The 57,671-nt window shown below is 42.6% G+C and carries 46 protein-coding genes and 3 tRNA genes (2 of these 49 running past the window's edge); 25 read left to right on the plus strand and 24 right to left on the minus strand.

What is annotated here, in order from left to right:
- The 5 genes from N7E81_RS18785 to N7E81_RS18805 form a co-directional block, all read left to right on the plus strand.
- Positions 1 to 1,002, plus strand: partial view of a CBM96 family carbohydrate-binding protein gene (locus N7E81_RS18785; RefSeq protein WP_263051145.1) — the 3' end only. The gene continues 1,692 nt to the left of window position 1, outside the view; 1,002 of the gene's 2,694 nt are visible here — the last part of the coding sequence; the start codon falls outside the window, past its left edge; the stop codon is at positions 1,000 to 1,002.
- A gap of 322 nt (positions 1,003 to 1,324) precedes the next feature.
- Positions 1,325 to 5,437: a CBM96 family carbohydrate-binding protein gene (locus N7E81_RS18790; RefSeq protein ID WP_263051146.1), complete on the plus strand. Its 4,113-nt coding sequence runs from the start codon at positions 1,325 to 1,327 to the stop codon at positions 5,435 to 5,437.
- A 177-nt stretch (positions 5,438 to 5,614) separates the two neighbouring features.
- The gene (locus N7E81_RS18795) at positions 5,615 to 8,089 is read left to right on the plus strand and encodes a sulfatase-like hydrolase/transferase (RefSeq protein WP_263051147.1); all 2,475 of its coding nucleotides are present in this window, start codon (positions 5,615 to 5,617) and stop codon (positions 8,087 to 8,089) included.
- A gap of 214 nt (positions 8,090 to 8,303) precedes the next feature.
- Positions 8,304 to 11,495: a CBM96 family carbohydrate-binding protein gene (locus tag N7E81_RS18800; RefSeq protein ID WP_263051148.1), complete on the plus strand. Its 3,192-nt coding sequence runs from the start codon at positions 8,304 to 8,306 to the stop codon at positions 11,493 to 11,495.
- Positions 11,496 to 11,709: 214 nt separating this feature from the next.
- On the plus strand, positions 11,710 to 14,907 hold the full coding sequence (locus tag N7E81_RS18805; protein ID WP_263051149.1) for a CBM96 family carbohydrate-binding protein: 3,198 nt from the start codon (positions 11,710 to 11,712) through the stop codon (positions 14,905 to 14,907).
- Between the two features lie 232 nt (positions 14,908 to 15,139).
- Here the strand turns inward: N7E81_RS18805 and N7E81_RS18810 are convergent, their stop codons facing one another.
- The 3 genes from N7E81_RS18810 to N7E81_RS18820 form a co-directional block, all read right to left on the minus strand.
- A complete protein-coding gene (locus tag N7E81_RS18810) occupies positions 15,140 to 15,400 on the minus strand; it encodes a YtxH domain-containing protein (RefSeq protein WP_263051150.1) in 261 nt (86 codons plus the stop codon).
- 67 nt (positions 15,401 to 15,467) lie between these two features.
- The gene (locus tag N7E81_RS18815) at positions 15,468 to 15,983 is read right to left on the minus strand and encodes a Dps family protein (protein WP_263051151.1); all 516 of its coding nucleotides are present in this window, start codon (positions 15,981 to 15,983) and stop codon (positions 15,468 to 15,470) included.
- A 140-nt stretch (positions 15,984 to 16,123) separates the two neighbouring features.
- Positions 16,124 to 17,593: an ATP-binding protein gene (locus N7E81_RS18820; protein WP_263051152.1), complete on the minus strand. Its 1,470-nt coding sequence runs from the start codon at positions 17,591 to 17,593 to the stop codon at positions 16,124 to 16,126.
- A 53-nt stretch (positions 17,594 to 17,646) separates the two neighbouring features.
- Here N7E81_RS18820 and N7E81_RS18825 point away from each other — a divergent pair, with 53 nt between their 5' ends.
- Positions 17,647 to 18,462, plus strand: coding sequence for a patatin-like phospholipase family protein (locus tag N7E81_RS18825; protein ID WP_263051153.1), 816 nt, complete (start codon positions 17,647 to 17,649; stop codon positions 18,460 to 18,462).
- Here the strand turns inward: N7E81_RS18825 and N7E81_RS18830 are convergent.
- The 6 genes from N7E81_RS18830 to N7E81_RS18855 form a co-directional block, all read right to left on the minus strand.
- Positions 18,459 to 19,844: a sigma-54-dependent transcriptional regulator gene (locus N7E81_RS18830; RefSeq protein WP_263051154.1), complete on the minus strand. Its 1,386-nt coding sequence runs from the start codon at positions 19,842 to 19,844 to the stop codon at positions 18,459 to 18,461. The genes N7E81_RS18825 and N7E81_RS18830 overlap by 4 nt on opposite strands.
- Positions 19,845 to 19,858: 14 nt before the next feature.
- Positions 19,859 to 20,218 (minus strand): response regulator transcription factor, encoded by a 360-nt coding sequence (locus N7E81_RS18835; protein ID WP_263051155.1) that lies wholly within the window; start codon positions 20,216 to 20,218, stop codon positions 19,859 to 19,861.
- Between the two features lie 93 nt (positions 20,219 to 20,311).
- Positions 20,312 to 20,773, minus strand: a complete 462-nt coding sequence (locus N7E81_RS18840) for a hypothetical protein (RefSeq protein WP_263051156.1) — start codon at positions 20,771 to 20,773, stop codon at positions 20,312 to 20,314.
- Positions 20,774 to 20,809: 36 nt separating this feature from the next.
- Positions 20,810 to 22,795, minus strand: a complete 1,986-nt coding sequence (locus N7E81_RS18845) for an aconitate hydratase (protein WP_263051157.1) — start codon at positions 22,793 to 22,795, stop codon at positions 20,810 to 20,812.
- 96 nt (positions 22,796 to 22,891) lie between these two features.
- Positions 22,892 to 23,332 carry a sll1863 family stress response protein gene (locus N7E81_RS18850; protein ID WP_263051158.1) on the minus strand — a complete coding sequence of 147 codons (441 nt, stop codon included), beginning with the start codon at positions 23,330 to 23,332 and terminating at the stop codon, positions 22,892 to 22,894.
- A 206-nt stretch (positions 23,333 to 23,538) separates the two neighbouring features.
- Positions 23,539 to 24,390: a universal stress protein gene (locus tag N7E81_RS18855; protein WP_263051159.1), complete on the minus strand. Its 852-nt coding sequence runs from the start codon at positions 24,388 to 24,390 to the stop codon at positions 23,539 to 23,541.
- A gap of 261 nt (positions 24,391 to 24,651) precedes the next feature.
- On the opposite strand from N7E81_RS18855, the gene N7E81_RS18860 reads away from it, so the two are divergent.
- The 5 genes from N7E81_RS18860 (at position 24,652) to N7E81_RS18880 (ending at position 29,405) form a co-directional block, all read left to right on the plus strand.
- Positions 24,652 to 25,905, plus strand: coding sequence for an ATP-binding cassette domain-containing protein (locus N7E81_RS18860; protein WP_263051160.1), 1,254 nt, complete (start codon positions 24,652 to 24,654; stop codon positions 25,903 to 25,905).
- A 110-nt stretch (positions 25,906 to 26,015) separates the two neighbouring features.
- Entirely contained in the window at positions 26,016 to 26,408 is a 393-nt protein-coding gene (locus N7E81_RS18865; protein WP_263051161.1) for an endonuclease domain-containing protein, read from the plus strand.
- A gap of 37 nt (positions 26,409 to 26,445) precedes the next feature.
- A complete protein-coding gene (locus N7E81_RS18870) occupies positions 26,446 to 27,309 on the plus strand; it encodes an AraC family transcriptional regulator (protein WP_263051162.1) in 864 nt (287 codons plus the stop codon).
- Positions 27,310 to 27,532: 223 nt separating this feature from the next.
- Complete coding sequence (ilvC, locus tag N7E81_RS18875) at positions 27,533 to 29,014, plus strand: ketol-acid reductoisomerase (RefSeq protein ID WP_263051163.1); 1,482 nt, start codon at positions 27,533 to 27,535, stop codon at positions 29,012 to 29,014.
- 121 nt (positions 29,015 to 29,135) lie between these two features.
- Positions 29,136 to 29,405: a Txe/YoeB family addiction module toxin gene (locus N7E81_RS18880; protein WP_263051164.1), complete on the plus strand. Its 270-nt coding sequence runs from the start codon at positions 29,136 to 29,138 to the stop codon at positions 29,403 to 29,405.
- A 37-nt stretch (positions 29,406 to 29,442) separates the two neighbouring features.
- On the opposite strand, the gene N7E81_RS18885 is transcribed toward N7E81_RS18880, so the two are convergent.
- On the minus strand, positions 29,443 to 31,842 hold the full coding sequence (locus N7E81_RS18885; protein ID WP_263051165.1) for an ABC transporter permease: 2,400 nt from the start codon (positions 31,840 to 31,842) through the stop codon (positions 29,443 to 29,445).
- Between the two features lie 135 nt (positions 31,843 to 31,977).
- Positions 31,978 to 32,136: a hypothetical protein gene (locus N7E81_RS18890; RefSeq protein ID WP_263051166.1), complete on the minus strand. Its 159-nt coding sequence runs from the start codon at positions 32,134 to 32,136 to the stop codon at positions 31,978 to 31,980.
- Between the two features lie 151 nt (positions 32,137 to 32,287).
- Between N7E81_RS18890 and N7E81_RS18895 the strand changes: the two genes are divergently transcribed.
- The 8 genes from N7E81_RS18895 to N7E81_RS18930 all read left to right on the plus strand — a co-directional run bounded on the left by N7E81_RS18895 (position 32,288) and on the right by N7E81_RS18930 (position 38,590).
- Positions 32,288 to 34,723 carry a tetratricopeptide repeat protein gene (locus N7E81_RS18895; RefSeq protein ID WP_263051167.1) on the plus strand — a complete coding sequence of 812 codons (2,436 nt, stop codon included), beginning with the start codon at positions 32,288 to 32,290 and terminating at the stop codon, positions 34,721 to 34,723.
- Complete coding sequence (locus N7E81_RS18900) at positions 34,656 to 35,072, plus strand: helix-turn-helix domain-containing protein (RefSeq protein ID WP_263051168.1); 417 nt, start codon at positions 34,656 to 34,658, stop codon at positions 35,070 to 35,072. The genes N7E81_RS18895 and N7E81_RS18900 overlap by 68 nt, the downstream gene beginning before the upstream one ends.
- Positions 35,073 to 35,093: 21 nt before the next feature.
- Positions 35,094 to 36,383, plus strand: a complete 1,290-nt coding sequence (locus N7E81_RS18905; protein ID WP_263051169.1) for an MFS transporter — start codon at positions 35,094 to 35,096, stop codon at positions 36,381 to 36,383.
- Between the two features lie 20 nt (positions 36,384 to 36,403).
- Entirely contained in the window at positions 36,404 to 37,726 is a 1,323-nt protein-coding gene (locus N7E81_RS18910) for a 1-acyl-sn-glycerol-3-phosphate acyltransferase (protein ID WP_263051170.1), read from the plus strand.
- Between the two features lie 2 nt (positions 37,727 to 37,728).
- Entirely contained in the window at positions 37,729 to 38,070 is a 342-nt protein-coding gene (arsC, locus tag N7E81_RS18915) for an arsenate reductase (glutaredoxin) (RefSeq protein ID WP_263051171.1), read from the plus strand.
- Positions 38,071 to 38,277: 207 nt separating this feature from the next.
- Positions 38,278 to 38,364: transfer RNA gene (locus N7E81_RS18920), tRNA-Ser, on the plus strand.
- Positions 38,365 to 38,404: 40 nt separating this feature from the next.
- Positions 38,405 to 38,478, plus strand: a tRNA-Arg gene (locus tag N7E81_RS18925).
- A gap of 38 nt (positions 38,479 to 38,516) precedes the next feature.
- A tRNA-Pro gene (locus N7E81_RS18930) sits at positions 38,517 to 38,590 on the plus strand.
- 676 nt (positions 38,591 to 39,266) lie between these two features.
- Here the strand turns inward: N7E81_RS18930 and N7E81_RS18935 are convergent.
- From N7E81_RS18935 to N7E81_RS18955, 5 genes are all read right to left on the minus strand, one after another.
- Entirely contained in the window at positions 39,267 to 40,580 is a 1,314-nt protein-coding gene (locus N7E81_RS18935) for an outer membrane protein transport protein (RefSeq protein WP_263051172.1), read from the minus strand.
- Between the two features lie 321 nt (positions 40,581 to 40,901).
- Positions 40,902 to 41,105, minus strand: coding sequence for a flagellar biosynthetic protein FliQ (locus tag N7E81_RS18940; RefSeq protein WP_263051173.1), 204 nt, complete (start codon positions 41,103 to 41,105; stop codon positions 40,902 to 40,904).
- A 64-nt stretch (positions 41,106 to 41,169) separates the two neighbouring features.
- The gene (locus N7E81_RS18945) at positions 41,170 to 41,715 is read right to left on the minus strand and encodes an REP-associated tyrosine transposase (protein ID WP_263051174.1); all 546 of its coding nucleotides are present in this window, start codon (positions 41,713 to 41,715) and stop codon (positions 41,170 to 41,172) included.
- 98 nt (positions 41,716 to 41,813) lie between these two features.
- Positions 41,814 to 42,209: a hypothetical protein gene (locus N7E81_RS18950; RefSeq protein ID WP_263051175.1), complete on the minus strand. Its 396-nt coding sequence runs from the start codon at positions 42,207 to 42,209 to the stop codon at positions 41,814 to 41,816.
- 5 nt (positions 42,210 to 42,214) lie between these two features.
- The gene (locus N7E81_RS18955) at positions 42,215 to 42,646 is read right to left on the minus strand and encodes a hypothetical protein (protein WP_263051176.1); all 432 of its coding nucleotides are present in this window, start codon (positions 42,644 to 42,646) and stop codon (positions 42,215 to 42,217) included.
- A gap of 670 nt (positions 42,647 to 43,316) precedes the next feature.
- Between N7E81_RS18955 and N7E81_RS18960 the strand changes: the two genes are divergently transcribed.
- Positions 43,317 to 43,577 carry a hypothetical protein gene (locus tag N7E81_RS18960; protein WP_263051177.1) on the plus strand — a complete coding sequence of 87 codons (261 nt, stop codon included), beginning with the start codon at positions 43,317 to 43,319 and terminating at the stop codon, positions 43,575 to 43,577.
- 261 nt (positions 43,578 to 43,838) lie between these two features.
- Here N7E81_RS18960 and N7E81_RS18965 read toward each other — a convergent pair whose 3' ends face one another.
- The 3 genes from N7E81_RS18965 to N7E81_RS18975 form a co-directional block, all read right to left on the minus strand.
- A complete protein-coding gene (locus N7E81_RS18965; RefSeq protein ID WP_263051178.1) occupies positions 43,839 to 44,708 on the minus strand; it encodes a tyrosine-type recombinase/integrase in 870 nt (289 codons plus the stop codon).
- Positions 44,680 to 45,654, minus strand: a complete 975-nt coding sequence (locus N7E81_RS18970) for a tyrosine-type recombinase/integrase (RefSeq protein ID WP_263051179.1) — start codon at positions 45,652 to 45,654, stop codon at positions 44,680 to 44,682. Before N7E81_RS18970 ends, N7E81_RS18965 begins: the two co-directional genes overlap by 29 nt.
- A 76-nt stretch (positions 45,655 to 45,730) precedes the next feature.
- Complete coding sequence (locus N7E81_RS18975) at positions 45,731 to 48,394, minus strand: CHC2 zinc finger domain-containing protein (RefSeq protein WP_263051180.1); 2,664 nt, start codon at positions 48,392 to 48,394, stop codon at positions 45,731 to 45,733.
- A gap of 152 nt (positions 48,395 to 48,546) precedes the next feature.
- Here N7E81_RS18975 and N7E81_RS18980 point away from each other — a divergent pair, with 152 nt between their 5' ends.
- Together N7E81_RS18980 and N7E81_RS18985 are read left to right on the plus strand one after the other, a co-directional pair.
- Entirely contained in the window at positions 48,547 to 48,882 is a 336-nt protein-coding gene (locus N7E81_RS18980; RefSeq protein ID WP_263051181.1) for a helix-turn-helix domain-containing protein, read from the plus strand.
- A complete protein-coding gene (locus tag N7E81_RS18985; RefSeq protein WP_263053104.1) occupies positions 48,882 to 49,436 on the plus strand; it encodes a tetratricopeptide repeat protein in 555 nt (184 codons plus the stop codon). The genes N7E81_RS18980 and N7E81_RS18985 overlap by 1 nt, the downstream gene beginning before the upstream one ends.
- Before the next feature lie 457 nt (positions 49,437 to 49,893).
- On the opposite strand, the gene N7E81_RS18990 is transcribed toward N7E81_RS18985, so the two are convergent.
- Positions 49,894 to 50,247, minus strand: coding sequence for a hypothetical protein (locus N7E81_RS18990; protein WP_263051182.1), 354 nt, complete (start codon positions 50,245 to 50,247; stop codon positions 49,894 to 49,896).
- Positions 50,248 to 50,941: 694 nt separating this feature from the next.
- On the opposite strand from N7E81_RS18990, the gene N7E81_RS18995 reads away from it, so the two are divergent.
- Complete coding sequence (locus N7E81_RS18995; RefSeq protein WP_263051177.1) at positions 50,942 to 51,202, plus strand: hypothetical protein; 261 nt, start codon at positions 50,942 to 50,944, stop codon at positions 51,200 to 51,202.
- 261 nt (positions 51,203 to 51,463) lie between these two features.
- Here N7E81_RS18995 and N7E81_RS19000 read toward each other — a convergent pair whose 3' ends face one another.
- The 3 genes from N7E81_RS19000 to N7E81_RS19010 form a co-directional block, all read right to left on the minus strand.
- On the minus strand, positions 51,464 to 52,333 hold the full coding sequence (locus N7E81_RS19000; RefSeq protein ID WP_263051178.1) for a tyrosine-type recombinase/integrase: 870 nt from the start codon (positions 52,331 to 52,333) through the stop codon (positions 51,464 to 51,466).
- A complete protein-coding gene (locus N7E81_RS19005) occupies positions 52,305 to 53,279 on the minus strand; it encodes a tyrosine-type recombinase/integrase (RefSeq protein WP_263051179.1) in 975 nt (324 codons plus the stop codon). Before N7E81_RS19005 ends, N7E81_RS19000 begins: the two co-directional genes overlap by 29 nt.
- A 76-nt stretch (positions 53,280 to 53,355) precedes the next feature.
- On the minus strand, positions 53,356 to 56,019 hold the full coding sequence (locus N7E81_RS19010; RefSeq protein ID WP_263051180.1) for a CHC2 zinc finger domain-containing protein: 2,664 nt from the start codon (positions 56,017 to 56,019) through the stop codon (positions 53,356 to 53,358).
- Between the two features lie 152 nt (positions 56,020 to 56,171).
- On the opposite strand from N7E81_RS19010, the gene N7E81_RS19015 reads away from it, so the two are divergent.
- Entirely contained in the window at positions 56,172 to 56,507 is a 336-nt protein-coding gene (locus N7E81_RS19015) for a helix-turn-helix domain-containing protein (RefSeq protein WP_263051181.1), read from the plus strand.
- Positions 56,507 to 57,061 carry a tetratricopeptide repeat protein gene (locus tag N7E81_RS19020; RefSeq protein WP_263053104.1) on the plus strand — a complete coding sequence of 185 codons (555 nt, stop codon included), beginning with the start codon at positions 56,507 to 56,509 and terminating at the stop codon, positions 57,059 to 57,061. Before N7E81_RS19015 ends, N7E81_RS19020 begins: the two co-directional genes overlap by 1 nt.
- A gap of 457 nt (positions 57,062 to 57,518) precedes the next feature.
- Here N7E81_RS19020 and N7E81_RS19025 read toward each other — a convergent pair whose 3' ends face one another.
- A protein-coding gene (locus N7E81_RS19025; RefSeq protein WP_263051183.1) for a DUF6443 domain-containing protein crosses the window boundary here: on the minus strand, positions 57,519 to 57,671 show its 3' end. Its footprint extends 7,032 nt past the window's final position; the window shows 153 of its 7,185 coding nt (coding positions 7,033–7,185); its start codon lies off the right edge, out of view — the gene reads right to left on this strand; the stop codon is at positions 57,519 to 57,521.

The following is a 57,671-nucleotide window of genomic DNA, read 5'->3' on the forward strand; positions in this document are numbered from 1 at the left end:
ACTGACAATTCATTCAATGAAAATGGCTATAAACTAGAAAGAAAAGTAGGTGCGGGTGCTTATACTCAAATAGCAGACCTAGGAAGCAATACCACCTCCTACAATGACAATAGCCTGTCCAGCGCTACTGCATATACCTACAGAGTACGTGCATATAATGCTACTGGCAATTCTAGCTATTCGAATGTAATCTCGGCAACTACTTTGAGTACTACTACGACCTATACTTATAACCCAGACGACGATGCATACATCAGAGGCGGATCTAGTGCGGGTATAAACTATGGATCGGATGCAGAATTGGTTATCAAGCAAGGAAGCAACGCAAGCTTTTTCCGCAAGAGTTTACTCAAGTTTGATTTGAGCAGTGAATCTTTAAGTAGCGTCACACAGGCCACCTTAAGAATATATGCCACCAGTGCGCAATCCATAGATATCGCAGCCTATGAACTTGGCGACAGCTGGTCAGAATCTTCCGTAACTTGGAATAGCGCACCGTCTGACGGCACAAGTATTGATACCGTTACCCTTTCTGTTGATGATGTGTACTACGAGCTAGATGTAACGGATTATGTAGTGGCACAATTGGCTGGAGACGAAGTGATTTCATTTGGACTATGGGACTTGAATGCAGACAACAAAACAGTGGAGTTCAACAGTAAAGAAGCAGGGAGCAATATTCCCGAGCTGGTCATTGAAACAAGTGCTGGGTCAAGAACAGCTTCTGGTTCTACAGCTGCGCTGAACGATCCAAACACGCTCGCCATCAGCATCTACCCTAACCCTTTGAATCAAGGGGTACTATCTATAGACCTACCACATACTGATGGGATGGTTGACATTGTTATTAGTGATTTGCAAGGCAAAAAAATCTATCACAATCAAGTAGAAAATCAAGGTTCTATTAAAATAGATACGAATACCTGGTTGACCAAAGGATTGTATGTGATTGCCATTAAAATCGAAGGCGTTACCACACAATCTAAGTTGATTGTCCGCTAAAAAGACTTGATGTTGGTTTAATTAGATGTGTACGGAGAACAACACGTTCTCCGTACACTCATTCGCCAAAATAGTAACATCCATCGGGGCATATTGATACATGATACAACTCATTGTATCGACAGCGTGGTATAAATACAACACTGACCCACTTTCTATTGAAGGATCCCATGCTAACATACAAGTATGTAAATGGGCATCTTTTCATACGGCTACTAATCGAACTTCCATCTAGCAAATTCGAGCAGAACAATATGAAATAGGTGCACGACAAACCGAGCCTTGATACTACAATAATTACAAACGCTAAAAACGAATGAAGATGAAGAAAATTTCTACCATGATCATGGTGCTCTTAGCATCGGCCAGCATGACACTGGCGCAAACGACCTCTCCCTATGAGGTCATCCGATTAAATAACAACCAACCGATCATTACACAGCAGATGTTTACTGATCTGGGCGCGGAAACTGAGGGAGAAAACATCAATGGCCCATCTATTATACGTGTACCTGACTGGATAGACCCAGCCAATCGCGCGCACCCTACCGCCAATTACTATGTATACTTTGCCCATCACTCCGACGACTATGTGCGTATGGCATGGGCTGCCAATATAGAGGGCCCTTATCACTTGTACCAGACAGGTGCAGGCGTGCCCGTGGGTGATAGAGGCGTGCTCGACCATGGAGGCAAATTCATCGATCTAGACAACGGCATCTCTATCGAAGACAATCACTTGGCCTCACCAGATGTACATGTGGATAACGTAAACCAACGTATCATCATGTATTTCCACACGGGCTCTTCCACTTTTGTAAATGGTATAGAGCTAAACGATCAGGTAACCTATGTCTCTTACTCTCCTTATGGACTAGAGTTTTATGACAATATACAGCCCGTATTTCTTGGGAGTTCTTACTTCAGAGTATTCGAATACGACGGTGAAATGTATGCCCTAGACAATGGCGCTAAGTTTTACCAAGCACTGGATCCAGCCGATCCTTGGACTGCTCCTGATGGGTGGGATTATACCAATAGCCTTTGGGATATCAGAACCGATCACCCTTTCCAAGACGACATTCTAAATATTGATGGGTTATCATCTGCTGATCTACGAGTAAGACACACAGGTGTGAGAGTAGTAGGCGACGAACTACAAGTATTCTATACCCGACGAGGCGAGATCAACGAAAGAGTACAAATGTCGACTGTAGACATGAGTGCAGGTGATTGGACCACATGGGACACTTCTTATCCTCCTATCGAAATCATGGCATCGAATCCAGGATGGGAAGGCGGAGAGCACGAAAAGCTCAACTCTGAAACTTCTGATGCACCAGAGGATGTAAACCAACTGCGTGATCCAGATGTATTTGAAGACACAGATGGCAAAGTATATATGGTCTATGCTGGTGAGGGAGAAAATGCCCTAGGTATCGTTCGACTATACGAAACACCTACCCCTAATCAGACACTGACCGCTACGATGGATGCGCATGTGAGAGCTGGAACTAATGCCGACGCCATGTATGGAACGGAAGCAGAAATGGAAGTCAAAAATACGCCAAGTGTTACGAGTAATATCAGACAGGTATTCATAAAGTTTGACTTGAGCAGTGTAGATGCCGTAGAGCATGCTGCAGTCAAATTATACACCAATTCTACAAAATCACTACCTGTCACTGCCTATGCCACTGACAACAGCTGGGACGAAAGTACTATCACTTGGAATACGGCACCAGCAGTAGGCGAAGCCATCACGACTACCCAAGTAGGTGAAGCCAATGCCTACTATTCATGGAACATTTCAGAATATGCAAAAAGTAAAGTAGGCGGTGAGATCAGCCTTGTGATTTATCTCCCTGCTGAAGATGGTATTACACTAAAACTGAGCAGTAAAGAGGGTGCTAATGCACCACAGTTGGAATTAGTAACTACTACCGCGGCTGTACCTGCAGACCCAAGTGGATTGAGCGCCTATGCTACTTCTGATGAGGCCATTCAGCTGAGCTGGACAGACAATGCCAACAACGAAACTGGCTATAAAGTAGAAAGAAAAGAAGGTGCAGGTTCGTTTGCAGAGATTGCAGATCTAGGGGCCAATGTATCTCACTACCTCGACGCTGGTCTACCTAGCGAAACGGCTTATACCTACAGAGTAATTGCTTACAATGCAACTGGCAACTCTAGTTATTCAAGCGCAGTAGCTGCTAGCACCTTGAAAACTGTGGTGAGTTTGACTTACGCACCTTCTGACGACGCCTTTGTCAAAGGAGGTGCAAGTGCAGATACAAACTTTGGCACAGATGCAGAGATAGAAATCAAGCTGGGAGAAAATCCAGATTTTTTCCGAAAAGGTCTAGTCAAATTTGATTTGACAGAAGAGGATTTAGGCAATAATATTGAAAAGGCCACTTTAAGGCTATATGCACTCAATTCTGCATCATTGGATCTTTCTTTTTATGGTCTTGAAGATAACTGGGACGAGACTACCGTCACTTGGAACAACGTACCCACAGAAGGTGATCTCATCAACGTAATATCACTCGCTGGCAGGTTTGTATACTACGAAGTAGACGTGACCGATTATGTCATGGATCAATTAGGCATAGACAGTTTAATTTCTATTGGATTTGGGGATCTAGCGGCCACCAACGTTACTATGGGATTGAACGCTAAAGAAGCAGGAACGAACATGCCTGAATTGGTACTTATCGCTGGTGACCCATTAGTCCCCGCAGACCCTACCACACTCAGTGCACATGTAGCATCAGATACTGAGATACAGTTGAGTTGGGCAGACAATACCAACAACGAATTAGGTTACAAAATAGAGAGAAAAGAAGGAAGTGGCTCTTTTGTAGAATTAGCTGATTTAGACCCTAATACAACTCAGTATGCAGATCTATCGCTGACCAGCAGTACTGAATATACCTATAGAGTGGTCGCTTACAACAATACGGGCAACTCTAGTTACACTAGCGAAGTAAGTGCCACTACACTCACCTCTGGTGCCTCAGTACCTGCAGATCCTACTGTACTAGCTGCAGCAGTAGTAAGCGCTACTGAAATAACATTGACATGGACAGACAATGCCATTGATGAAGACGGTTACAAAGTAGAAAGAAAAGAAGGGGAAGGAGACTTTACCGTAATCACTACTCTGGCGGCTGATGTGGTGTCATTCGACGACACAGGACTGAGTAGCGAAACCGAATACACCTACCGGGTAGTTGCCTTCAATACTACTGGCGACTCTAACTACTCGAATGAAAGTGCTGCAACCACTTTGGAGCCAGTACCTGCAACACCTACAGTACTCAGTGCACCTGTGGTCATAGACAATGAAGTAGAGCTAACCTGGACAGACAATGCCAACAACGAAACGGGCTATAAAATAGAAAGAAAAGAAGGGGGAGGAGCATTTGCTGAAATAGTAGATCTAGGCCCCGATGCTTCTGAATACACTGATGCTGGTTTGACTAGTGAAACGGCTTATACCTACCGGGTGATCGCCTACAATGGCACAGGAAACTCTAACTACTCCAATGAAGTAACTGCGACTACACTAGCCGCCATTGTTAGAGTTACTTTAAACCCTGATGCGGACACCTTTATCAAAGGTGGCACCAATTCAGCTTTAAACTTTGGCACTGATGCTGTTCTTGAACTGAAACAAGGAGGTAATACAGATTTTTTCCGCAAGATCATGATCAAATTTGACCTGAGCGATGCCACCTATAGCGATGTAGCATCAGCTACGCTTAGGATATATGCCTCCAAAGCAGGTCCGATGACCATGACTGCTTATGAACTGGACGACAACTGGGCAGAATCTACAGTAACCTGGGACACTGCTCCTTCTGACGGAAATTTCATCACCAATACTGCCGTAGAGGCTGAGGAGGTCTACTACGAACTAGATGTAACAGACTATGTGGCGGCACAATTGGCTGGTGACGGTGTAGTTTCAATTGGCCTTTGGGATCTAGCTGCTGGCAACGAAACCATAGAATTCAACAGTAAAGAAGCTAAAAGCAATCTGCCTGAGCTATTGATCGTGCCTCTAGAAGGTGAAGGTGAAGGCGAAGGTGAAGGTGAAGGCGAAGGTGAAGGTGAAGGCGAAGGTGAAGGTGAAGGCGAAGGTGAAGGTGAAGGCGAAGTCACTGCTATCGGAGACCCAAACCAACAAGCCATTTCCATCTACCCTAATCCATTGACTCATGGTATACTATCGATTGATTTGCCTCAAGCAAAAGGCATGGTAGATATCGCAATTACCGATTTGCAAGGCAAAATGATTTATCAAAACCAATTGCAAAATCAAGGTACAATCCAACTAAATACAAGTGCTTGGTTGACTAAGGGATTGTATATCATTTCAATTAAGACAGATAAAGCTACCTCACAATCAAAATTGATCGTGCGGTAAAGAATAATCGGTGTTGGTTTAAATAGATGTGTGTGGAGAACGTGCAGTTTTCCACACACTCATTTCCAAACATCAAAATTTATAACAAAACCTAAACCTACAAGACGCTCAAAACCGACAAACCATCTATTCTCACTAAAGACATAAAACAGAAGTAGTATTAAAAAAAATTACGCAATGAAAACAATCATTCAAACAAGCATTTTGTTGTGCCTGCTTACACTGGTCTCTAGACACAGTATGGCTGACGACCCTCTACCCAACATCATAGTGATCATTACCGATCAGCACACAGGAAAAATCATGACACAGCGAGGGTACAATCATATTACGACTCCTGGCATCGACAAACTGGCCGCCGAAGGTACGCTCTTTACGAAAAGCTACGTCACGTATCCTGTTTGTACTTTTTCACGAAAATCCATGATTACAGGACTCATGCCTCACAAGCTCGATGATGTTACCGTAGCTACATCCGTTGGTAAAACCATGAAAGATGCAGGCTACGACACTGGATACTTCGGCAAATGGCACGTGGGCACCACCAAATTAGATGAAATCGAAGCGTGGCATGGATTTGATTCGTACTACGAAAACTACTACGATAGTACCATATACAAGGAGAGTAAAGCATTCTTGGACCAGACACGTACCAAGCCGTTTTTTATGGTCACCTCCTACAACAACCCCCACGATGCCTGCGAACTCGCTCGAAACATCTCTGGCGGAGACGACAAATATCATGACGGTGAAGTAGATGAAGCTATGGATGTAGCCTTATGTCCTCCACTCCCATTCAATTATGAAATCCCGCTCAATGAAGCCGAGGGACACTACTCTAGACGAAACCAAGACCCAGGAGACCCACATTACAGCTCACACCCAACCAAAACATGGACAGATACAGAGTGGAGGCAATTTTTGTATGGGTATGACCGCCTACTCGAAAAAGTAGACGCACGCATAGAAGACTTGATCGATGACCTAGACGAAAAAAACTTGCTAGAAAACACCGTTATCATCTACACGTCTGACCATGGCGATGGGCGCGGCGCACATAAGTGGAATCAAAAAAAATCATTTTACGAAGAGTCTGTCAACGTCCCTTTCATTATTTCCTGGAAAGGAAAAACCAAAGCAGGGGTAGTGGACAATTCTACACTGGTATCTAGTGGTTTAGATCTATACCCTACGATACTCCAATTTGCCGGAATCACCGAAGCACCAGCAGGCCTCCACGGAATAGACCTGTCTCCTGCTGCATTAGAAAACCCTACAGGTACTTTGACTCCAAGAGATTATGTAATCTCAGAGAATGTACAAAGAGTCTATACTGGACATACAGGAGGTCAGTTCAATGGCAGAATGGTAGTGACCAATGACTTCAAATACATGCTGTTCGACAAAGGGGTGAATAGAGAACAACTCTATGATCTCACGACCGATCCTGGGGAACTTGCTCCTGTCACAGATGATCCTGCTTACCAAACAGATATAGCAGACTTACGTCAAAAACTAAAGGATTGGGTCGCTGCTACTGGTGATGATTTCGAAGTAGACCAGATTGTAGCAGATCTTGAGTCCAGTGCAGAACTCGATGACATCAAGCTCAATGGGCAATCTGTCACCAGCTTTTCGCCTAGTCTCAAAAGCTACAGCATATTTATCAATCCAGTGGAAACCCTAACCGTAGAAGCTACTCCAGTAAACTCAGCCTCGTCCGTCACCATCACCCCTCCTTCGGATATCCATGGAGATGAGCAAGCACGTACAGCTACTGTAGTGGTAGAATCAGAAGACACCAACACGATAAATACTTATACGGTAGTGGTAGGCTTCACCGACGAATCTGCACTCACGCCTACCCAAGATGCCTATGTGCGAGGTGGAGAATCTGCCGATCTCAATTTTGGATCAGAGATAGATCTCGATGTCAAGCAAGGAGGAAACCCTGATTTTTACAGAAAGGCCTTCCTGACCTTTGATGTAAGTTCTTTTGAAGGCGCATCTAGTGCTACTTTGAAGCTGTATACGACTACTTCTAAAGCCGCACCCGTCACACTCTACGAAGCCGACAACAATTGGAGCGAATCCACCATCACTTGGAACAATGCACCTGCACTAGGTACAGAAATTTCCACTTTACAGATCGGCAACGTAAAGCAGTACTACGAATGGGATGTGACTTCATTTGTGCATGAAAACGCAGGTGGATTGGTCAGCTTTGGGCTTTACGATCCATCGGCCGACAACTCACACATCACCTTCACCAGTAAAGACGCCCTTGGCAACCACCCACAACTAGTGGTAGTACCAGGAGAAGCTACAAATGAAGATGAAGACGAGGAGAATGAAGACGATGAAGACGACAAGAATGAGGTTGTCCTCAGCACAGAGCCTAGTACACAGCAAATTAGCATCTACCCCAATCCATTGAACAATGGCATATTGTACGTGGATTTGCCAAGTAACGACGGTGCTAAAGTGCATATCTCCATTACAGACATGCAAGGTAAAGAGATCTACCAAAATCAAATACAAAACAAAAATTCGATCCAAATAGATACGAATTCATGGTTGACCAAAGGATTGTACGTCATCGCAGTAAGAACCGATCATGCGACAACTATATCTAAACTAATAGTACGCTAATATAATTGGCCTATAGACAATTGGCCATCTACAGGTGGAGAACAAGTTGTTCTCCACCTTTCATTCTCTACTCAAGAAAGAAGCTATAATTCGAGCAAAATGATGCGCCTTTTTTTCAATATCAGTCAGGATAGAAACTCCATATCTAGTCTCGACTATTCAGTCTTATTCACACAACAACTTAAAACAAACTACTATACTAAACTTCTACAAAATGTTACAAAACAAATTATTAATCATTTTGCTATTCCTGGTGGCCAGACTAGGCTTAGCACAAGACCCCCCACCTAACATCATCGTCATCATTACGGATCAGCACACGGGCAAGATCATGACACAACGGGGGTACAATCATATTTCGACTCCCGGCATAGATAAGTTGGTCGCCGAAGGCACACTATTTACAAAAAGTTATGCCACTTATCCTGTTTGTACGTTTTCACGAAAATCTATGATCACAGGAGTGATGCCTCACAAGCTCGATGATGTTACCGTAGCTACATCCGTTGGTAAAACCATGAAAGATAACGGCTACGACACTGGATACTTCGGCAAATGGCACGTGGGCACCACCGACATGGACGACATCGAAGCGTGGCATGGCTTTGAGTCCTATTATGAAAATTACTATGACAGTACGATATATAAACGGAGTACAGACTTCATAAATGAGGCGCGCACCAAGCCATTCTTTATGATCACTTCTTACAACAATCCCCACGATGCCTGCGAGCTTGCTCGTAATATCTCTGGTGGCAATGACAGCTACCATGATGGCACAGTAGAAGAGGCCATGGATACTGCGTCTTGCCCACAGCTCCCATTCAATCATGCAATACCCCTCCATGAAGCCGAAGGACACTATGGTAGACGAAATCAAGATCCAGGAGACCCTTACTACGATACCCACCCTACTAAAAACTGGACGGAAGTAGAATGGAGACAATTTTTATACGGATATGATCGACTACTCGAAAAAGTAGACAAGCGCATAGAAGACTTGATTGATGAGCTAGACAGCAAAGGTATGCTAGAGAATACCATCATCATCTATACTTCTGATCACGGAGATGGACGCGCCGCCCACAAGTGGAACCAAAAGAAAGCCTTTTACGAAGAATCTATCAACATCCCTTTCATCGTATCATGGAAAGGCAAGACCAAGGCAGGGGTAATCAATGACACTACACTCGTATCAAGTGGCTTAGATCTATTTCCTACTATACTTCAGCTGGCTGGGATCAGCACTCCCTCCTCTCTCCATGGTATAGACATAAGCGCCGCAGCATTGGTTAATCCTACAAGCACATTGACCTCGCGCGACTATGTAGTTTCCGAAATAGAACAAAGAGTCCACACAGGTCATACTCCGGGTAAGTTTACAGGCAGAATGGTTGTAACCACCGACTACAAATACATCCTCTTCGACAAAGGTGTAAACAGAGAGCAACTCTATGACCTCACCACCGACCCAGGGGAGCTGTCTCCTGTCACAGATGACCCAACCTATCACACACAATTATTAGACTTACGCCAAAAACTAAAGGACTGGGTCTCTACTACTGGTGATTCGTTCGACGTAGATCAGATAGTGGGAGATTTTGAAACCAACGCAAAACTCAATGACATCAGAGTAAATGGACAATCGATCGCCAGCTTCTCTCCTGATGTAGTCAACTATGGCCTACTGATCAACAGCGCTGGCGGCGTGACTCTAGAAGCCACCGCAGTCAATTCTGCCTCAACAGTCACCATTACACCTCCAACAGACCTCATGGGTAATGAACTGGCTCGAACAGCCGAAATTGTCGTCGTATCAGAAGACACCAATACCAGTCTGACCTACGAGATCATCTTCGAAGTATCCTCCCAAGTCACCCTCACCCCCACTAGAGATACCTATGTGAGAGGAGGTATCTATGCCGATACCAATTATGGATTAGATACTGACTTGCAAGTCAAACAAGGAGCAAATCCAGATTTCTATAGAAAAACGTTCTTAAAATTTGACGTCAACAATTTTGCGAGCATTGAAAGTGCGCACGTGAGGCTATATACGACCTCTGCCAAGGCAGGCCCCGTAACCATCTACGAAATGGGGAGCAGCTGGGGGGAAACCATCGTGACATGGAACAGTGCTCCTACACTCGGCACAGCCATTACCACCACAGCCATAGGATCTACTCAGCAGTACTATGAATGGGATGTCACCTCATACATTCAATCAAACGCAGGTGGACTGGTCAGCTTTGGGCTTTACGATCCATCGGCCGATAATTCCAGCATCATTTTCAGTAGCCAAGAAGGAAGCAATCCCCCCGAACTAGTCATTATGCTTACCTCTGCTCCAGCTGTTCCATCATCGCTCTCTGCTGCGGCGCTTTCAGCCAGTGAAATTGACTTGAGTTGGACAGACCATGCCGACAATGAAACTGGCTACAAAGTAGAGCGAAAATCAGGGGCAGGTGCCTTTACCGAAATCGCAAGTCTCGGTGCCAATGTATCTACCTACAGCGATACAAGCCTAGCAGGTGCTACTGCCTACACTTACCGTGTGGTGGCCTATAATGCTTCTGGTTATTCTAATTACTCTACCGAAGCCTCGGCGACTACTTCGGGTGCTACCAGTAACCATACTTACCATCCAGACGAAGACAGCTATGTCAGAGGTGGGGCTAGTGCTTCGCTAAATTTTGGGTCAGATACCGAGCTGGTCATCAAGCAAGGGAGCAATTCAGATTTTTATAGAAAAAGCTTAATCAAATTTGATTTGAGTAGTGAAAGTTTGGGCAGTGTAAATGAGGCTACGCTTAGAGTATTTGCCTCCAGTGCACAACCCTGCGACATCACCGCCTATGCGCTAAGTGATGGCTGGTCCGAATCGACCGTCACTTGGAACAATGCGCCCTCAAATGGGACCAGCATCAGTGCCGTATCAGTGTCGGCAAACAATGTGTACTACGAATGGGATGTCACCTCCTATGTAGCCGCCCAGTTAGCTGGTGATGGTGTCATTTCATTTGGGCTATGGGATCTGACTGCAGATAGCAAATCTGTAACCATCAATAGCAAGGAAGCTGGAAGCAATATACCAGAGCTAGTCATAGAAACAAGTGCAGGAGCTCGCATGGCACACGGCACGATAGAGGTAGATCCCAGTCCTCTAGTCAATATTTATCCCAATCCATTGATGGATGGTATACTGTACGTGGACTTGCCTAGTCATGACGGGACTAAAGTACATATCTCTATTACCGATATACAGGGCAAAATGATCTATCAAAACCAAGTGCAAAACAAAAATTCGATCCAAATAGATACGAATTCATGGTTGACCAAAGGGTTGTTTGTGATCGCAGTAAGAACCGATCATGCAACAACGATATCCAAGTTAATAGTGCACTAAATCATTAGCCTATAGATAATTGGCCATCTACAGGTGGAGAACAGCATGTTCTCCACCTGTCATTCTCTACTCAAGAAAAGAAGCTATAAACCAAGCAAAAAGGTGAGCCATTTTTTTAGTATCAGTCAGGATAGAAAATTCATATCTAACCTCGACTACTCAATCTTATTCACACAACAACTTAAAACAAACTACTATTTTAAACTTTTACAAAATGAAAAACATGTTACAAAACAAAGTTTTAATCGTTTTGCTATTCCTGGTGGCCAGATCAGGATATGCAATAGAGCCACCAACTGTGGCTATGACCATGGGCGTGCTAGATATAACGGCTCCCATTACACTAACAACCACTGCGGATGCTTACGTCAAAGGAGGCGTTAATGCCAGTACCAACTACGGTTCTGAGTCTGTTTTAGAAGTGAAGCAAGGATCGATTGACAATTTCTACAGGAAAACGTACGTAAAATTCGATCTCAGCAGTATTGCTGCCTCAGAAAACGCGGTGGTGAGACTTTACACCAATTCATCTGGTTCTGCACCTATTACGGTATACGAAGTCCCAAACACATGGAGCGAATCTGTCGTAACCTGGAACAGCTCCCCTACACTCGGGACAGCCATTACCACTACAACCATTGGTGCAACAAACCAATACTATGAGTGGGATGTATCTGCCTATGTTGAGAGCAAAGTAGGAGCTTCTATTAGTTTTGCTTTTTATGATGCTTCGGCAAGTAATACCACAATAACGTTTAGCAGCAAGGAAGGAGCCAACAGTCCTCAGTTGGTCGTCTACCCTACTTCTGAGCCTGACGAGCCCTCATCACTTTCTGCTTCTACTGTTTCGGCTAGTGCCATTGACCTGAGCTGGACAGACAATGCCGACAATGAGACTGGATACAAAGTAGAAAGAAAGAGTGGTGCTGGTGCATTTACCGAAATCGCTAGCCTAAGCGCCAATAGTACTTCGTATAGCGATACTGGCTTGTCTAGCCTTACCTATTATACCTACCGAGTGGCGGCGTATAATGCCGTAGGTTCTTCATACTCCAGTGCAGTCAATGAAACGACACTCGGCACACCCGTCACCTACACCTACGAAGTGTCTGAGGATACATACATCAAAGGTGGTATCAACGCAGACACCAATTATGGAAGTAGTTCAAACCTTGAAGTAAAACAAGGTAGCGCTGCCAATTATTTCCGTAAGAGTTTCCTGAAGTTCGACTTGAGTGCCCAAGGATTGACAACCATCAATCAGGCAACATTACGTATATACGCCAATAGTGTTAACGCAACTACCATCACGGCTTTCGAATTGAGCGATGATTGGTCTGAACATAGCGTAACCTGGAATAGTGCACCATCTAACGGTAGTAGTATTACATCAGAGGCTGTTTCGGTAGAAAATGTATACTACGAATTTGACGTGACAGACTACGTACAAGCACAAGTATCAGGCGACGAAGTAGTATCGGTGAGCTTGTGGGACGCAGGAGCCACTAACAAACTGGTCTATTTCAACAGCAACGAAGCAGCAAGCAACAGACCTGAATTGGTCATCGAGACACTCACTACTGCTGCTCATCCTTCTGGGATCACGGGCTATTTCGTGGATGCGATCAATGGAAATGACGCCAACGACGGATTGACAGAAGCTACGGCATGGAAAACATTTACAAATGTGAATGCGACCACTTTTGCCGCCAACGACACGATTCTGCTCAAAGCAGGCAATACTTGGCTAGAGCCTCTCCACCCAAAGGGATCTGGCACATCGGGCAACCCCATTGTGATTACCAGCTATGGGGTAGGTCCATTGCCTATTATTGATGCTCAGGGCAGCCTACTCCCAGGGTTTCCACTCTCAGCATCTATCCGGCTCTACAATCAGGAGTACTGGGAAATCACAAATGTGCATGTCAAAAACTATGCAGCGCATGAAGAAACTCCCTTGCTCAAGAACGCTATTGCGATCACAGGCGATGACTATGGCACCCTGCACGACATCAACATCAGAAATGTGGAAGTGAGTGATGTAAATGGAGATTTGGGCACGCGTACAAATGGTGGAATTGCCTTTCTTGTAAAAAGAGATAGTGAAACGCACGTACCGACCAATTATGATGGTGTTACTGTCGAAAATTGCTACATCCACGATGTATCCAACTGTGGGGTATTTACTGATTCGAAATGGAGCATCCGAGATGAGTTTACCAGCTTTGGCGAAACTACCCTCGACAGCTCTATCAATGATTGGTATCCGAGTTATAATATCGTAGTACGAAACAACCGCTTTGAAAGAACAGGTGGCAATGGCATGGTCATTAGGGTAGCAGACGGACCATTGGTAGAATACAATACCTTCTACAAGTGTGGACTGTATACCACTGGCAACGCTTCCTATCCGTTCAATTGTGACAATGCCTTGTGGCAATACAATGAAGCGAGCCATACCGTATACAACCCTGGGGATGCAGATGCCAGTGGATTTGACAGTGACTACTATTGTAAAAACACCATCATCCAATACAACTACAGTCACGACAATGAGTACGGTAGTCTATTGATTACCTCCAGAGGGGCTTCGGCTAGAAACTTTAATGTGGGTACGATCGTTCGGTACAACGTATTCGAAAACGACGGACATCACATGATCAGGGTGTCGGGTACGCCTTCTAAGTCTTACATTTACAACAATGTGTTCTATGTAGGAGAAGACCTAGATGGCATGGAAGTGCTATGGCACAAAAACTGGGGAGGGTATTCGGACAGTACATTCTATACCAATAACATCTTCCATATCGAAGCTTCTGATACGTTCTACGAGTTTGAACTCAGTACCAACAACTTTTTCGACCATAATATCTTCTATGGCGATCACGATAGTACAGAACCTTCTGATGCCAACAAGATCACTTCTAATCCTTTGTTTGTGAATCCTGGAACTGGTGGTTTTGGTTTCGGAACTTTAGATGGCTATAAGCTGCAGTCTAGCTCTCCAGCTATAGATGCAGGTGCAAATATTGCTGGCAATGGCGGATTCGATTTCTGGGGCAATGCTTTATCTGATAGCCATACAGATATCGGTGCTTTTGAATATAGCGGTGGTGGAGCAAGAACTAGGGCAGACCTAGTAGAAGTAGACGTCACAAGCACACAAAAATTCAGTATCTACCCTAACCCAATCAACGGAGGACTATTGACCATCGACTTGACTGGCTATGAAGAGGTAAACCATATTGAGGTTATGATTACCAGCATTACAGGGCAAGCAGTATACAAAACTGCTGTACAAGACCAGCGTATCATCGAACTGGACACGTACCATTTGGTGAAAAATTCGACTTATATCGTCCATGTAAAATCTGGACAACAAGTGAATTACAGCAAATTGCTCGTGAGATAATGTATTGACTAAAAAGAGGCATTTACTGTGTGAATGCCCCTTTTTTTATGTCTAATCCGTTGTGTTTATTTTTCAGGAATCTCTCCATATTTCTTCTGGAGATTAATCTGAATTTATATTGATGTTATCCCATTTTGATTGCCAGCCATTTTAGTCATCCCTTCAAAATAAAATAAAGGCTGCCCCTATGGCGGTCACCCACTTTTGAGGCAACCTCTGAACTGCTCTGCTCTTACAGCAAGGTTTTAGAGGCTAATTGATCTAGCACTTTTTTACCTTGTACAGATTTTTCCTTGATGGTTTCGTTCAGAATATTTTTGGCTTCTGCCAACTTCAGGGTTGCTGCTTTTTCCAAAGCATCTTTGTACTCCTGAGAGTCTTCTACGATTTTGTTTCTGGTGGCTTTGCCACTTCTAGGTGCAGTGAGGTAGCCTGCTACCAATCCTGTTCCTACTCCTATTGCCAATGTGGTTATAAATTTAAACGCTTTCATGTTTGTTTGTTTTTAAGTGAGTGCCCGAATACTTTCAGGGCATTTGATTATTGATTATAGGATTGGTTTATCCTTGGTGAGAAAATGCGGTAAGCATCCAATGGTTTTTTTCCACATGCTTCACATAGCCTTTCATCATATCTTCGGTGCCACTGTCGCCATTCTCGATAGCCACTTCTATGGTCGCAAAGAGGTGTTCTAACAATACATGGTAATCTTTGATGACCTCCCTGACCATCTCTAGACCTGTCATATCCGTACCTGACTCTTTGATTTCGGAAGTTTCTAAAAATTCTCTCATGGTACTCAGCGGTCGTTGTCCGAATATCCTGATCCGTTCGGCTATCTCATCTATGACCACACTGGCCGTTTTATACTGCATTTCGAACTGTTCGTGGATATCAAAAAAGTCTCCTCCTCTTACATTCCAATGGAAGTTTCTTAATTTCTGATAGTGTACAGCATAATTCGCCAGCAGCTTATTCATAGTATCTACCAACTCTGCGGTTTCGAGCTTGGTGTATCCCAATGAGGCAAATGATTTCTTTTTGGGTTTCTGAATTTCTAATATGCTATTCTCCATAATATTCTGTGTTTTAATTGTTACCAGAATAGATGCGAATAGCATACCAAACCATCAAATGAGCTCATACAGCATCTGACGGTTTCTTCTACGGTATGGATCGTGTATAATTATCTAAGGTTGGGGAATGGATTACCCAATCAGACAGGAAATGACAAAGTAAAAACAGTCCCTTGACCTACCTCACTTTCTGCTTCAATACTGCCTTTGTGACTACGAACTATGTTTTGCACAGTGGTGAGCCCCAACCCTGTACCCTCTGTTTTACCAGTAAAAAACGGCTCGAATAATTTGGACATGTCTTCTTTGCTTAATCCTTTTCCATTGTCGGCAATCTGGAGTCGGATTCGGTCGTCTTCCTGTGTACTGGCTATTTTCAAAATGCCCTCACCTGGTTTCATAGCCTCGATGGCGTTGATCAATAAATTGAGCAGAGCGATGTTCATCTGATCGGCATCGAGCGCCACATCGGGCAAGTCGGACTGAAGCACCTGATCTAGCTGCATGTTTTGGAGCTTGAGTCGGTCTTTCACTAAAGCGACCGCTTGATCCACCACGCCGTTGAGTGGCTGGCGCACCAGCTTAAGATCCTTGGGTTTCGAAGAATTGAGCAAATCTGTAATGAGTTGGCCGATACGCTCGGAGTTTCTTTTGATAATACTAAAATAGAGCGCTGCATCCTCCACATCCTCTGGCACTTCATCTTTAAGCTGTTCGAGTGCTAGCGTCAGGTTAGTCAGAGGATTACGCACTTCATGAGCGATGGTACGAGCGATTTTACCCGTCATGGAGAGTTTTTCAGCTTGCACCAACTCTTTGTCTGCTTGTCGCCTTTTGGTCATGTCTCTAATCACTCCTATATAACTTCTGCTTTTTGTCTCAGGATCGAGCAAGAGCACACAGTTGATGATACATGTCTTTTTTCGTCCCTGGCGATCCAGCATTACAAGCTCATACTCTTCTACTTTTTTATCCCGAGTCAATTCCTCTTTGAAACCCTTGTAATCCTCCTGACTAAAAACCAATTTCTTTAGCGGCAAGCCTAGTAGGTTTTCAAACGTGTAGTCGAACAGTTGCTGCAAAGCATGGTTGATATCCAAAAATTGAAATTTAGCATCTGCTTGAAAAATAGCATCTATAGACTCTTCAAACAGCTTTTGATATTTTTTCTCTCGGGCTTCTACCTCCAATACCGCTTCTTTGAGATCGGACACATCCTGAAAGGTAACTGTCACTCCATCACCCATTTTCACCACGGCTATTTTAAACCATTTTTCGTTTTGCGTACCCGCGTAGTGCTGCTCAAAAGTGAGTAATTCACCTGTTTCTACCACACATTTGTAGTTATCGAAAAGACCATCAGTAGCATTGTGTGGTAACACATCTAGCAGCTTATGTTGTAGCAACTCATCAGACCCAAAACCCAATATTTCTTCGGCAACGTCATTCACGAATTGCCATTGAAAATCTACAATTTCACCTTGAGCATTGCGCAATGCCTTCATGGTCATGATACCATTGAAAGCACTATCCAAAATACTCTTGAGTAGATTTTCTACCGTGCTCTCATTTAGCCCCTCAATTTGTTCTAATTTTTCACTACTATTCATAAATGGTAAAATATATTACACCCAATTGGTAAGTTAAGAAAATAGAAGATCACATGGACATCCATAGTATAGCTGAAACGATCGGGTTCGATATTTCTGATCCAAAAAAGCATAAAATAGGGCTTGCCCTTGGAGGTGGTGGCATCAGAGGGTATGTACACTTAGGAGTACTAAAGGCGCTAGAAGAGCAAGGCATAGAAGTAAATATCATTGCAGGCACCAGTGCAGGAGCACTTACAGGTGCGTTTATTGCCTCTGGTATGGGTGCTAAAGAGGTACATGAATTGCTCAAAGCAAAAAATATTTTTGAATATTCTAAATTCCACTGGCCTACGGACGGTTTATTCAAACTAGATGGCATGAAAGAAGTATTAGCCGAAACGATAAAAGCAGACCAAATCGAAGCACTCAAAATCCCATTTATAGCCACCGTATCCAACCTCAACAAAGGATGTGTAGAATACATGGCCAAAGGATTGATCAGCGAAGTAGTGCTGGCTTCAGCAAGCATCCCACTCATATTTGCCCCTGTAGAAATGAACGGAGACAAGTATGTGGATGGCGGTCTATACGACAACCTACCAGTAAAACCGCTCAAGCAGCTGTGTGAAAAAATCATTGCGGTAAGTGTAAGTCCCGTGGAAGAAACTGATGACCTGGATAATTTAGTCAAGGTAGCCAGCCGCACTTTTCAACTGATCGTGAATGACCATGACCCCAGTCTACTCGACCAATGTGGAATATTGATCGAACCAATGGGTATCGGTAATTATGGCCTACTAGACACAGACAAGGCTGACGAGCTTTTCGAAATTGGCTACAAGCATACCCAATCACTGGATGTAAAGAAACTACTCGACGAGTGCTAGGCATCTATGCCGTAGGCACGCAGCTTATTATAGAGTGTCTTTCTATCCACCCCTAGCATATCGGCCGTCTTGCTTTTGTTGTTATTCGTCTTTTCCAGTACAAGCAAAATGGCTTGTTTTTCAGCTTCTTCAGCTACGGCCTTCAAACTTGTAGGAATCGCCCCGTTAAAATCCATACTCAGGTCACTATCAGTTTGGATCGGCGAGCAAATTTCATGAGGCAGGCCGTCTGTAGTTACATCCTCCGACGTACTCAGCAATACAGCTCGCTTGATCACATTTTTCAGTTCACGGAGATTGCCTGGCCAGTTGTAAGTTCTGAAGATCTGCAATACTTCTTCGTCAAACCCTTTAATTGATTTGTTTAGCTGATCATTGGCTTGTGCCAAAAAGTGTTCTGCAAACACTGAGATGTCGCCTGGTCGCTCATGCAAGGGTGCCAGTTCGATTTTGAATTCATTGAGTCTAAAATAGATATCTTCCCGAAACTCTCCTGTCTTCACTTTTTCTCTTAGGTTTTCATTGGTAGCTACAAGTACGCGTACATCTACAGCGATCTCACTAGCTCCACCTACTTTACGCACCACTCGCTCCTGCAAAACGCGTAGGAGATTGAGCTGATTTTCATAACTCAAGTTGCCGATCTCATCAAGAAATAACGTACCGCCATCAGCTCGTTCAAAGCAGCCTTTCTTATCCTGTACCGCTCCCGTAAAAGCCCCTTTGACGTGACCAAACAACTCACTAGCTGCCAACTCCTGTGGCAATGCACCACAGTCTACCGCCACAAATGGCTTTTTTCCTCGATGACTTTTGTTGTGAATGGCCTGAGCCACATACTCTTTGCCCGTGCCGGTCTCCCCTTCTATCACCACAGACATATCTGTAGTGGCGATCAGGTCTATGTGCTTGATTACCGCTTGGGCTTGATGGCTTACTCCTGCTATGTAGGCTTTCGTATCTGGTTGGGGTGCATTTTTTTGTATGGGCTTGCCCAACGCCTTTGGTACAGCCTTTTGGATTTGCTTGGACAACGCCTGCTCTACAGTGACCAGTATTTCATCTGGATATAGTGGCTTGGTCACGTAGTCGTACGCACCTTTTTTCAGTGCATCTACTGCAATCCGCACATCCGAATAGCCCGTGATAATGATGACCTGAATGGATGAGTTGATGATTTTTATTTTTTGTAAAATCTCTAGCCCCGTATAATCGGGCAATTTGAAATCACAAATAACCAAATCTGTAGTATTGTCTTTGAGCCACTTGATAGCCGCTTCTCCTGTCGGCTGACTGGCAGCTTCGTAGCCCTTTTTTTCAAAGTATTTTTTGAGCAGCAGGCAGATATCAGGCTCATCATCCACGATCAGGATTCTTTTCATACAGGTTGATTTTTTTACACTTCCAGACCTTGAATGGCTTCAATGACCTGTTTTTTAGTGAATGGTTTTTTTATGAATGTATCTATTTTTTCTTCCTTCATTTTTCTCATCTCATAAGACCCATCATGGGCACTGATGATGATGATACGAGCTTCAGAAGTCTTTGCTCTAATCAGCGGAATCAGATCGAAGCCCGTACCGTCTGGCAAATTAAGGTCCAACAAATACACTTGATAATCTTCTGAAACCACTTTTTCTCTTGCCTTTGCTATCCTATTGACATACTCAGCTTCCACGCCTTCCTTGATCAGGATGCGAGATACCATCAGTCCAATATCGTCCTCATCGTCTACAATCAGGGCTTTAGTGAGCATGTATTACAATTTTAAAAGTGGGTAGAATTTTCCTCAAGTTAGTTGAATCTAGTTATACAATCAAAAGTGAATCATTAGACAGAATCACCTGTATTAAAGCGAAAAGATTGATACGAATACTTCTTTCGTATCTTCCAATTCATTCAGAAAGTCATAAGTCTCGCTAAGCTGGCTAGCAAACATGGCTGTCATAAAATCATCATATCCAGTATCTTGTGACAGCTCTTTGTAAATCTCAATCAGCTTCTTTTCTCTAAGGATACAGTTGTCCAAAATATCTTTTTCCCATCCTTGCAATAGCAGGTGATCCAGTTCTATTTCGAGCTTTTCCCACTCTGGTCTAATCATATCCGATACCTCACACATGAGGGTCTCTATATCCACGTCGTATTGTTTCATTAAGCCCATCATAAAATTCACCTTGCGGTCAGCCAAAGAGGCCAATTGATCTTTGACTGGTTGATCCACTACTCGCAGAGAGGTTTTTCTATACATGATTTCTGCCAGCTTTAGCTCGCTGATAAGCTGTTTTACCTCAGGATTGATCTTCTTCATTGTTATTCTTTTTTTAAAATTTTTCGGCTTATAGTTCTAAACCACAGCCATATCTTTTTGTTTTGTTTTTTTAGTTGTGGCCTGGTATGACTTATCTTTCAAGTCGTTGATCACACCACCTGCCAGCAGTACACGCACTTGTCTATCGCTCAGTTTAGTTTTTACTAGAATTTCACTACTTGTAGTAATGTTTTTAGCCAAAATGGGCTGATCGCTGGTAATGGCTTCGCGCAAATCTTCGAATAGCAGCACGTCATTTTCATCGAGATCATCATAATCCGACGGATTGTCAAATTCAAAAGGTATAATCCCAAAGTTGACTAGATTTTGCCAGCCTATTCTCGCATAACTTTTGGCAATGACCGCTCGCTGACCCAAATATCTTGGGACTAAGGCCGCATGCTCTCTAGAAGATCCTTGGGCGTAATTTTCGCCTGCGATTACGATATGACCATCTTTACTTAGCTTCGCTTGTTTATAATACGACTTGGACAATGCCTGATAAGCATACTTACTAATCGCTGGAATATTACTCCTCAGCGGCAGCACCTCTGCCCCAGCTTTCAATATCTCGTCTGTGGAAATATTGTCTCCCATTTTCAACAAAACAGGCACTTGAAACTCCTGCTCCAATCGTTGAAATTTAGGAATAGGTTTAATATTAGGCCCCAACTCGATTTCTACATCTTCACTCGCTGGTTTTGGAGGAAATACTACTGTAAGCCCCGATTTTACTTGATCAGGTTCTTTAAATTTTGGATAACTAAAATCTAGGGTACGTGGATCGGTAATTTCGCCCATGAGGGCACTAGCAGCCGCCGTTTCAGGACTACATAGGTAGACTTGATCGTCTTTTGTCCCCGATCTGCCAGGGAAGTTTCTTGGCATAGTTCGTAAGCTAATCTTGCCCGTGGCGGGGCTTTGTCCCATGCCTATACAGCCCATGCACCCTGTCTGATGAAACCGCGCACCTGAACTCATCAAATCACCCATGGCACCATTGGCAGTCAAAGATTGGATCGTTTGTCGCGACGAAGGGTTTACATCCAAAGAAACCTCTGCCGGTATTTGTTTTTCTTTTACCATTTGTGATACCATCCAAAAATCTCGATAGCCAGGGTTGGCCGAAGAGCCTATCACTACTTGCGAAACGGGTCTACCTGCCACCTCTCTGACTGGCACTACATTGCCTGGACTGCTTGGACATGCAATCATGGGCTCTACCTTGGACAGGTCTATATGATCGGTTATTTCATACTCAGCGCCTGGGTCTGCGACAAGCTCCACCCAGTCTCCTTCTCTCCCTTGTTGTTTCAAAAATTCTTTGGTTCGCTCATCAGATGGGAATACAGAAGAAGTAGCACCCATCTCCGTACCCATATTGGCAATGACATGGCGATCCCATGCACTCAGATTTTTCAACCCCTCACCATAATACTCAATCACATAGCCTTTGGCTCCATTTACATCGTATCTACGGAGCATCTCTAGCACTACATCTTTGGCACTTACCCAGTCGGGCAACTTACCCGTCAGCTCTACCCCCAGCACCTTTGGCATTTTCACATAATAGGGTTCGCCAGCTGCTGCCATGGCTACATCTAGGCCTCCTGTGCCAATCGCCAACATACCCAAACCTCCCCCTGCGCAAGAATGACTATCAGAACCTAGTAGGCTTTTTCCCGGCACACCAAACTGCTCCATATGCACAACATGGCTGATCCCATTGCCCGCTCTGCTGTAGTGATACCCCATCTTTTGGGCGGCAGCCTGTAGAAAAACATGGTCATCTGCATTCTTGAAATCAGTCTGAAGCAAGTTGTGATCTACATACTGTACGGCTTTTTCGGCCTTCACTTTAGTGAGTCCGATCGCCTGCAACTCTAGCATCACCAAGGTACCTGTAGCGTCTTGTTGCAAGACATGATCAATGCGAAGTCCGATTTCAGCACCAGGCGTCATATCCCCGGTAACAAGGTGTGATTCAATCAATTGCTGTGTAATATTTTTTGGTTTTGCCATGATGTGCTTATTGCTTTCTTTATAAAAAATGTCTTAGAAGTAAGAAAAGATGACCAGACAATTGCTCGTCTGATCATCGATTTACAAAAAGGGGGATTAATTAAATAGCTCGCTGGCGCGATCAGTCAAACTGTCGATTTTGGTCTGATAGGTCACGAGCACTTCTTCTGATTCTTTTTTAACATCTTTCCAAGTCTCCTCAGTAGCTTCCGTAATGTCCGCTACTTCATCACTCAACTTTTGCCGCTCTTTTTTCAACTCACTGAGGGTTGTATTCACTTGCTCTTTTACCTCGTCAGTCGCTCCATCAAGTTTACCTTCTAGCGTTGTGATTTCTGCATCTACTGCGTCAATGGCCTTGTTGTACTTAGTTTTCAATTGTTGCTTGGCTTCTGAGGCTTGGTCTTTCACTTTTTCTACGGTTTTAGTTGTTTCACTTTTTTCTGACTTGGTAGAACAGGCTCCTAGACCAACCGATAACATGGTCAATACAAGGATGAGCTGATGACTTTTATTTCTGATTTTATTGATTTTCATAATGATATGGTTTGAATAATTATACCCGAGTGGCGTGTTTCCCTATCGGGTCGTTTATTTGATGATATAACGGCCAAAACCGTTCCGCTTGAGCGAAAGCCCGTTTGCAGCCATTAGAACTCGGTTGAGCCTTAAATACCGTGAAGAAAATTCAACACCATCGTGTAAAATGGGAAAGATTCTCCACAAGCCTATTGCTGCTGGCGTTAGACTTTCTCTACCAACACGGGGATGTCCGTTTCTTTGATCACCTTTTCGGAAAGGCTGCTCTGAAAAAAGGTCCAAAAGCTAGACTTCTCATAGGTCTTCATCAAAATCAATCCTGGCTTGATGTCTTCGACCACCTGCATGATACCAGCAATTTCGGCTTTGTTGGGCACGACATGAATTCTATAATTTCGGATTTTGAGTAGTTTCACCAGCGCCGTCATTTTAGGCAAAATATCCGCCTCATTGAGCAGTTCGGTCGTATTCACATTCACAAAATGAATGGTAGCCCCATGATTTTCGAGCATACGACAGATGTCATACAATCGATCTGGCAACTCTGTGCTGAGATCGGTAGCGATCATCACATCATCAAAATGGATATCTGCATATTGAGAAATTGCCAAAACAGGAATTCCTGATTCACGGATCAACTTTTCGGTGTTATTGCCCATGAAATGCTGAAGAAGATGAGACTCTCCCGACGTACCTGACACCACCAAATCCACCTCTACATCTCTAAGCAGTTCGTTGATGCCACTAGCCAAGCTATCGTTTACTATATAAAGCTGTCCCTTCAGGTCTTCAGACAGGTGCTTGTCCATCTCCTGTCTCAATTTTTTGAGAACAGTGGTCTTCTCATCTTCCATTTGCTGCTCTTGTAGTGCACTGCTCATAGCTGTTGACGCACTCCCGGAATATATAGGTGTAACGACTGGATGATATGGTAGAAAATGTACTACATGCACTTGACCTTTAAATTTGGTAGCCAGTTGATTGGCCGCCTTGAGTCCTGTAGTGGACTCTTCTGAGAAATCTACGGGTACTAAAAAGTTTTTTATGTCTTTCATGATATTCTTTTTTGAGGTTATCACATCACACCAAAGCGTGACACTACCCCTCATCATGAAAAAACCGATCCAAGCGGACAACCTCCCCTAAAACACTGGAAACCCTAAATGAACAATAGCTAAGTGTATCACTTCAGACCCAATTGAGGAGAATGTTCTACAGAGCCCCCCTATTTCAACGCCCTTTTATTTAAAACCAACGCTTTCTGTTTTCAATCATAATTGCATCTTTGCACTCTATCATCAATAAGAGCGTCTACTATGTCGGCAAATCAGCACCATTGGAATATCAAATTAGCACAAGCCCCAGACCGAAAACCACTTCTAACTGCCCTGTTGGACAAAAAATATTCAGCTGACTTTGAATGGCTAGCACAGCAAAAGATTAGGATCATTTCGCCCAAGACTATCCTGAGCTTTATCGATGAAGAATTGATCCATGACAATGATGCCATTCTAAAACAAAACGGGCAAATGCTCCATTCGATGTCTTCGGGTGAGCGGAAGCAGGCCTATTTACAATATGTATTGGCGCAAAAACCAGATACACTTATACTGGATCATTTTCTGGACAACCTGGACACCAATGCCAGAACGCATTTTTCTGATCTATTGAAATCTCAGTGTGAAGAACTGCACCTAATCAACATCTACTCGCGAGATGATGATCACATGATTTTTTTGTCCGACACCTATTTATATGAGAACGACACATTAAGTATATATGACCCTACTACTGGGCCTGAGTCAGCAGGAGATCTAAGATTCAACAATAATCACCCGATACCAAAGGCCAGCAAAATCGGCCCAGAAGTCCCACAAGAACTAGTAGAATTCAAGAGTGTTACCATCTCCTACTTAGACAAAAGTATTTTACGAGACATCAACTGGAAAGTAGAAAAAGGACAATTTTGGCACTTGTATGGCCCTAATGGCAGTGGCAAAACGACACTCCTCACCATGATCACTGGCGACAACCCAAAAGCCTACGGTCAAAACATCAAACTATTTGGCAAACAAAAAGGCTCTGGCGAAACGATTTGGGAAATCAAACAAAAGGTGGGCTACTTCACCACCAACATGACCTTCCAATTTAAAAGAATGCAAACGGCTCAAGAAATGGTACTGTCTGGTTTCTTCGACTCTATAGGGCTCTATCAGATTGCTGGGGATCACCAAGTCAAACTGGCTAATGAATGGCTCACTTTCATCGGTCTATCTCACTTGGCCAAGCAACCATTCATCAACCTATCTATGTGCCACCAGCGCATGATCATGATCGCCCGAGCCATGGTAAAACACCCACCTTTACTCATTCTAGACGAAGCCTCTGTAGACCTGGATGACGAAAGCGCCAGACGCATGAGTGCCCTTATCAACCGCATTGCTCATGAAGGTGAAACCACCATCATCTACGTCTCGCACAGGCTAGAGCCAGGCCTTACGCCTTCTAACAGTTTTGAGTTGATTCCGGGGGATGAGGGGTCTCAAGGAATCGTCAATAGTCTGAATTAATATTGTCATTGGTACGTCTCAAAAGTCAAATTGCCTTTTTTATTTTTGATTGGTAAATTCCTCACCCCTAGTCCTTCTTCATTGGAGAAGGGAACACTAACCAACTTAAAATGAACGATCTACATAAAGGAGCGAGTAGCAGACTTTTTGAGTTTGCGAAGGCCAATCGAAAAAAACAGACACCCGCAGAAAAGATACTATGGGATGCACTTCGGAATCGAAAGCTGGAAGGACACAAATTCAGGAGACAACATCCCATTTCTCAGTTTATCGCCGATTTTTATTGTCATGAATCTAAACTCATTATTGAAGTAGATGGCGGCTATCACTCTGGACAGGAACAAGCAGAAATAGACGAAGGAAGAACACACGAACTAGAAGAGCTAGGGATAAAGGTCATCAGGTTCAAAAATGAAGATGTGGTGAACGAACTACTTAAGATTCTGAAGCATCTCAAACACGACGCTTCTCCATCGAAGAAGCAAGAAAAGTCCTCTCCTTGAGGAGAGGATTTAGGTGTGATGACTATCTTTACTCCACATGAAAGGTATACCTGTATATAGCATCGAAAAATTCAAGGCGGATGGTGAAAAACCATATCAGGTAGAGGTATTCGATGCCAATCGCCATTTTGAGGTAGAGTACCCGCACTGCCACGATTTTTTTGAGGTGCTTTTTCTGACTCGGGGATCTGGTGTGCATATCATCGACAACAACCGCTACGAAATTCAACCGCCTTGTATTTTCTTTCTGAGCCCAGGACAAGCCCATAAATTAGAATTATCAGAAGACGTCACTGGGTATATCTTTCTGTTTACTGGAGAATTTTATTTGCTCGACAAGAGCAACCAAAACAAACTGCTTGAATACCCCTTCTTTTTTAATGTAAAGCAGGACAACCCGCCATTACTCATCAAAAACACTTCTGATCAAGTCTTTCTAGAATCGCTATTCAAGAAAGGCTGTGAAGAGATGACAAACACTGATAAAGGCACACAGGAACTCTCTCATGCCTTGCTCGAACTGATCCTATGCAGCTGTGAGCGACTCTATCCGCCCGAGCATCTGGAAGGCGTGAAGCAAAAAGGGCATGTATTAGTCAAGCGCTTTCGCGAAATGATCGAGGAAAAATACCATCAAAACCTAAGCATCAAGGACTACGCCGAATCGCTAAACGTGAGCGAAAACCATTTGACACACTTAGTCAAAGAAAGAACTTCTAAAACCTCTAAAGAGCTGATCAGAGAGAAACAAATTATTGAAATCAAACGACTTTTGAAGTATTCTGAGCTATCAATTACACAAATAGCTGATCATCTCAGTTTTAAAGATCAATCGTATTTCACTAAGTTTTTTAAGAAATCAGAAGGTATCACGCCACTCGACTACAGAGAGAATCGTTGAAAAGTACCTAAACTATTCCCTTTTCCACCACAAAAATTGGCGAAAGCCATCACATCTTTGTAAAAGTGAGACATGTGAAAATCTCACATGTCATTTCGTAGGAGGAGGACTAAAAAGAAATTGTTATCGAAATGCAGCTCGAAAATCTTTCTGCACATCGCTAAGTAAATCCCTCCACAAGTTTCGGAATGATTAGGGAAAGCAATAAAAAACAAAAAAAGATATGGCTAATTATTTCAACACACTACCGCTAAGAGAGCAACTGAATCAGTTGAGCGAAGCGGAATTTATGGACGGGTCTGAGTTTGCAGACGGCGTTGAGGCCTTGAAAGGCAAAAAAATCGTAATCGTAGGTGCTGGCGCACAAGGTTTGAACCAAGGTTTGAACATGAGAGATTCTGGATTGGATATCTCTTATGCCTTGAGACAAGTAGCTATCGATGAGAAGAGACCTTCTTTCGTAAACACTACTGAAGCTGGCTTCACTGTAGGTACTTACGAAGAATTAATCCCTACTGCGGATTTGGTGATCAACTTGACACCAGACAAGCAGCACACCAATGCCGTTTCTACTTTCATGCCTTTGATGAAAAAAGGAGCAACACTTTCTTACTCTCACGGATTCAATATCGTAGAAGAAGGCATGCAGATCAGAGAAGACTTGACCGTAATCATGGTCGCTCCTAAGTCTCCAGGATCAGAAGTAAGACAAGAATATTTGAGAGGATTTGGCGTACCTACATTAATCGCCGTTCACCCAGAAAATGACCCTCAGGGCAAAGGATGGGCAGAAGCGAAAGCTTATGCAGCTGCTACTGGCGGACACAGAGCGGGTTGTTTGAAATCGTCTTTCGTGGCTGAAGTAAAATCAGATTTGATGGGTGAGCAAACGATCCTTTGTGGATTGTTGCAAACTGGATCTATCCTTTGCTTCGACAAAATGGTAGCTGAAGGCGTAGATGCTGGATGGGCTGCTAAATTCATCCAGTACGGATGGGAAGTAATCACTGAGTCATTGAAACACGGTGGTGTGTCTGGTATGCTAGACAGACTATCTAACCCGGCAAAGGTTAAATGTTTCGAAGTGTCTGAAGAATTGAAAGACATCATGAGACCATTGTTTCAAAAGCATCAGGACGACATCATGTCTGGAGAGTTCTCTTCTACTATGATGGAAGATTGGGCTAACGACGATAAAAACCTACTCGGATGGAGAGCGGCGACTGGTGAGACTGCTTTCGAAAAAACTGCTCCTGCAGATGTCGACATCACTGAGCAAGAGTATTATGACAAAGGCTTGTTGATGGTAGCTATGGTAAGAGCTGGTGTTGAGTTGGCTTACGAAACTATGACTGAAGCAGGTATCCAAGGTGCCTCTGCATACTACGAGTCACTTCACGAAACACCATTAATCGCTAACACGATCGCTAGAAAGAAATTGTTTGAAATGAACAGAGTCATCTCTGACACAGCGGAGTACGGATGTTATCTATTCGATCATGCTTGTAAGCCACTTTTGGCAGACTTCATGAGCAAAGTAACCACCGACATCATCGGCAAAGATTACAATGAAGGCATCGACAATGGCGTAGACAATGTGACTTTGATCAAAATCAACGAAATATTGAGAGAGCACGACATCGAGTATGTAGGTGGTGAGCTAAGAGGTGCTATGACTGCCATGAAGCAGATCGCTTTGGGATAATATCCCTTCTCAAAAGCACTTTTATTCAAACCCGTCAGGTTTTAATAACCTGACGGGTTTGTTTTTTTTATACGGATCTGACTAAGTTGCACGGCAAATTTCATCGATCTGAACTCCTCGCATGGCGACCAAGTACAAACTCATATACACCCATCAAGCACACAAGGATCACAAGAAAATATCCTCGTCGGGATTGGGCGAAAAAGTAGAAGAGCTGATCGCTCTGATTTCGGAAAATCCTTTTCAGCACTATCCGCCATTTGAAAAACTGCACGGAGATCAGGCAGGTGCCTACTCACGCCGAATCAATATCGAACACCGCCTAGAGTACGAAGTACATCAAGAGGAGCAGACGATCAAAATCATTCGTATGTGGACGCATTACGCGTAAGCGCCATAGTAGAAACCTCCTATAAAGCCTCCCCTATTTACTCGTATCGCAAGGCCTGTACTGGATTGACATGAGCAAACTTCAATGTCCTCAAACTGGCGATCGTAAGCGACACCAAAACCAACGTAACGACTGGCGCCGAGAAAGTAACTACATCCATGGCTTTGTAGTGTGTAAAAATAGAGGCAATCATGGTGTCGATCAGGTAATACCCGAGCGTGACTCCCAAGCCAGACGATACCAATAATAGGATAAAATAGTCCTTATTGATCAGATATACGATCTGTCCTAGGCTGCTACCCAGCACTTTCCGAACTCCTATTTCTTTGACTCTCCTAATCAAGTTGATAGACACCAAGGTGAACAACCCTAAAGAAGACAGCACAAAGGCCACCAAACCTAAAAATCCAAAAATGGTGGTAATGTTATCATTGACCTCCTTGGCCTCTCGCAATAGGTCGTTCTGAAAAAAACCATTGAACACCTTCGTTGGAATTTTGCTATTCCATTCCGCCTCCAGGTCATCGTAGACCTGCTTTGTCTTTGATACATCTGTTTTGGCCACCACAAAACTATTGGTACCATCATCTTCGAAACGCAAACTTTTGAGCGTAATACCTACGGGCACTATGGGTGCCCAAAAGCCATACATATAGAAATTTTTGACCACCCCCACTACAGTCAGCGTGGTGGTATCGTTCACCGCTATTCGTTTGCCAATAGGGTCTGTCCAATCAAAGGCTTCTGCCAATTTTTGATTAATCACTATCGAACCTTCACTATCAGAGGCTTCGAGTTCTTTTGAAAAAGCCCTTCCTGCTACCATTTCAAGCCCCATCGTTTGCAAGTAGTCAATACCCACATCTATCATATCGGATTCTACTTCCTTGTCTTGATTTTTGAGTATTGCATTATAATTGCCACGTCCTATGTGGTTTTTGGCACTAGCCACTTGCGTAATGTCTGGATTGGACAGCATGGAGGTGAGTGTCTTCTGGTATTCATTGTCATTCAATACACTGACCACTATGATCTGATCCCTATTGAAACCTAGGTCGAGCGTATCTTGATAGCGAGCATTCTGTACAAAGGCTACACTGGCAAACATGGCAATGACCGTAAAAGTGTACTGACTGGCCAGCAAAACTTTGGTCAGCTTACCCGATCCTCCGATACTCAGACTCCCTCTCAGAATACTCACTGGTTCGTATTTACTCACATACAAAGAAGGGTAGAATCCTGCCAGCAGCGTAGTAAACACCAGCAAGACGATCAAAAACAGATACAATTGAATGTCATCCATGAAGCTCATCTGCAAATCCATTCCTTGCCACATAGCGCTATAGGCCGGCACCAAAAAATAGGCAATGCCTATCGACATCAAAATTGCAAGAAAGCACACAGTAAGATTTTCGGCCATAAACTGCATGATGAGTTGTCTCCTACTACCTCCCAACACTTTGCGCACGCCGATCTCTTTCAACCGCCGATTGGATGTGGCTATTGCCGTATTGGTAAAATTGAAACACGCCACCAGCAAGATCAGCAATGCCATAATCTGTGGCGTAAGCGTAGCGGCTGCAGGCATGGCATCACGGAGATTGTCCCAACGAATTTCATTAGAAATATGTGCATGTATATTCATCGGTATGAGCAGATACTTCGAAATGATAAAATCTGGCCGTGCCTCATTTTGCACTTCTATATATTTAGAAAGTAGTGGTTCAAATGCCTCAGCTTTTGTAGGGTCATTGAAATACACAAAAGTAGCTTGTGCAAACGAGCCCCAATTGCCCTTCACCCCATCATCATACATTCGGAATCGGTTTTCGAATCCTATCAAAAACTCGAACTGTACAGAGGAATTTTGAGGCGCCTTCTCCACCACACCAGCTATAGTAAAATTGAAACTCATGCCCGTATCGTCGAACACCGTCAATACCTTGCCTATAGGATCTTCTTCGCCATAAAATTTTCTTGCATACTCTTGCGTCACGATGGCGCTTTCCAGCCCATGATAGGCGGACAAATCACCTCTGATTAGTGGAAAAGTGAAAGACTCCAAAAAGCCTGGGTCTGCATAGCAAACACTCGTATTGAACACCTTGTCTTGCTGCACATCTCGTACAGTAAAAGTATGAGCTTCGAACCTAAAGGTCCGATCCGCACCTACTAAGTCATTTTTAATAGCATCTGCCAGTGGCATAGGTACTCGACCATACTCCCGCACATCTCCGTTGTTTTCGGTAAGATTGTGAAGCTTATATATATGATCGATCTGAACATGATTCTTATCAAAATTCCAATTGAATTTAGAATTGAGATAAGCCACTATACAACAAGCCAGCGCTAGACCTAGCCCTATAATATTGATGGATACAAAAACTTTGTTTTTGAGTAGGTTACGGAGTGCAACCTTGAGATAATTTTTGAACATGTGATGGGTCTTTTGAGTTTTGGTTTATTGAAAGATGAATCCCAACTCAAAAAAGTTGCAATTCACTACAATTTAATTAAACTCAATAATTCCCAACCAGATCAACAGGAGTGGATGATCACACGAACGATGGCCTCAACTCGCCAATAACAACAAAACTGCTGCAACGACCATCAACCAAAACTTATAGGCCGCCAGAAATGGAATAATGATAAAGTTGAGTTGCATGGCTACCATGAGGAGCACGATAACGATGGCAATTAGTTTTAAAGTAGACTTAGTACTTGAGCTCATAGCGATTGACGTTTTTTGAAATTGAGCGCCAATGTTAATGACTTTTTCAGAATAATAAAATTACGATTAATCAAGTCGTTCTTCCTTGCGATTATTTTAATTCAAAATACTTTAAATTCGAGGCTGCAATAGAGAGAAAAGTAAGGTTGAAATGAAAAAGTCTCAAGTAGTCATATGTTGGATAAGTATGCTTTGTCTTTGGGCAAGTACCCTTATGGCTAGCACTGAGCAATCCCAAAAAAGCATAGACAGCCTCAAAGATTCGCTAGGTATTTCTACAGGTATTGAGCGAGCTGAAATTCTCGCCCAACTCAGCTGGCAATATCGCAATGTAAACTCCGACTCTGCCCTCTATTTTGGCCAACAAGCCTATGCCCTATCCCAAAAAGTGAACTACGAAAGTGGCGTCATCAAAAGTTTGAACTTTCAAGGCATCGCTTATCGCAACAAGAGTGATTACACTAATGCCTTTAAGTATTTTGTAGAAGCACTCAAAGCAGCAGAAGAGGCTAAAAACCTAGAGCAAATCGGTTATTCTAATATTAACATCGGTAATATCTATATCTACCAGACCAACTACGAAGGAGCACTAGAATATTTTGAAAAGGCTCTTTCTCCTGCCAATCAGCTCAACAATCAGAATATGCTAGCCTACATTTACCTCAACCTGGGCCGCACCTATTCTCGAATGGATGAATACGAAAAAGCAGAATTCAATTATCTAAAAACCAGAGACATCCGCAGAGCACTCGAAGACAACGATGGACTGGCAACCATCGCCGTAGACCTTGCAGAACTCACCAAGCGTCAGGGTGATCTGCAAAGTGCCTTGGGGTATTTTCATGAGTCTATAAATGCTATACATAAAGTCAAAAACAAGGGCGCATTAGCCTTCAGCCTGTACAACATTGGGGTGATCTATCGCCAACTTGGGCAACTAGACTCTGCTGAATATTACTCACAAGAAAGCCTCAAAGTAGCCCAAGCGAACAATCTAAAAAACGACATCAGAAAAATTCACGAAAATCTATCAGACATTGCAGAAGACCGAGGCAATTACGAAAAGGCGCTGCACTACTTCAAGCTCAATCAACAAGACGAAGACTCTATTTTCAACGAGCAAAACACACGAACCATTGAAAGTCTAAAATCTCAGTATGAGGCAGAAAAAAAAGAAGTAGAGACTCTGTTTCTACGAGAAATCGTAGACCGCCAGCAGACCATTATCATCCTGGCCTCAACAGCCTCTGTATTGCTCCTCGTCATTGCCATCATCATCTATAAGCGTGCCGTAGAGCGACGACGACTCAACCTGCAAATTTCAGCGCAAGCCAAAAAACTAGAAGAATTAGATTTTGCCAAATCCCGATTCTTTGCCAATATCTCGCACGACCTGCGCAGTCCGCTAAGCATGATCCTCGGCAACTACGAACAGATCAAAAAGGACAATGAAACCTACCTGACTAAAGACTCCAAAGAAAGCCTAGAGGTGGCCAATAAAAACGCCCAACGACTCCTATACCTAACAGACGAAATCAACGAGCTAACCAAATTAGAGGAGGGTAAAATCAACCTCAAGCTAAAAGACGTACCCGTGAATGCGTACATAGCTTCTCTGGTGTCTATGTTCAAATCTTCGGCAGAATTTAAATCAATCAAACTATCTTATGAGTCTTCGCTACCCGACAATGTAGCCATTTCTATAGATCCGAATCAATTTGAAAAAATCATATTCAATCTCATTACAAATGCACTCAAGCACACACAAAAAGGAGATACAGTATGCGTAAAAGCAGAAACTGAGGCCGAATTGTTGAAAATACACATCATAGACACAGGCGAAGGCATACCAGAAAGTAGTCTACCCTATCTCTTTGACCGCTATTACCAGTCACCGAAAAACAAATTTCATGTATATGAAGGGCTAGGCATTGGTCTATCCTTGGCGAAAGAACTTATTGAGGTGCACCAGGGGGAAATATCTGTAAAATCCACAGTAGGCAAAGGCTCTGACTTCACCCTGTCCATGCCGTTTAGCACACTAGCGACCCAGTCCTCCCAAATCCCAGCAACCTCTGATTATATACAAACCAAAAACAAACTATGGAGTGAACTGTGGGAAAAAACCTACTATACCGACCTGACCAGTCAGGTGGCCAGCAGCACTCCAAATGAAAACAAACCACACGTACTCCTTGTAGACGATCATCCAGAAGTACGTGCCTTTATAGCCAAATTGATTACTCAAGATTACGAGGTTACCGAAGCCGAAAATGGTATCATGGCTTTGAAAATACTAGAAAAGCAATCCATCGATTTAGTCATCACCGACCTCATGATGCCTTGGATGGACGGGTTCGAACTATTAGAAAAAATACAAGGAAACGAGGCTTGGAAAACCATCCCTGTACTAGTCGTCTCCGCTCGAAACACCGCAGATGACCAGCTACAAGTACTCACTCGAGGCATCAACAACATCCTTCAAAAGCCCTTTCAGCCAGGAAGATATTCTTCTCCGAATGAGAAACTTGCTTTCGCAAAAAGAGCACTGGAGCAAAGAAAGCAGCAACACCATGCTCATCAATGACAAACCACTGGTAGATGACATTGAAAAAGAACTACTCGAAAAAGTAAGAAATTTGATCATCGACCAAATCGACAACCCCAACCTTACAGTCCTCGACTTGGCAGACGCCATGGCAGCTAGCGAGCGCAAGGTGTATCGCCTGATCAAAAAACTAACAGGATGGACTCCTCACGAGCTCATCAAAGAAGTAAGGTGGCATTATATAGAAAACCTTATTCGTACCAAAAATCTTAAAAATGCAACCGAAGCTGCTCATGCCATAGGGATGAAAAATGTGACGAATTTCAAAAAACAATTCCACAAAAGATTTAACCGGACTATTGAAGAAATGATGGCCAAAAACGCCTGATTTTTTCTTAACTTCAAAACCATGATTCTAAACGACAAAAAGACCATCAATGCCTGGTGTTCGTACGACTGGGCCAACTCTGTTTACAACCTAATTGTGACCACGGCTATCTTCCCTATCTATTACAACAGCGCTACTAAAGCTGCATTTGACGGAGACATCGTGTCCTTTTTCGGATACTCGATCAACAGCTCTGTGTTGTATTCCTATGCCATTTCTTTTTCATTTTTGATTGCGGTCATTTTGTACCCTATCCTCTCTGGCGTAGCTGACTACAGAGGATCCAAGAAAGCTTTCATGCGATTTTTCACCTACATGGGCTCGCTGGCCTGTATTGGCTTGTATTTTTTTGAAGGAAGCAATATCGAATATGGCATATTGCTCGCTATCACAGCCAGCTTAGGCTATGCCTCCTCTGTCGTGTTTTACAACGCTTTCTTACCCGAAATCGTAACCGAAGACCGCATGGACAGCGTAAGCGCCAGAGGCTTTTCGATGGGCTATATCGGCAGCGTACTCCTGCTGATTGTGAGTTTGGTGCTGGTTTCTATACCTGAAACTTTTGGGTTCGATGGTGCAGGTAGTGCCACTCGATTTGTCTTTCTACTAGTCGGGATTTGGTGGTTTGGGTTTGCACACATCGCCTTTGCTGCACTAGAAGACAACCGTACACACGGCAAAATCACAGGAGAAGTCCTGCGCTCTGGTTTCAACGAACTAAAAAAAGTATTTAGCAATCTCAAAAAGAATGTAAACTCTATCCGATTTCTCTACTCGTTCTTCTTTTATAGTATGGGAGTACAAACAGTGATGCTGCTCGCGCCATTATTCGCAGCAGAAGAGATCGGTATGGAATCTAACGAAATGATTATCGTGATATTAATCATCCAATTAGTAGCTGTAGGAGGCGCTTATTTGTTTGCGTCCATTTCTAGCAAAAAAGGCAACAAAGCATCCATCTCTCTAGCGATTATCATTTGGTTTGGGATCTGTGTCATGGCCTATTTCATCGCTGACAAAACCGTCTTTTATGGACTAGCGGGACTACTCGGATTGGTTATGGGTGGTATTCAATCTATTTCTAGGTCTACATACTCTAAGCTGATCCCAGCAGCCACCAAAGACACCGCTTCATATTTTAGTTTCTATGATGTAACCGAAAAATTTGCCATCGTATTGGGTACGATTGGATTCGGGTTTATTCTACAACTCACCGGCACCATGCGCAACTCAATGCTGTTTATGGGTGTGTTTTTCGTTATTGGTTTAATCATCCTCTCTAGAGCAACACTTAATAAAGGCACGGATTGATTTACAGGTTTCTCAAAATATTGGTCCAAATAGCCCTTCGTATTTTTTACCGTAAGGTATCTATACACAAGGCCGTAGACTTGCCCTCCACAGGGCCGTTGATCATCATGGGCAATCACCCGAATACCTTCATGGACCCGCTTATAATAGCCACACTTTTCAAACAGCAGGTGGGCTTTTTAGGCAATGCGTCCATATTTATCCACCCCATCATCAACGCCATATTTGCTTTTTTTAAGGTTATCCCAGTCTACCGAGACAAAGACGTAGCCCCAGGAGAAAAAATAGACAACGAAAAAACGTTTAGAGATTGCTATAAATTCTTAGAAAACAACGGTTCACTTATGATGTTTCCCGAGGGAACTAGCTATCATGAACTCAAACTGCGAAAAATCAAAACGGGCGGTGCTCGCATTGCGCTAAGCGCAGAAAAAAGAAACCAATTCGAACTGGGTGTACACATCATGCCGGTTGGCCTATACTATAGCGACCCTTCAAAATTCAGAAGCAAAATCTACGTAAATACAGGCGAGCTGATTGCGGTCAAAGATTTTGAAGAGGCTTACCATGCAGACGAAGTCGCGGGAGTGTATGCTCTGACAGAAAGCATTAAAAAATCGCTCGAAGCGCTCACCATTACAACGGAAGACAAAGAGCAAGAAGCCTTGTTTTTCAAAGTAAAGAGGATATACAAAAAAGAGCTCATCAAAAAATTGAACGCTGGCAAGCAGGAGGAATTTGAACTAACCAAGGAAATCGCCAATGCCATTCAATATTTCAAAGTCACCTTCCCCAACAAATACGAGGGGATCAAGGCACAAATAGACCGCTGTCACCAGCTCATGGATGAGTTTCGGACTACGGCCAGCCATACAGCACCACTTCGAAACCGGTTGAAAAAACATATAATCCTAGCATTGGGAAGCTTATACCTCTTAGCTGGGTTTCCTGTATATGTATATGGATTACTCCAAAATTTTCTACCCTATCGCACGCCCTATTGGTTGTCTAAAAAATTCACCAAAGAAGCAGAATACTATGCGCCCATAAGGATGAGTCTGGGCATCGTTGTTTTTCCGATTTATTACTTCTTGTCCACTCTCCTGTTCTATTCCTTTGTGCCATCAGATCTTATACTAACAAGTTGCTATGTGGTCTCCCTGCCACTGTCAGGGTATTTTGTATTGCATTATTATCAGTTCTTCCAGTCAGGCTTGTCATTTCTTAAAATTCACAATTTTATCAACCGGAAAAGGGATCAAGCAAAGGAACTAGAGCAGTTAAAGAGATCTATTTCCACAGCCTTGGACGAGGCTCTAGCCATTTATTTAAAAAGACTATAGTTATGACCAAAATCTATCACAATCCCAGATGTAGCAAAAGTCGCCAAGCGTTGGCTTTGCTCGAAGAAAAAAACGAGAACATTGAAATCATTGAATATCTAAAGTCCTCCCCAACCAAAGCCGAACTAACCGAACTCGTCGCTATGCTCGGTATCTCTCCACTCGATCTGATCCGAAAAGGAGAAGCTATCTACAAAGAGGAATACAAAGGCAAAGATTTGAATGATGAAGCATGGATCGATGCGATGGTCGCTCACCCGATATTAATCGAACGCCCTGTGGTGGTAAAAAACGGAAAAGCTGCCATCGGCAGACCAATAGAAAAGGTAATAGATATTCTCTAAGAACTCTTTTCAGGTGAAAATCAGAGGAAAAATAAAAATAATTCAATTTTCTCAGGCTTTTTTTAGACTGCCGTTGGAGTTCTGAAATATGTTATGCTATATTTGCATCTCGTTTTTGAGGAGCACCACTGGAGCACTGAAAAATGAGGGGAAAAACGTTCCGAAGAAGTGAGATTTAGGTCTACTTCTTGTAGTTTGGTATCCACTGGAGAGGTGGGTGAGTGGCTGAAACCACATGTTTGCTAAACATGCGTACGAGAAATCGTACCGGGGGTTCGAATCCCCCTCTCTCCGCTAGTAAATAGAAGAAAAAGTCTTTTATAATAAAATTGTTGGTCCATTAGCTCAACTGGATAGAGCAACTGCCTTCTAAGCAGTAGGTTTCAGGTTCGAGTCCTGAATGGATCACAAAAAATTGTCGATAATACCGGCGACAATTCATAGTTCGGGATGTAGCGCAGTCCGGTAGCGCACCTGGTTTGGGACCAGGAGGTCCCAGGTTCGAATCCTGGTATCCCGACTTCAAAAAGCCCAGCATAAATGCTGGGCTTTTTTCGTTTATACGCTTCTTAGATTTCAAAATACCTCATTATTGAGGGTCACTCCGTATTTCTGGGGATATATGAATATGTACTCCATTTAACTAATATTGATTACCATCATTCAAGCCACGAAGGCTCATCCTTTTTCTTGATAAAAAAAGGATGCAAAAATCAAGAAAAATTTAAAGGCGCAAGGCCATTGCCCACATCGCCACCAATTTTTCGTCACCACGCCGAAGGGACTAATATTTAAGTTGACGTTCTTCTTTATAAGTTAAAAAGGGTAATGTTTAAATTGAACATGAATTAGCAATCCCCCAACTTTACAGACTGATCCATTATTGATACTGCAGACAATTTAGTCATTCCATTCTCTCTCATTTCAGTTCAATTTTTCGCAAACTGAGATCAGCCTGACTTCATTCCTCCATTACAAAATTGCACTTCTGTAATTTTCACAATTAGTCATCTTAAAGCATAATGGAAGACTACATTTATGGAGAGGGCTACAATTTCATTGAACACATGAAGAATCGATAAGCCATTATGTCTGAATATCAAGGTTATCCAATTAGTATCTTGCTCAAAAGCTAAAGGTGGATTTCTGATGAACAGAACTAGGCAGCCTTGTTATATAATTTTCGGTTATGACAATTACCCTTTCTCCTTCCTCTTCTTAAAACTAAAGCCAAACCGCACATTCCAAGGGCTGTTGTAGAGTGGATTGTCTTTGTGCATGAAATTGTACAAAAGAGAGATTTGGGCCTGGGTATTTTCTCCCAGATTAAACCTTCGTTCTAAACCTGCCAGCAAACTTTGGTTCCAAGCTACTCTTCCGTTGTCCGAAGCTACCATTGGTTTAGCTGCCAGAGATTCAAACTCTAGGTGGGCATGAAAACCCTTGAAAAGAAAATACTCTGTAAAGACACGATAACCATAAACTTGCGTTTCCTGCGCCTGGCCCAGCAGGTCATCTATTTCTCCGTTTAATCTATAGTTGCCTCCGATACCCACATCCCATTTTTTATTGATCCGATAGGCCAATTCCGGATTGAGGTCAATGGAGGTCTGCTGATCGATATGAATCTGAAAAGTACCTCCAAAAACCAACCGCCCCCAAAAACGTGTACCCGCGAGTGAATTGCGCTTAGTGGCCGTAGACAAGTCATTGGAATCAACCACTTTGGAGTACTTTTCTTTTAGTTCAGCACTTTGACTCATGGCGTTGGCCAATACCTCTTCCTTGCCTTCAAAGTAGTTTACTCCTTTTGTCTTTGACTGGTTCACATTCAGTGTTTCATCTGCCAAGTCTTTGTATTGCAGTACTTTCTCTAGCTCTGGATTGTTGGTAGGCAGGGCTACCTGACCTCTTGCCGTGGCTTCTTTGACTGCTCGCTCCTCTAGTTCCTTTCCATACTTCTCGGACAGTTCTTGTTTTTTTAGTATGATCAGGTACTCCCGTTTCTCTTTGTCGTCTTCATAGTTTTTGAGACTGTCTTGGTAGTCTTTTAGCTCGCTACGATAGCCTATGATTTTGTCATTGAGGCCTGTGTACTTGTCGTAATAGTAATTACCCTCCAGTCGATCCTTCGAATACTCCAGCAACTCCTTTTTGGATTGCTGTTCGACAGAGTCCCATTTGGCTATTTCTTCCTCGCTATACCACTCATTGGTGAATAGGTAATGTTGCTTTTGCAATCTTCTAACCCTGCTCGTACTGTCCTTGGGCCACTCGGTATTTTTCAACGCATCCAAGCTATCCCTCATGGCCTTGTACTTTTTTCGCTGCTCTTTCACAAAGGCTTTGTTTTCTTTGGTGATTTGATCGAGTTCGGCTTTGTTCTTTTCTACTTCGCCAATGGTATTGCCGCGCGTGTTTTCGAATAGTTTGATATCGAAGGTTTGACCGTGAGAGGTAAAAACCACACACAGTAAAAGCAAGCACAGGATGTAATGAATGTTTTTCACGGACTTCTAGTATCACTACAAAAATGATGTATTTATACTTTTCATAGCCTACAAAAATCATAAAAGGTGGTATTGATTTTCAAACTCTCTCGGGCTCATTTGTAGCGACCCTCAGTTGGTCGTACGTCCGCTAAGCCCCCCAAAATGGATAGAACGTCCGCTCAATCATAAATAATCCAATTTACAACTGTCAATGTTAGACTATGGATTGATGACTGGTCTCGTACAGCATATTTTCTACCTATTGGTTCGATTAGGATTATGATTTAATGGCAGGGCTATAGCACGCTTTGCAAAAGCGCGCCAGTGGGGTTTCATTTCTTACTTTTCATCAAAAGAGGAGAGCATTCGCTCAAATAACCAAGCTACTATCAAAGGGGATATTAATAGATAAACTATTGTCTTAGGTGTAAACTGTTCTTTAATTGTAGTAGTACCATCAAAATATGAAAAACCTAGTCCCAGCATAAGAGCAAAGACCAGCAATACAAAGTACATCGTGAATAAGCGTTTTTTATTTTTCATAAGGTACAGGTTTAAATTGAGTATATCCAACTCATCTGGCGCGCTTTTGCAAAGCGTGACAAATCTAAGTGAGCATTTGTAATGCGATCAAACCTGGTAACCCTGCATAATCTTTAGCACTGCTATATACATAGTGCTCTGGCTCACATACATATCCTTCTTCCACTGGGTTTTGATGTATATAATTCAAACGTTGGTCAATCATATCATTGGATGAAAGATGAATGGGATGATATCCATCTTGCCAAACCTTATAATTCACTCCCTTTCTCACACGCCTAGCGGCAAATGCAAATTTCTTCAACATCCACTCTCGTCGGCTTTCATTGATCTGCCCAATCATTTCAATGAGCCGCTTACTAGTGAACTTCTTTATGTCTCTAATGATCTCTTCCAACTTAGCAACTTCCAAACTCACAATAGCATGCCAATGATTACTCATGATTGCATAGGCATGAACCTTTAGCCCCTTGTTCAATTGGCAATGTTTAAGTGATTCTACAATAACCTCTTTATATGCTGGCCTGGTCAATAAATCCACCCAATCCACTACCGTGATGGTTATGAAATATAGTTCTCCGGTAAGGTTAGCTTTATATTTTTCGGACATGAATTAAAGATAGATGCTACTTCATTGTATTACAAATACTTTGGAAAATCAGCACGCTTTGCAAAAGCGCGCCAGTGGAGACAATTCCAGCGATGCCCTTAATCCTTCCTAAGCTCCTTATTCAAATAACCACCTATGACGAAAACATACTCTTTACCATCTCTTTTGATCATAAGTGTATCACTATTCATATTTTTCTGAAGGTAATCACCTTCCTTCAAAAAGTAATTCAAATCATACGGATCATACTTATAATTCCTAGCACCCAATATTGCAAATGTATTGCCATCACTGTTTAATTCAACCAGCGAAGCAGATTGATACGGTTTAATACTTGTAACCTTACCTTCAATTTCATCAGTGGTTTTTATGTTGGGATATTGATCATCCATCCAAACATTCCCAATAATAAATATTGCACCAAATACAACAAACCCACCAACCATGAGCTTTATAAACTGGCCCCACTTTTTATCATCATCAATTGAAAACATATTTTCTACTTTTTATAGTAATCTGTAAACCCAACATTAAAATTACCCGATGGTCCAGGAGGAGACATACCAACAATTTTCGATACGCCTATGATAAAATGTCCTGACTTAGTTTTAGCAATTGACAATCCGCCACCAAGTTCTAGATATGCTGACATCCCAATACTTCCAGAAAATCTAAACCCATTAAAATCATTAAGGGTGAGATTATTAGAATTTCCGGTGTAATAGTAATTTGTTAGAACAACAGAAACTCCAACATCCAAGCCTACAGCAAGCCCCGCATCTGCAAGCAATCGACTTTTCCCTCTATCAGGACCTGAAAGCATAGTGAGTTTCGAATGTGAGGTTATATCCGCACCACCTGCTACTACAACATCAAAGTTGATCGCATAGGACTGAGCATCAGGTAATGTTCCATTGGTAATTCTGTTCATGTTGTAGTTGAAGAGATCCCAAGTGCTAGGTTCACTCCCCCCTGATGGATGAACTGCTCCACTTACTCCACAAAATCAACCCGACTCCACAGCACCAGACTTCAACTTTCCATCACATAAAGAACTTCTTTACCCGTCTAAATTAGCCCTTATTTTTTTCAGTTGAAAAAGAAAAGAGTAGACGTTTTTTGGAAGGGCAAAAGCCGTTGCAAAATCATCTTTTTGATGGACTCCCATTTTCGGGTTTTGTCCTTTCAAAAAATGATCCTGGGTTGAAGGGATGGAAGATCCCTTTGGTTGTGGGTTGGTATGCGAGCCGCCTGCGAGTGTGAACGAAGGCCAGCCAGAAGAAGGGCTTTTGCCCGACTGGCTGTGGGTCTTTTGACCCGACCGTTAGGGAGCCGAAGAGAGCCTGCAGGCTCGCACAAAATGGGGAGTGGTTTTTACTTTTCTCCCATCTGCCGAAGGCTTTTTTCTTTCAATTGAAAAGTAAAAAAAGAACTCCCGTGACGAGGAACGTACTGGCAGCAAAGGGAAGAAAATGCAAATGGCCTTGCGTGTGGGCTAAATATGCGCTGCACTCTGATACCTATTCCCTGCTGTGCCTTGGCTAAAGCTGGATTTCTTTTTCAACTGATCAGTGTGCTGCGCATGTTTTAAGGCGGGGGATTTGCATTTTTCTGGACTGCAGTCTGACGGGCGTACCGCAGGAACACCGCTTTTCCTGCAAATGATTCGGACTTCTACTGCCATTTCCCTGCCTGACGGCAGGCAGGTCTGGCGACCCCTAGGGACACCAGCCGCTACTATTTCGGCCTTAGACTACAATTGGTTTGTACACACAAAACTACATACTTGCTACGCTCTGTTTTCTCCTACACCCCCTCTGGCTACACTGATTTTCTCTCACTTGGATGTAATTTGCTTGTAACACACATCCAAGTTGTGCCATTTGGCACACTTTTCAACAGATTGAACACTGTAAAATTTCCATTATCTTTAAGATTAATGGAACTGCTAAAAGACATAGCTATCAACCTTATTTCTGACACAATTTGGGTATTAGGAACTGTTGCTATTTATCACTTTGCCCTTTTCAAAAAAAAATCATCCCTGTTGTGATTGGCTAACAAATTTATTCGAACTTAATACGACTTCTCTCCAATCAAAAAGACCTTCACTTAGTTAAAGGTTACCGCAACGGATGGAACTGATCCAGTGACTTTTTCAGGTCTTGCATGCTTACCCGTTTGTAGCGCTCTGTACTGTTGATATTGTTATGGCCGGCCATGTACTGCACTTCGATTATGTTCTTCTGCTCGATCCAAAGGGCGATTACGGAGCTTCTAATGTGCATGAGGTTCTTGTACCTGGGGTAACGTTTTCTTAGCTGCTTGTTCAAGTCGCACACCATTTCTTTTATGCCAGGATTACTGCCTGTGCTAAAGATCAGTTTCTCACTTTTGATAGGTGATTTCTCCCGAAGCTGTGGCAGGATTTCTTTGATGTACTCTTGCAGTGGCAGGATCTGGTGAGCTTCCAGTTTCAGGGTTCTTTTCATTGCTCTGCCTGTCTTTTTGATGTAAACCGTCCCTTTGTGCAAGTCAATGTCTCCAGGTTCTATCGCTTCCAGTTCATCTAATCTCATGGCCTGATAGATTGCTAATCCTAGCAGGGTTTTATTCCGCTTCTGGACAATCGTTTCGGTTGGATAATCAACATAGATCGTATTGAGTTCCTTTTTATTCAGTAGGTCACTTGGCAACTGGTAAGTATCGCCTTTGATATACAGTCGTCTCGCTGGATTCCTGGTTATCTCGTTTCTGCCCTGTAGATACTCATAGTAGTATTTCACACCTCTGATGTAACTGTTGAGTGTATGGGTACTTCGCTCTTTCTGTTTTAGGAGCTTGACGTAACTCAATAAATCTACATACTCACAAGTCTCTACAGTCAGGTTCTCACTTTCCAACCACTTCACAAAATGATCCTGGTAATGCTGGTAATCTCCCAACCCTGTAGGATGCTTGATTTTAGTCTGTAGATACGCCTTGTAACTCATAGGTGAGGTGTAAATAGGTTTGTGTACTTCTGATCCGTTGATGACCTAAAAACTGGCTGATGTTCTCGATACCCATTCCAGACTGTAGCAAGTGAGTGGCAATGCTGTGCCGTAAGGTGTGGAGTCCTATTTTCTTGTCTTGTAACTCTGGATTATCTGTTTTAATTATAAGTGCTTTAAACACCTTGGATACTGCTGTACTGCTTATTCTCTTTCCCTGATTATTGATCAGGAAGGACGTTTGTTCTGCTTCTGCTATCGAGGATCTGCAGTGCTGCAGGTACAGTTCAAAATCTTGTTTTTGCTGATCCATAAATGGTACATACCTGGCTCTATTGTTCTTTGCTTTTCGGATGTGAACTAGCTGTTTGTCGAGTAATATATCATTGACATTCAGATTGATTCCTTCTTGACTTCTCAACCCACAACCGTAGTAAAGACTCAGTATCGCTCTTTCTCTTAGTCCAGTTATTCCTTCATCACAAGCATTGTAGAGCTGATCGATTTCATACAGGCTCAGTACTTCCTTTTCTGCTATTTCTACTCGCTCCAGTTTCAAGTCGATCTGTAAACTTCCTTGTCCTGTTTCTTCTAAATAGTTGCTGAACAGATTCAGGTTTCGGATGTGGCCATTGAGTGTTGAGCCTTTCAGCAGCTCTCCAGTCACTTGGCTCCTTCGCTGCTTTAGAGTTTGATAGTAGCTTCTGATTACTTCTTTGGGTACTAGCTCCAATGTGGTAACCTTTTTTTCTTTCAGGTGAAAAAAGAAGGGTTCTAGCTGCTTGGGCAGTCCTTTTACTGTACTCTCAACATAACCTATGATTCCCAACCACTCTTGATAGCCTTCTAGAACTCTTTTGTACAAGCCTGCCTGCCGGACAGGCAGGTATGACGTTTTTGTATTTACCCCTCTTGCTCTTTCCGATGTTATACTGTTATACTTCACTTTCAAGGGCTGTTTTATTTGATTTCAGAGCGTATGAGTAGATTAAGTATAACATTTCAGTCATGTTATACTTATGTTAGACTTGTGTTACACTTAATGGCGTACCGTTGATTTTGGATTCTTTCTTTGCTTCTTGGTCTCTTAGTTTTTGCAGTGTCTGATCCAATACATCGATACCAGACTGTAGGTGTTGGTATTCGTCCCAAGCTGCTATTTCGTATTCAAAACCAATCTTTCTGTTTCCTCCTACTTTCTTGATGTAGCCCCACTGATCCAGCTCTCTCAGGTAACGATTCGTTTTCATGGGATTCATCCTGAACTGCTCCCTGATTTGCTTGCTGTAAAACGTCTTTTCTTCTTGTTTCTCGATGGTAGATTTCAGCCTTTCAAAGAAGCTTCTTAACTGGCCGTTGAGTTCATCTGATTTCCTCAGTAGACTTTCCTTGACCAATCGGTTAGCCCAGCTAATATCTTCTAGTGTTGTCTCGATGTATGCCTGATTCTTTCCATTAATTCGCTGTGGCCGTTGCCACTGGTGGTAGAAGGTAATGATCTCGATTAGCCGTAGATAATGCATGTTTGTCCTGAGTTTCTTGAACACACTGTCAGGGATTTTTAACTGAGTAGCGTAAGGATTGATCACCTTGATCGGCTGCAGGATCCGCTGTGTATTCTTGAGTAATTGCTTGGCAATATGCTGACTCTCTTCGTTGACCATTCCCGCCTGTAGCTTTCTTTGATAGTCCATGACTTCTTCCATGTGGTCAGCTCCTTCATTGATGTGCAGCAAATAACTTCTATTGGCATTATCTTCATAAATGCCTTCTTTGGTAGTAGCACCACTGACACAGATCGGACCTTCTACAGTTAGCACCTTTTGGACGTTGTTTCCTTTGGCGTCTTTGTCCGTTGTCAGCTTGGTAATGCTCTGTTTACTCATAAACTCTCTGAGTGGCAGGAACGCATTGTACACTCCGTCCAGATCCTCGATCATCAAGACTTTGTGTTTCCAAAAATCTCGACTGGAGTAGTAGAGTGTATTCTCTGTTAAACTGGTGATTGTTCGTACTGATTCTTCTGGTAGGCAGTCACTGACCTTGGTCTGCAGATAGGTTTTACCACTTCCCGAACGTCCAAAAATGATGGCATGTAATGGCTCATCGAAGAACCTGGACAGATACAAAAAGAAGAGTAGTAATCCATTCTTTTGTTCTCCGATTAATCCACTCTGACTAATCAGGTTCAGCGTATTCTTGACCAAATCAGGGCTTTGCAAAAACTTCTCTGCTTGTTGTTTCTCCTGATCAGTCATTTCATAGGCTTTCGGCTTGAGGGCTTTGATCTGTGCTGCTCTCTCTTCCATTCTATAAGCCTCTAGTTTCTCTGTTAGATCGGCTATTGTGTCTGTCGTTTGCGTGGTGCTGATCTCGAGGGTTTCGCTCACGTTCTGGATTAGCTTCTTTACCGCTGCATGGCTGTATAGATTCACGTCATCACGGAAAGATTTGCCATCTGATTTGATGTGTAGGCTGATCTTTAACCTACTCAGGTTCTCTTTCTCGATTCCACCCCAGACCGTGCCGGTGAGGCTATTATTTTTATAGATGATTCTTTCTGGATTGTCTACATTCAGTTTAGGTTCAGCCTCAAGGTTATGAACCCTGAGGTTTGGGGGATCTGACTCTTTCGTTGAGTCTCTCTGACTCATAATCAGATGCTCCAACACTTCTTTTTCCTGATCAGGATGATTCACAGCCAGACTATTCACGTCTTCACCTTCTGGCACTTCTACAGTGCTGAGTTTGATTTCTGGTTTAAGCTGCTGCAGATCCTTTGTGTATTTCTCTGTAGCTTTTCGACCTGGCTCATCTCCATTTAAAAAGAAAATGATTTCCTCTAACTCCTGTAAATCCTTGATAACCTTCGTGTGTTCTGATGTAAAGCCATTTGTTCCGAAGAGTGCTAACACTTCATAGCCTTTCAGATTCAACTGTAGCAAAGTAGCTGCGTCAATAATGCTTTCGGTTAAGATTAGTTTCTTGGTTTCTGGACTTGGGTAGTTTGGGTACAGGCCTTGTCTGTCTTTTAAATAAAAATGTCTCTGGTCTTTATCATTGGTCGTGCTCCTAAAATACAAGCCTGTTATCTGGTGCTGCTGGTTTCGCAAGGCAAACACAATACAGCTCTTACCAAAAGGACTGTAAGCTTTCTCTCCGGTGCGATTGTTTACATGGCCTCTGTCCAGCAATAGACCGTATTTTATGCAGCTCTCGATTAGTGCCTGGTCTTTCCTACTCCCGTGGTGGAACTGGCCACTGTTAAATCCTACTTCAATCTTTTCTCTATTGAGTGATCGAGTGGTTAGATAGTTTTGTCCAGGCTTGGAGTTGTACAGTCCGTTCTTAAAGTAAGTGAACATTTTCGTTAACACTGCGATTCTGCTCAACTCTTGTCCAGGTGTGGCCGTGCCAGTGATTAAACTTTCCGCTTTCTTGATTGCCTCGTGTTTGCTCAGCTGCTCTTTGTTCATGATGAAGTCTATCACATCCATGCTCTTGCCTCCCGTGCTGCAGTTCGAACTAAAGCAATAACAAGTCTGGGTTTTATAATACACCTGCAAGCTCGGTGTCTTGTCATCATGGAAGGGACAGTTTAACCGCAACTGTTTGTCTGGTTTGAGGTGGTAGTGATCTAGTACCTGGGCTAAAGTGAGTTGGTTTTTGATGGTGGTGATTTCCATGATGAAAAAAGTTTACTTTTTTTCTTTGTGTATGATCAGACACAAATCTATAAAATGATCCCCAACATACAAGCAACTATCATCTTCTTTTACATACTATTATACCGTATATTTGAATATTACTGTATTATCATACATTTTAAGGTTTAATCATGACCAAAATAGGAGATAGAATAGCGTATTTAAGGAAGTCTAAAGGAGTTTCACAGACTGATTTAGCCAAAAGCATCAATGCTTCCAGGGAAGCAATCGGCAAGTATGAACGTAATGAGGCCATGCCTTCTGTAGAGACAGCTAAGAAGATTGCTGATATATTCGAGGTGACTCTCGATTACTTAGTTGATGAGACTGCTGCTGCTACTTTTGATAAACAGACCGTTAAAAGAATACAGGATATTGAGATTCTTAACTCTGATGATAAAAACCACCTCTTTGCTCTCATGGATGCATTCCTCAGAGATGCTAAGGCTAAAGCTGCTTATTCTTGATGAAGCAAATTTTATTACTCAGCCTACTATGCTCACTTCTTCTCCATTCCTGCTTCGAGAAAAAAACACCAGAACAACTTGTCAATATTGCTAAATCACACCTTGACAATGAAGAATATAGCAAAGCATTAAATACATACAAGAAACTAATCAGGACAGACTCACTAATGATTGAGGGGCTTTATGGTGCTGGGTTATCTCTTTCTTACATGTGTGATCAAAACCTAGAACACTGCTCCACTGCCATTGATAAATTCACTGAAGCCATTGAGATTGACTCTACCTACAAAAATTTATTCTACAACCGAGGACTGTGTTATTTCAGGATTGGTAAATATGATTTAGCACAGCCAGATTACGATAGAGCTGTAAGCCAAGAACCTGATTCCTCAGGGGTAGTTTATGCCAGAGCTTTAAACCTTCTATTTCGTGAGGATTCAGTTTTAGCTTGTAAAGGTTTGCAAAGAGCAGTAGAGCTAGGATTCAAACATGACATTCAAAAATTTAAAGAAGTATGCGCAAGCCTAGGAGAAGACTCACGCATAAAAGAATAATTTAGTCTTTGCCCTCTCAATTCAACGGCAAATTCTTTTTGACTTCTGCTTCTCTTTCGTACCTCTTTTTCAGAAGCTTAGCCATTTCATATCTGCAGACTTTAAAACCTACAAGCAAACCTATGCTCAACCAATAAGAATAAATACTCATTTCTTCCGGCACTAAATAATCTAACTCATTCCTGTTAATTGGAAAAAAAATGATATTTAAAAAAAAGTATACGCCTAGTATAATTTCGAAGGTATTTATCTTTTTCACTTCCTCCTTTTATAAACAAAAATCATCACTTGAGACAATAGATACACAATTATTGGTAATGCTCCTAAGTAGATAACAAATATTGGTATCACAACATCCTGAAGAAAGAACGACTTTATTATAATTAACCCAATACATAGATACCCAGCAATTGATGCCACTTTCCTCCAAAAAACAACTTTTCCCATATCAATCAAATTATCTATTAATAGGGTTAGGTACATAATATGGCCCTAATTGTGTTGGAAGTGTTGGAGGTGGAGTAGCTGATTTTTGTGTTTCTCGCCACCAATCATATGAATACCAAGCTACACCTACTCCTATCAACCACTTATCTCCGTTCCCGAAGAAATTAGGTTGCATGGGATCTTCCTGTAATTGCTGCCGTTGAACAGGGAATTGATGTGGAGTTTCAGTATGCTCGACCCAATCAGCAGGATTTCCTAGCGGATTTGAGATGTCCTCAAGCTTTGTGTCTCCAGTTAAAGTTAATAACGCCAATGGTGAGAATCTAAATACAGTAGCAGCTACTTCTATTCCTACTGCTTCCATAGCTGCACCAGCTCCAACATACCAAGGTAACGCTAAGGTAGAAGCCTCTTGAACATCACTCCCCCCATTTGTTTGAACTGCTCCACTTACTCCACAAAATCAACCCGACTCCACAGCACCAGACTTCAACTTTCCATCACATAAAGAACTTCTTTACCCGTCTAAATTAGCCCTTATTTTTTTCAGTTGAAAAAGAAAAGAGTAGACGTTTTTTGGAAGGGCAAAAGCCGTTGCAAAATCATCTTTTTGATGGACTCCCATTTTCGGGTTTTGTCCTTTCAAAAAATGATCCTGGGTTGAAGGGATGGAAGATCCCTTTGGTTGTGGGTTGGTATGCGAGCCGCCTGCGAGTGTGAACGAAGGCCAGCCAGAAGAAGGGCTTTTGCCCGACTGGCTGTGGGTCTTTTGACCCGACCGTTAGGGAGCCGAAGAGAGCCTGCAGGCTCGCACAAAATGGGGAGTGGTTTTTACTTTTCTCCCATCTGCCGAAGGCTTTTTTCTTTCAATTGAAAAGTAAAAAAAGAACTCCCGTGACGAGGAACGTACTGGCAGCAAAGGGAAGAAAATGCAAATGGCCTTGCGTGTGGGCTAAATATGCGCTGCACTCTGATACCTATTCCCTGCTGTGCCTTGGCTAAAGCTGGATTTCTTTTTCAACTGATCAGTGTGCTGCGCATGTTTTAAGGCGGGGGATTTGCATTTTTCTGGACTGCAGTCTGACGGGCGTACCGCAGGAACACCGCTTTTCCTGCAAATGATTCGGACTTCTACTGCCATTTCCCTGCCTGACGGCAGGCAGGTCTGGCGACCCCTAGGGACACCAGCCGCTACTATTTCGGCCTTAGACTACAATTGGTTTGTACACACAAAACTACATACTTGCTACGCTCTGTTTTCTCCTACACCCCCTCTGGCTACACTGATTTTCTCTCACTTGGATGTAATTTGCTTGTAACACACATCCAAGTTGTGCCATTTGGCACACTTTTCAACAGATTGAACACTGTAAAATTTCCATTATCTTTAAGATTAATGGAACTGCTAAAAGACATAGCTATCAACCTTATTTCTGACACAATTTGGGTATTAGGAACTGTTGCTATTTATCACTTTGCCCTTTTCAAAAAAAAATCATCCCTGTTGTGATTGGCTAACAAATTTATTCGAACTTAATACGACTTCTCTCCAATCAAAAAGACCTTCACTTAGTTAAAGGTTACCGCAACGGATGGAACTGATCCAGTGACTTTTTCAGGTCTTGCATGCTTACCCGTTTGTAGCGCTCTGTACTGTTGATATTGTTATGGCCGGCCATGTACTGCACTTCGATTATGTTCTTCTGCTCGATCCAAAGGGCGATTACGGAGCTTCTAATGTGCATGAGGTTCTTGTACCTGGGGTAACGTTTTCTTAGCTGCTTGTTCAAGTCGCACACCATTTCTTTTATGCCAGGATTACTGCCTGTGCTAAAGATCAGTTTCTCACTTTTGATAGGTGATTTCTCCCGAAGCTGTGGCAGGATTTCTTTGATGTACTCTTGCAGTGGCAGGATCTGGTGAGCTTCCAGTTTCAGGGTTCTTTTCATTGCTCTGCCTGTCTTTTTGATGTAAACCGTCCCTTTGTGCAAGTCAATGTCTCCAGGTTCTATCGCTTCCAGTTCATCTAATCTCATGGCCTGATAGATTGCTAATCCTAGCAGGGTTTTATTCCGCTTCTGGACAATCGTTTCGGTTGGATAATCAACATAGATCGTATTGAGTTCCTTTTTATTCAGTAGGTCACTTGGCAACTGGTAAGTATCGCCTTTGATATACAGTCGTCTCGCTGGATTCCTGGTTATCTCGTTTCTGCCCTGTAGATACTCATAGTAGTATTTCACACCTCTGATGTAACTGTTGAGTGTATGGGTACTTCGCTCTTTCTGTTTTAGGAGCTTGACGTAACTCAATAAATCTACATACTCACAAGTCTCTACAGTCAGGTTCTCACTTTCCAACCACTTCACAAAATGATCCTGGTAATGCTGGTAATCTCCCAACCCTGTAGGATGCTTGATTTTAGTCTGTAGATACGCCTTGTAACTCATAGGTGAGGTGTAAATAGGTTTGTGTACTTCTGATCCGTTGATGACCTAAAAACTGGCTGATGTTCTCGATACCCATTCCAGACTGTAGCAAGTGAGTGGCAATGCTGTGCCGTAAGGTGTGGAGTCCTATTTTCTTGTCTTGTAACTCTGGATTATCTGTTTTAATTATAAGTGCTTTAAACACCTTGGATACTGCTGTACTGCTTATTCTCTTTCCCTGATTATTGATCAGGAAGGACGTTTGTTCTGCTTCTGCTATCGAGGATCTGCAGTGCTGCAGGTACAGTTCAAAATCTTGTTTTTGCTGATCCATAAATGGTACATACCTGGCTCTATTGTTCTTTGCTTTTCGGATGTGAACTAGCTGTTTGTCGAGTAATATATCATTGACATTCAGATTGATTCCTTCTTGACTTCTCAACCCACAACCGTAGTAAAGACTCAGTATCGCTCTTTCTCTTAGTCCAGTTATTCCTTCATCACAAGCATTGTAGAGCTGATCGATTTCATACAGGCTCAGTACTTCCTTTTCTGCTATTTCTACTCGCTCCAGTTTCAAGTCGATCTGTAAACTTCCTTGTCCTGTTTCTTCTAAATAGTTGCTGAACAGATTCAGGTTTCGGATGTGGCCATTGAGTGTTGAGCCTTTCAGCAGCTCTCCAGTCACTTGGCTCCTTCGCTGCTTTAGAGTTTGATAGTAGCTTCTGATTACTTCTTTGGGTACTAGCTCCAATGTGGTAACCTTTTTTTCTTTCAGGTGAAAAAAGAAGGGTTCTAGCTGCTTGGGCAGTCCTTTTACTGTACTCTCAACATAACCTATGATTCCCAACCACTCTTGATAGCCTTCTAGAACTCTTTTGTACAAGCCTGCCTGCCGGACAGGCAGGTATGACGTTTTTGTATTTACCCCTCTTGCTCTTTCCGATGTTATACTGTTATACTTCACTTTCAAGGGCTGTTTTATTTGATTTCAGAGCGTATGAGTAGATTAAGTATAACATTTCAGTCATGTTATACTTATGTTAGACTTGTGTTACACTTAATGGCGTACCGTTGATTTTGGATTCTTTCTTTGCTTCTTGGTCTCTTAGTTTTTGCAGTGTCTGATCCAATACATCGATACCAGACTGTAGGTGTTGGTATTCGTCCCAAGCTGCTATTTCGTATTCAAAACCAATCTTTCTGTTTCCTCCTACTTTCTTGATGTAGCCCCACTGATCCAGCTCTCTCAGGTAACGATTCGTTTTCATGGGATTCATCCTGAACTGCTCCCTGATTTGCTTGCTGTAAAACGTCTTTTCTTCTTGTTTCTCGATGGTAGATTTCAGCCTTTCAAAGAAGCTTCTTAACTGGCCGTTGAGTTCATCTGATTTCCTCAGTAGACTTTCCTTGACCAATCGGTTAGCCCAGCTAATATCTTCTAGTGTTGTCTCGATGTATGCCTGATTCTTTCCATTAATTCGCTGTGGCCGTTGCCACTGGTGGTAGAAGGTAATGATCTCGATTAGCCGTAGATAATGCATGTTTGTCCTGAGTTTCTTGAACACACTGTCAGGGATTTTTAACTGAGTAGCGTAAGGATTGATCACCTTGATCGGCTGCAGGATCCGCTGTGTATTCTTGAGTAATTGCTTGGCAATATGCTGACTCTCTTCGTTGACCATTCCCGCCTGTAGCTTTCTTTGATAGTCCATGACTTCTTCCATGTGGTCAGCTCCTTCATTGATGTGCAGCAAATAACTTCTATTGGCATTATCTTCATAAATGCCTTCTTTGGTAGTAGCACCACTGACACAGATCGGACCTTCTACAGTTAGCACCTTTTGGACGTTGTTTCCTTTGGCGTCTTTGTCCGTTGTCAGCTTGGTAATGCTCTGTTTACTCATAAACTCTCTGAGTGGCAGGAACGCATTGTACACTCCGTCCAGATCCTCGATCATCAAGACTTTGTGTTTCCAAAAATCTCGACTGGAGTAGTAGAGTGTATTCTCTGTTAAACTGGTGATTGTTCGTACTGATTCTTCTGGTAGGCAGTCACTGACCTTGGTCTGCAGATAGGTTTTACCACTTCCCGAACGTCCAAAAATGATGGCATGTAATGGCTCATCGAAGAACCTGGACAGATACAAAAAGAAGAGTAGTAATCCATTCTTTTGTTCTCCGATTAATCCACTCTGACTAATCAGGTTCAGCGTATTCTTGACCAAATCAGGGCTTTGCAAAAACTTCTCTGCTTGTTGTTTCTCCTGATCAGTCATTTCATAGGCTTTCGGCTTGAGGGCTTTGATCTGTGCTGCTCTCTCTTCCATTCTATAAGCCTCTAGTTTCTCTGTTAGATCGGCTATTGTGTCTGTCGTTTGCGTGGTGCTGATCTCGAGGGTTTCGCTCACGTTCTGGATTAGCTTCTTTACCGCTGCATGGCTGTATAGATTCACGTCATCACGGAAAGATTTGCCATCTGATTTGATGTGTAGGCTGATCTTTAACCTACTCAGGTTCTCTTTCTCGATTCCACCCCAGACCGTGCCGGTGAGGCTATTATTTTTATAGATGATTCTTTCTGGATTGTCTACATTCAGTTTAGGTTCAGCCTCAAGGTTATGAACCCTGAGGTTTGGGGGATCTGACTCTTTCGTTGAGTCTCTCTGACTCATAATCAGATGCTCCAACACTTCTTTTTCCTGATCAGGATGATTCACAGCCAGACTATTCACGTCTTCACCTTCTGGCACTTCTACAGTGCTGAGTTTGATTTCTGGTTTAAGCTGCTGCAGATCCTTTGTGTATTTCTCTGTAGCTTTTCGACCTGGCTCATCTCCATTTAAAAAGAAAATGATTTCCTCTAACTCCTGTAAATCCTTGATAACCTTCGTGTGTTCTGATGTAAAGCCATTTGTTCCGAAGAGTGCTAACACTTCATAGCCTTTCAGATTCAACTGTAGCAAAGTAGCTGCGTCAATAATGCTTTCGGTTAAGATTAGTTTCTTGGTTTCTGGACTTGGGTAGTTTGGGTACAGGCCTTGTCTGTCTTTTAAATAAAAATGTCTCTGGTCTTTATCATTGGTCGTGCTCCTAAAATACAAGCCTGTTATCTGGTGCTGCTGGTTTCGCAAGGCAAACACAATACAGCTCTTACCAAAAGGACTGTAAGCTTTCTCTCCGGTGCGATTGTTTACATGGCCTCTGTCCAGCAATAGACCGTATTTTATGCAGCTCTCGATTAGTGCCTGGTCTTTCCTACTCCCGTGGTGGAACTGGCCACTGTTAAATCCTACTTCAATCTTTTCTCTATTGAGTGATCGAGTGGTTAGATAGTTTTGTCCAGGCTTGGAGTTGTACAGTCCGTTCTTAAAGTAAGTGAACATTTTCGTTAACACTGCGATTCTGCTCAACTCTTGTCCAGGTGTGGCCGTGCCAGTGATTAAACTTTCCGCTTTCTTGATTGCCTCGTGTTTGCTCAGCTGCTCTTTGTTCATGATGAAGTCTATCACATCCATGCTCTTGCCTCCCGTGCTGCAGTTCGAACTAAAGCAATAACAAGTCTGGGTTTTATAATACACCTGCAAGCTCGGTGTCTTGTCATCATGGAAGGGACAGTTTAACCGCAACTGTTTGTCTGGTTTGAGGTGGTAGTGATCTAGTACCTGGGCTAAAGTGAGTTGGTTTTTGATGGTGGTGATTTCCATGATGAAAAAAGTTTACTTTTTTTCTTTGTGTATGATCAGACACAAATCTATAAAATGATCCCCAACATACAAGCAACTATCATCTTCTTTTACATACTATTATACCGTATATTTGAATATTACTGTATTATCATACATTTTAAGGTTTAATCATGACCAAAATAGGAGATAGAATAGCGTATTTAAGGAAGTCTAAAGGAGTTTCACAGACTGATTTAGCCAAAAGCATCAATGCTTCCAGGGAAGCAATCGGCAAGTATGAACGTAATGAGGCCATGCCTTCTGTAGAGACAGCTAAGAAGATTGCTGATATATTCGAGGTGACTCTCGATTACTTAGTTGATGAGACTGCTGCTGCTACTTTTGATAAACAGACCGTTAAAAGAATACAGGATATTGAGATTCTTAACTCTGATGATAAAAACCACCTCTTTGCTCTCATGGATGCATTCCTCAGAGATGCTAAGGCTAAAGCTGCTTATTCTTGATGAAGCAAATTTTATTACTCAGCCTACTATGCTCACTTCTTCTCCATTCCTGCTTCGAGAAAAAAACACCAGAACAACTTGTCAATATTGCTAAATCACACCTTGACAATGAAGAATATAGCAAAGCATTAAATACATACAAGAAACTAATCAGGACAGACTCACTAATGATTGAGGGGCTTTATGGTGCTGGGTTATCTCTTTCTTACATGTGTGATCAAAACCTAGAACACTGCTCCACTGCCATTGATAAATTCACTGAAGCCATTGAGATTGACTCTACCTACAAAAATTTATTCTACAACCGAGGACTGTGTTATTTCAGGATTGGTAAATATGATTTAGCACAGCCAGATTACGATAGAGCTGTAAGCCAAGAACCTGATTCCTCAGGGGTAGTTTATGCCAGAGCTTTAAACCTTCTATTTCGTGAGGATTCAGTTTTAGCTTGTAAAGGTTTGCAAAGAGCAGTAGAGCTAGGATTCAAACATGACATTCAAAAATTTAAAGAAGTATGCGCAAGCCTAGGAGAAGACTCACGCATAAAAGAATAATTTAGTCTTTGCCCTCTCAATTCAACGGCAAATTCTTTTTGACTTCTGCTTCTCTTTCGTACCTCTTTTTCAGAAGCTTAGCCATTTCATATCTGCAGACTTTAAAACCTACAAGCAAACCTATGCTCAACCAATAAGAATAAATACTCATTTCTTCCGGCACTAAATAATCTAACTCATTCCTGTTAATTGGAAAAAAAATGATATTTAAAAAAAAGTATACGCCTAGTATAATTTCGAAGGTATTTATCTTTTTCACTTCCTCCTTTTATAAACAAAAATCATCACTTGAGACAATAGATACACAATTATTGGTAATGCTCCTAAGTAGATAACAAATATTGGTATCACAACATCCTGAAGAAAGAACGACTTTATTATAATTAACCCAATACATAGATACCCAGCAATTGATGCCACTTTCCTCCAAAAAACAACTTTTCCCATATCAATCAAATTATCTATTAATAGGGTTAGGTACATAATATGGCCCTAATTGTGTTGGAAGTGTTGGAGGTGGAGTAGCTGATTTTTGTGTTTCTCGCCACCAATCATATGAATACCAAGCTACACCTACTCCTATCAACCACTTATCTCCGTTCCCGAAGAA

Source organism: Reichenbachiella carrageenanivorans, assembly GCF_025639805.1.
GTDB classification, from domain to species: Bacteria; Bacteroidota; Bacteroidia; order Cytophagales; family Cyclobacteriaceae; genus Reichenbachiella; species Reichenbachiella carrageenanivorans.

What these genes read in the sequence shown, in the direction of transcription:
- N7E81_RS19020 (WP_263053104.1), top strand. Translation starts at nt 56,507, where the DNA reads ATGAAGCAAATTTTATTACTCAGCCTACTATGCTCACTTCTTCTCCAT.
- N7E81_RS18800 (WP_263051148.1), top strand. Translation starts at nt 8,304, where the DNA reads ATGTTACAAAACAAATTATTAATCATTTTGCTATTCCTGGTGGCCAGA.
- N7E81_RS18940 (WP_263051173.1), bottom strand. Translation starts at nt 41,105, where the DNA reads ATGAAAAATAAAAAACGCTTATTCACGATGTACTTTGTATTGCTGGTC.
- N7E81_RS18805 (WP_263051149.1), top strand. Translation starts at nt 11,710, where the DNA reads ATGAAAAACATGTTACAAAACAAAGTTTTAATCGTTTTGCTATTCCTG.
- N7E81_RS18820 (WP_263051152.1), bottom strand. Translation starts at nt 17,593, where the DNA reads ATGAATAGTAGTGAAAAATTAGAACAAATTGAGGGGCTAAATGAGAGC.
- arsC (WP_263051171.1), top strand. Translation starts at nt 37,729, where the DNA reads ATGACCAAAATCTATCACAATCCCAGATGTAGCAAAAGTCGCCAAGCG.
- N7E81_RS18825 (WP_263051153.1), top strand. Translation starts at nt 17,647, where the DNA reads ATGGACATCCATAGTATAGCTGAAACGATCGGGTTCGATATTTCTGAT.
- N7E81_RS18905 (WP_263051169.1), top strand. Translation starts at nt 35,094, where the DNA reads ATGATTCTAAACGACAAAAAGACCATCAATGCCTGGTGTTCGTACGAC.
- N7E81_RS18835 (WP_263051155.1), bottom strand. Translation starts at nt 20,218, where the DNA reads ATGCTCACTAAAGCCCTGATTGTAGACGATGAGGACGATATTGGACTG.
- ilvC (WP_263051163.1), top strand. Translation starts at nt 27,533, where the DNA reads ATGGCTAATTATTTCAACACACTACCGCTAAGAGAGCAACTGAATCAG.
- N7E81_RS18880 (WP_263051164.1), top strand. Translation starts at nt 29,136, where the DNA reads ATGGCGACCAAGTACAAACTCATATACACCCATCAAGCACACAAGGAT.
- N7E81_RS18890 (WP_263051166.1), bottom strand. Translation starts at nt 32,136, where the DNA reads ATGAGCTCAAGTACTAAGTCTACTTTAAAACTAATTGCCATCGTTATC.
- N7E81_RS18840 (WP_263051156.1), bottom strand. Translation starts at nt 20,773, where the DNA reads ATGAAGAAGATCAATCCTGAGGTAAAACAGCTTATCAGCGAGCTAAAG.
- N7E81_RS18945 (WP_263051174.1), bottom strand. Translation starts at nt 41,715, where the DNA reads ATGTCCGAAAAATATAAAGCTAACCTTACCGGAGAACTATATTTCATA.
- N7E81_RS18870 (WP_263051162.1), top strand. Translation starts at nt 26,446, where the DNA reads ATGAAAGGTATACCTGTATATAGCATCGAAAAATTCAAGGCGGATGGT.
- N7E81_RS18810 (WP_263051150.1), bottom strand. Translation starts at nt 15,400, where the DNA reads ATGAAAGCGTTTAAATTTATAACCACATTGGCAATAGGAGTAGGAACA.
- N7E81_RS18980 (WP_263051181.1), top strand. Translation starts at nt 48,547, where the DNA reads ATGACCAAAATAGGAGATAGAATAGCGTATTTAAGGAAGTCTAAAGGA.
- N7E81_RS19000 (WP_263051178.1), bottom strand. Translation starts at nt 52,333, where the DNA reads ATGAGTTACAAGGCGTATCTACAGACTAAAATCAAGCATCCTACAGGG.
- N7E81_RS18985 (WP_263053104.1), top strand. Translation starts at nt 48,882, where the DNA reads ATGAAGCAAATTTTATTACTCAGCCTACTATGCTCACTTCTTCTCCAT.
- N7E81_RS18900 (WP_263051168.1), top strand. Translation starts at nt 34,656, where the DNA reads ATGAGAAACTTGCTTTCGCAAAAAGAGCACTGGAGCAAAGAAAGCAGC.
- N7E81_RS18885 (WP_263051165.1), bottom strand. Translation starts at nt 31,842, where the DNA reads ATGTTCAAAAATTATCTCAAGGTTGCACTCCGTAACCTACTCAAAAAC.
- N7E81_RS18860 (WP_263051160.1), top strand. Translation starts at nt 24,652, where the DNA reads ATGTCGGCAAATCAGCACCATTGGAATATCAAATTAGCACAAGCCCCA.
- N7E81_RS18845 (WP_263051157.1), bottom strand. Translation starts at nt 22,795, where the DNA reads ATGGCAAAACCAAAAAATATTACACAGCAATTGATTGAATCACACCTT.
- N7E81_RS18815 (WP_263051151.1), bottom strand. Translation starts at nt 15,983, where the DNA reads ATGGAGAATAGCATATTAGAAATTCAGAAACCCAAAAAGAAATCATTT.
- N7E81_RS19010 (WP_263051180.1), bottom strand. Translation starts at nt 56,019, where the DNA reads ATGGAAATCACCACCATCAAAAACCAACTCACTTTAGCCCAGGTACTA.
- N7E81_RS18990 (WP_263051182.1), bottom strand. Translation starts at nt 50,247, where the DNA reads ATGGAAGCAGTAGGAATAGAAGTAGCTGCTACTGTATTTAGATTCTCA.
- N7E81_RS18850 (WP_263051158.1), bottom strand. Translation starts at nt 23,332, where the DNA reads ATGAAAATCAATAAAATCAGAAATAAAAGTCATCAGCTCATCCTTGTA.
- N7E81_RS18795 (WP_263051147.1), top strand. Translation starts at nt 5,615, where the DNA reads ATGAAAACAATCATTCAAACAAGCATTTTGTTGTGCCTGCTTACACTG.
- N7E81_RS18830 (WP_263051154.1), bottom strand. Translation starts at nt 19,844, where the DNA reads ATGAAAAGAATCCTGATCGTGGATGATGAGCCTGATATCTGCCTGCTG.
- N7E81_RS18865 (WP_263051161.1), top strand. Translation starts at nt 26,016, where the DNA reads ATGAACGATCTACATAAAGGAGCGAGTAGCAGACTTTTTGAGTTTGCG.
- N7E81_RS18790 (WP_263051146.1), top strand. Translation starts at nt 1,325, where the DNA reads ATGAAGAAAATTTCTACCATGATCATGGTGCTCTTAGCATCGGCCAGC.
- N7E81_RS18950 (WP_263051175.1), bottom strand. Translation starts at nt 42,209, where the DNA reads ATGTTTTCAATTGATGATGATAAAAAGTGGGGCCAGTTTATAAAGCTC.
- N7E81_RS18895 (WP_263051167.1), top strand. Translation starts at nt 32,288, where the DNA reads ATGAAAAAGTCTCAAGTAGTCATATGTTGGATAAGTATGCTTTGTCTT.
- N7E81_RS19015 (WP_263051181.1), top strand. Translation starts at nt 56,172, where the DNA reads ATGACCAAAATAGGAGATAGAATAGCGTATTTAAGGAAGTCTAAAGGA.
- N7E81_RS18955 (WP_263051176.1), bottom strand. Translation starts at nt 42,646, where the DNA reads ATGAACAGAATTACCAATGGAACATTACCTGATGCTCAGTCCTATGCG.
- N7E81_RS18855 (WP_263051159.1), bottom strand. Translation starts at nt 24,390, where the DNA reads ATGAAAGACATAAAAAACTTTTTAGTACCCGTAGATTTCTCAGAAGAG.
- N7E81_RS18975 (WP_263051180.1), bottom strand. Translation starts at nt 48,394, where the DNA reads ATGGAAATCACCACCATCAAAAACCAACTCACTTTAGCCCAGGTACTA.
- N7E81_RS18965 (WP_263051178.1), bottom strand. Translation starts at nt 44,708, where the DNA reads ATGAGTTACAAGGCGTATCTACAGACTAAAATCAAGCATCCTACAGGG.